Annotated in this window: 50 protein-coding genes (2 of these 50 cut by a window edge); 24 read left to right on the top strand and 26 right to left on the bottom strand. The window is 75.2% G+C overall.

Translation table 11 applies throughout. The features are described 5' to 3' along the window. Positions 1-334: the 5' portion of a hypothetical protein gene (locus ACZ514_RS04135; protein WP_468694595.1), read on the bottom strand. Its footprint begins 125 nt before the window's first position; the window shows 334 of its 459 coding nt (coding positions 1-334); its start codon is at positions 332-334; its stop codon lies off the left edge, out of view. A gap of 153 nt (positions 335-487) precedes the next feature. On the opposite strand from ACZ514_RS04135, the gene cynR reads away from it, so the two are divergent. Next, positions 488-1,423: a transcriptional regulator CynR gene (gene cynR, locus ACZ514_RS04130; RefSeq protein WP_469124050.1), complete on the top strand. Its 936-nt coding sequence runs from the start codon at positions 488-490 to the stop codon at positions 1,421-1,423. Positions 1,424-1,521: 98 nt separating this feature from the next. Further along, positions 1,522-1,761 carry a DUF6296 family protein gene (locus tag ACZ514_RS04125; RefSeq protein WP_469124049.1) on the top strand — a complete coding sequence of 80 codons (240 nt, stop codon included), beginning with the start codon at positions 1,522-1,524 and terminating at the stop codon, positions 1,759-1,761. Positions 1,762-1,872: 111 nt separating this feature from the next. On the opposite strand, the gene ACZ514_RS04120 is transcribed toward ACZ514_RS04125, so the two are convergent. The 3 genes from ACZ514_RS04120 to ACZ514_RS04110 all read right to left on the bottom strand — a co-directional run bounded on the left by ACZ514_RS04120 (position 1,873) and on the right by ACZ514_RS04110 (position 6,732). Next, a complete protein-coding gene (locus ACZ514_RS04120) occupies positions 1,873-3,132 on the bottom strand; it encodes an MFS transporter (protein ID WP_468162388.1) in 1,260 nt (419 codons plus the stop codon). Then, on the bottom strand, positions 3,129-5,687 hold the full coding sequence (locus ACZ514_RS04115; RefSeq protein WP_469124048.1) for an ATP-grasp domain-containing protein: 2,559 nt from the start codon (positions 5,685-5,687) through the stop codon (positions 3,129-3,131). Before ACZ514_RS04115 ends, ACZ514_RS04120 begins: the two co-directional genes overlap by 4 nt. An 85-nt stretch (positions 5,688-5,772) precedes the next feature. Then, positions 5,773-6,732 (bottom strand): PLP-dependent cysteine synthase family protein, encoded by a 960-nt coding sequence (locus ACZ514_RS04110; RefSeq protein ID WP_468162392.1) that lies wholly within the window; start codon positions 6,730-6,732, stop codon positions 5,773-5,775. 184 nt (positions 6,733-6,916) lie between these two features. Between ACZ514_RS04110 and ACZ514_RS04105 the strand changes: the two genes are divergently transcribed. After that, entirely contained in the window at positions 6,917-7,495 is a 579-nt protein-coding gene (locus tag ACZ514_RS04105) for a YdeI/OmpD-associated family protein (RefSeq protein ID WP_469124047.1), read from the top strand. Between the two features lie 7 nt (positions 7,496-7,502). Here ACZ514_RS04105 and ACZ514_RS04100 read toward each other — a convergent pair whose 3' ends face one another. The 5 genes from ACZ514_RS04100 to ACZ514_RS04080 all read right to left on the bottom strand — a co-directional run bounded on the left by ACZ514_RS04100 (position 7,503) and on the right by ACZ514_RS04080 (position 12,027). After that, positions 7,503-8,408: an RNA polymerase sigma-70 factor gene (locus ACZ514_RS04100; protein ID WP_468162396.1), complete on the bottom strand. Its 906-nt coding sequence runs from the start codon at positions 8,406-8,408 to the stop codon at positions 7,503-7,505. Positions 8,409-8,461: 53 nt separating this feature from the next. Further along, complete coding sequence (locus tag ACZ514_RS04095; RefSeq protein WP_469124046.1) at positions 8,462-9,079, bottom strand: HutD/Ves family protein; 618 nt, start codon at positions 9,077-9,079, stop codon at positions 8,462-8,464. A 108-nt stretch (positions 9,080-9,187) separates the two neighbouring features. Beyond that, the gene (locus ACZ514_RS04090) at positions 9,188-10,645 is read right to left on the bottom strand and encodes a VWA domain-containing protein (RefSeq protein ID WP_469124194.1); all 1,458 of its coding nucleotides are present in this window, start codon (positions 10,643-10,645) and stop codon (positions 9,188-9,190) included. A 142-nt stretch (positions 10,646-10,787) separates the two neighbouring features. Beyond that, positions 10,788-10,991 carry a cold-shock protein gene (locus ACZ514_RS04085; RefSeq protein ID WP_007268031.1) on the bottom strand — a complete coding sequence of 68 codons (204 nt, stop codon included), beginning with the start codon at positions 10,989-10,991 and terminating at the stop codon, positions 10,788-10,790. Positions 10,992-11,160: 169 nt separating this feature from the next. Continuing rightward, positions 11,161-12,027, bottom strand: coding sequence for an NADPH-dependent F420 reductase (locus ACZ514_RS04080; protein ID WP_468162400.1), 867 nt, complete (start codon positions 12,025-12,027; stop codon positions 11,161-11,163). Between the two features lie 18 nt (positions 12,028-12,045). Between ACZ514_RS04080 and ACZ514_RS04075 the strand changes: the two genes are divergently transcribed. Then, the gene (locus ACZ514_RS04075) at positions 12,046-12,507 is read left to right on the top strand and encodes a hypothetical protein (RefSeq protein ID WP_468162402.1); all 462 of its coding nucleotides are present in this window, start codon (positions 12,046-12,048) and stop codon (positions 12,505-12,507) included. A gap of 91 nt (positions 12,508-12,598) precedes the next feature. On the opposite strand, the gene ACZ514_RS04070 is transcribed toward ACZ514_RS04075, so the two are convergent. From ACZ514_RS04070 to ACZ514_RS04060, 3 genes are all read right to left on the bottom strand, one after another. Next, positions 12,599-13,960 carry an FAD-dependent oxidoreductase gene (locus ACZ514_RS04070; RefSeq protein ID WP_468162404.1) on the bottom strand — a complete coding sequence of 454 codons (1,362 nt, stop codon included), beginning with the start codon at positions 13,958-13,960 and terminating at the stop codon, positions 12,599-12,601. A gap of 172 nt (positions 13,961-14,132) precedes the next feature. After that, complete coding sequence (locus tag ACZ514_RS04065) at positions 14,133-14,666, bottom strand: GNAT family N-acetyltransferase (protein ID WP_468162406.1); 534 nt, start codon at positions 14,664-14,666, stop codon at positions 14,133-14,135. A 91-nt stretch (positions 14,667-14,757) separates the two neighbouring features. After that, positions 14,758-15,258, bottom strand: a complete 501-nt coding sequence (locus ACZ514_RS04060) for a cupin domain-containing protein (protein WP_469124045.1) — start codon at positions 15,256-15,258, stop codon at positions 14,758-14,760. A 272-nt stretch (positions 15,259-15,530) separates the two neighbouring features. Between ACZ514_RS04060 and ACZ514_RS04055 the strand changes: the two genes are divergently transcribed. The 4 genes from ACZ514_RS04055 (at position 15,531) to ACZ514_RS04040 (ending at position 19,967) form a co-directional block, all read left to right on the top strand. Next, a complete protein-coding gene (locus ACZ514_RS04055; RefSeq protein ID WP_468162410.1) occupies positions 15,531-16,085 on the top strand; it encodes an HPP family protein in 555 nt (184 codons plus the stop codon). Positions 16,086-16,190: 105 nt separating this feature from the next. After that, positions 16,191-16,952 (top strand): VOC family protein, encoded by a 762-nt coding sequence (locus ACZ514_RS04050; protein ID WP_468163309.1) that lies wholly within the window; start codon positions 16,191-16,193, stop codon positions 16,950-16,952. A 59-nt stretch (positions 16,953-17,011) separates the two neighbouring features. Next, positions 17,012-18,037 (top strand): PHP domain-containing protein, encoded by a 1,026-nt coding sequence (locus ACZ514_RS04045; protein ID WP_468162412.1) that lies wholly within the window; start codon positions 17,012-17,014, stop codon positions 18,035-18,037. Between the two features lie 262 nt (positions 18,038-18,299). Then, positions 18,300-19,967 carry a carboxylesterase/lipase family protein gene (locus ACZ514_RS04040; protein ID WP_469124044.1) on the top strand — a complete coding sequence of 556 codons (1,668 nt, stop codon included), beginning with the start codon at positions 18,300-18,302 and terminating at the stop codon, positions 19,965-19,967. 36 nt (positions 19,968-20,003) lie between these two features. Here ACZ514_RS04040 and ACZ514_RS04035 read toward each other — a convergent pair whose 3' ends face one another. After that, positions 20,004-21,350 carry a M64 family metallopeptidase gene (locus ACZ514_RS04035; protein ID WP_469124043.1) on the bottom strand — a complete coding sequence of 449 codons (1,347 nt, stop codon included), beginning with the start codon at positions 21,348-21,350 and terminating at the stop codon, positions 20,004-20,006. Between the two features lie 189 nt (positions 21,351-21,539). On the opposite strand from ACZ514_RS04035, the gene ACZ514_RS04030 reads away from it, so the two are divergent. Further along, a complete protein-coding gene (locus tag ACZ514_RS04030; protein ID WP_469124042.1) occupies positions 21,540-22,895 on the top strand; it encodes a helix-turn-helix domain-containing protein in 1,356 nt (451 codons plus the stop codon). A 48-nt stretch (positions 22,896-22,943) separates the two neighbouring features. On the opposite strand, the gene ACZ514_RS04025 is transcribed toward ACZ514_RS04030, so the two are convergent. After that, the gene (locus tag ACZ514_RS04025) at positions 22,944-24,467 is read right to left on the bottom strand and encodes an MFS transporter (protein WP_468162420.1); all 1,524 of its coding nucleotides are present in this window, start codon (positions 24,465-24,467) and stop codon (positions 22,944-22,946) included. A 195-nt stretch (positions 24,468-24,662) separates the two neighbouring features. Here ACZ514_RS04025 and rpmG point away from each other — a divergent pair, with 195 nt between their 5' ends. Continuing rightward, a complete protein-coding gene (rpmG, locus tag ACZ514_RS04020) occupies positions 24,663-24,827 on the top strand; it encodes a 50S ribosomal protein L33 (protein WP_468694625.1) in 165 nt (54 codons plus the stop codon). A gap of 117 nt (positions 24,828-24,944) precedes the next feature. Here the strand turns inward: rpmG and ACZ514_RS04015 are convergent, their stop codons facing one another. Beyond that, entirely contained in the window at positions 24,945-25,193 is a 249-nt protein-coding gene (locus ACZ514_RS04015; RefSeq protein WP_468162424.1) for a DUF6158 family protein, read from the bottom strand. 113 nt (positions 25,194-25,306) lie between these two features. On the opposite strand from ACZ514_RS04015, the gene ACZ514_RS04010 reads away from it, so the two are divergent. Next, positions 25,307-26,044, top strand: coding sequence for a hypothetical protein (locus tag ACZ514_RS04010; RefSeq protein WP_468162426.1), 738 nt, complete (start codon positions 25,307-25,309; stop codon positions 26,042-26,044). A 34-nt stretch (positions 26,045-26,078) separates the two neighbouring features. On the opposite strand, the gene ACZ514_RS04005 is transcribed toward ACZ514_RS04010, so the two are convergent. The 4 genes from ACZ514_RS04005 to ACZ514_RS03990 form a co-directional block, all read right to left on the bottom strand. Beyond that, a complete protein-coding gene (locus ACZ514_RS04005; RefSeq protein WP_469124041.1) occupies positions 26,079-26,426 on the bottom strand; it encodes a hypothetical protein in 348 nt (115 codons plus the stop codon). A 139-nt stretch (positions 26,427-26,565) separates the two neighbouring features. Next, positions 26,566-26,814, bottom strand: coding sequence for a hypothetical protein (locus ACZ514_RS04000; RefSeq protein WP_468162430.1), 249 nt, complete (start codon positions 26,812-26,814; stop codon positions 26,566-26,568). A gap of 143 nt (positions 26,815-26,957) precedes the next feature. Then, positions 26,958-27,626, bottom strand: coding sequence for a response regulator (locus tag ACZ514_RS03995; protein ID WP_469124040.1), 669 nt, complete (start codon positions 27,624-27,626; stop codon positions 26,958-26,960). Between the two features lie 35 nt (positions 27,627-27,661). Beyond that, complete coding sequence (locus ACZ514_RS03990) at positions 27,662-28,831, bottom strand: sensor histidine kinase (RefSeq protein ID WP_469124039.1); 1,170 nt, start codon at positions 28,829-28,831, stop codon at positions 27,662-27,664. Between the two features lie 299 nt (positions 28,832-29,130). Between ACZ514_RS03990 and ACZ514_RS03985 the strand changes: the two genes are divergently transcribed. Beyond that, a complete protein-coding gene (locus ACZ514_RS03985; RefSeq protein ID WP_469124038.1) occupies positions 29,131-31,287 on the top strand; it encodes an MMPL family transporter in 2,157 nt (718 codons plus the stop codon). A 100-nt stretch (positions 31,288-31,387) separates the two neighbouring features. Here ACZ514_RS03985 and ACZ514_RS03980 read toward each other — a convergent pair whose 3' ends face one another. The 3 genes from ACZ514_RS03980 to ACZ514_RS03970 form a co-directional block, all read right to left on the bottom strand. Next, positions 31,388-33,181, bottom strand: a complete 1,794-nt coding sequence (locus ACZ514_RS03980; RefSeq protein WP_469124037.1) for an ABC transporter permease/substrate binding protein — start codon at positions 33,179-33,181, stop codon at positions 31,388-31,390. Then, positions 33,181-34,242 carry a quaternary amine ABC transporter ATP-binding protein gene (locus tag ACZ514_RS03975; protein WP_469124036.1) on the bottom strand — a complete coding sequence of 354 codons (1,062 nt, stop codon included), beginning with the start codon at positions 34,240-34,242 and terminating at the stop codon, positions 33,181-33,183. Before ACZ514_RS03975 ends, ACZ514_RS03980 begins: the two co-directional genes overlap by 1 nt. 209 nt (positions 34,243-34,451) lie before the next feature. Then, on the bottom strand, positions 34,452-35,420 hold the full coding sequence (locus ACZ514_RS03970) for a SigB/SigF/SigG family RNA polymerase sigma factor (RefSeq protein WP_468162442.1): 969 nt from the start codon (positions 35,418-35,420) through the stop codon (positions 34,452-34,454). Positions 35,421-35,584: 164 nt separating this feature from the next. Here ACZ514_RS03970 and ACZ514_RS03965 point away from each other — a divergent pair, with 164 nt between their 5' ends. After that, positions 35,585-35,944 (top strand): winged helix-turn-helix domain-containing protein, encoded by a 360-nt coding sequence (locus ACZ514_RS03965; protein ID WP_468162444.1) that lies wholly within the window; start codon positions 35,585-35,587, stop codon positions 35,942-35,944. Between the two features lie 23 nt (positions 35,945-35,967). Here the strand turns inward: ACZ514_RS03965 and ACZ514_RS03960 are convergent, their stop codons facing one another. Together ACZ514_RS03960 and ACZ514_RS03955 are read right to left on the bottom strand one after the other, a co-directional pair. Next, a complete protein-coding gene (locus ACZ514_RS03960; RefSeq protein WP_468162446.1) occupies positions 35,968-36,759 on the bottom strand; it encodes a GntR family transcriptional regulator in 792 nt (263 codons plus the stop codon). 133 nt (positions 36,760-36,892) lie between these two features. Further along, positions 36,893-38,431, bottom strand: coding sequence for an IucA/IucC family protein (locus ACZ514_RS03955; protein ID WP_468694649.1), 1,539 nt, complete (start codon positions 38,429-38,431; stop codon positions 36,893-36,895). Between the two features lie 86 nt (positions 38,432-38,517). Here ACZ514_RS03955 and ACZ514_RS03950 point away from each other — a divergent pair, with 86 nt between their 5' ends. Together ACZ514_RS03950 and ACZ514_RS03945 are read left to right on the top strand one after the other, a co-directional pair. Continuing rightward, complete coding sequence (locus tag ACZ514_RS03950) at positions 38,518-40,089, top strand: IucA/IucC family protein (RefSeq protein WP_468694651.1); 1,572 nt, start codon at positions 38,518-38,520, stop codon at positions 40,087-40,089. A gap of 111 nt (positions 40,090-40,200) precedes the next feature. Further along, positions 40,201-40,845 carry a class I SAM-dependent methyltransferase gene (locus ACZ514_RS03945; protein ID WP_469124035.1) on the top strand — a complete coding sequence of 215 codons (645 nt, stop codon included), beginning with the start codon at positions 40,201-40,203 and terminating at the stop codon, positions 40,843-40,845. A 264-nt stretch (positions 40,846-41,109) separates the two neighbouring features. On the opposite strand, the gene ACZ514_RS03940 is transcribed toward ACZ514_RS03945, so the two are convergent. Further along, positions 41,110-41,538 carry a DUF8189 domain-containing protein gene (locus ACZ514_RS03940; protein WP_468694655.1) on the bottom strand — a complete coding sequence of 143 codons (429 nt, stop codon included), beginning with the start codon at positions 41,536-41,538 and terminating at the stop codon, positions 41,110-41,112. A gap of 338 nt (positions 41,539-41,876) precedes the next feature. Between ACZ514_RS03940 and ACZ514_RS03935 the strand changes: the two genes are divergently transcribed. From ACZ514_RS03935 to ACZ514_RS03925, 3 genes are all read left to right on the top strand, one after another. After that, positions 41,877-44,729, top strand: a complete 2,853-nt coding sequence (locus ACZ514_RS03935) for an AfsR/SARP family transcriptional regulator (RefSeq protein ID WP_469124034.1) — start codon at positions 41,877-41,879, stop codon at positions 44,727-44,729. 120 nt (positions 44,730-44,849) lie between these two features. After that, a complete protein-coding gene (locus ACZ514_RS03930; protein ID WP_469124033.1) occupies positions 44,850-46,415 on the top strand; it encodes an FAD-binding oxidoreductase in 1,566 nt (521 codons plus the stop codon). 26 nt (positions 46,416-46,441) lie between these two features. After that, positions 46,442-47,671, top strand: a complete 1,230-nt coding sequence (locus ACZ514_RS03925; RefSeq protein WP_469124032.1) for a serine protease family protein — start codon at positions 46,442-46,444, stop codon at positions 47,669-47,671. Here the strand turns inward: ACZ514_RS03925 and ACZ514_RS03920 are convergent. Beyond that, positions 47,625-48,020 carry a hypothetical protein gene (locus ACZ514_RS03920; protein ID WP_468162462.1) on the bottom strand — a complete coding sequence of 132 codons (396 nt, stop codon included), beginning with the start codon at positions 48,018-48,020 and terminating at the stop codon, positions 47,625-47,627. The genes ACZ514_RS03925 and ACZ514_RS03920 overlap by 47 nt on opposite strands. A 145-nt stretch (positions 48,021-48,165) precedes the next feature. Here ACZ514_RS03920 and ACZ514_RS03915 point away from each other — a divergent pair, with 145 nt between their 5' ends. The 6 genes from ACZ514_RS03915 to ACZ514_RS03890 all read left to right on the top strand — a co-directional run. After that, positions 48,166-49,563: a sensor histidine kinase gene (locus tag ACZ514_RS03915; protein WP_469124031.1), complete on the top strand. Its 1,398-nt coding sequence runs from the start codon at positions 48,166-48,168 to the stop codon at positions 49,561-49,563. Beyond that, positions 49,560-50,264: a response regulator gene (locus ACZ514_RS03910; protein WP_469124030.1), complete on the top strand. Its 705-nt coding sequence runs from the start codon at positions 49,560-49,562 to the stop codon at positions 50,262-50,264. The genes ACZ514_RS03915 and ACZ514_RS03910 overlap by 4 nt, the downstream gene beginning before the upstream one ends. A 203-nt stretch (positions 50,265-50,467) precedes the next feature. After that, positions 50,468-51,970 carry an MFS transporter gene (locus ACZ514_RS03905; protein ID WP_469124029.1) on the top strand — a complete coding sequence of 501 codons (1,503 nt, stop codon included), beginning with the start codon at positions 50,468-50,470 and terminating at the stop codon, positions 51,968-51,970. A gap of 260 nt (positions 51,971-52,230) precedes the next feature. Further along, positions 52,231-53,406, top strand: coding sequence for a UDP-N-acetylglucosamine--N-acetylmuramyl-(pentapeptide) pyrophosphoryl-undecaprenol N-acetylglucosamine transferase (locus ACZ514_RS03900; protein WP_468162468.1), 1,176 nt, complete (start codon positions 52,231-52,233; stop codon positions 53,404-53,406). A gap of 227 nt (positions 53,407-53,633) precedes the next feature. Further along, a complete protein-coding gene (locus ACZ514_RS03895) occupies positions 53,634-54,677 on the top strand; it encodes an alpha/beta hydrolase (RefSeq protein WP_469124028.1) in 1,044 nt (347 codons plus the stop codon). Further along, positions 54,674-55,694 carry the 5' portion of an acyltransferase family protein gene (locus tag ACZ514_RS03890; protein WP_469124027.1) on the top strand. Its footprint extends 200 nt past the window's final position, so the window shows 1,021 of its 1,221 coding nt (coding positions 1-1,021); it begins with the start codon at positions 54,674-54,676; the stop codon falls past the right edge of the window. Before ACZ514_RS03895 ends, ACZ514_RS03890 begins: the two co-directional genes overlap by 4 nt.

Raw genomic sequence — 55,694 nt, 5'->3', positions numbered from 1 at the left:
GGACGACGGAGACCGTGGTGCCGGCGCGCTTCTCGGCGGCGGTGGTGAGGGTGACCGTGCCGGTCTTCTTCCAGGGCAGGGTGACCTGCTCCATCTTGTTGGTGTCGAGGTTGTAGTACACCTGCGTGGAGCCGGTGCCGAGGACCTCCAGGGTGACCTCGTGCTTGACCGCCGCGTCCTCGGCGGACGGCTTCGGCTTGCCGGCGGACGGCGCCGCGGCGGACGCGCCGGCCGGCTTGGCCCCGGCCCCCTCGTCCCCGGCCGCGCCGCCGCAGCCGGTGAGCAGAAGGGCCGTCAGGACCGTCGGGACGGAACCGGTGATGATCTTGCGCATGTTTCTCCCTCGCGAACGATGAAGCGATCTTAGTGCGCGCGTCCGACGGGCCGCCGAGGGGAAGGGAGCCCGCCCCACCGGATCTGACCTGCTGTCATAGTGGCCGACAGCCGTGAACCCAGAGCCCCATCGATGCCATCTATAGTGGGCCCCATGGCCCTCGAACTGCGTCACCTGCGCTACCTGCTCGCGGTCGCCGAGCACCACAGCTTCACGCGCGCGGCGGAGGACTTGCACATCTCCCAGCCCACCCTGTCGCAGCAGATCAAGCAGCTGGAACGGACGGTGGGCGTGCGGCTGCTGGACCGCGGCGGCCGCACCGTGCGGCTGACCGACGCCGGCGAGGCGTACGCCCACCACGCGCGCCGCGCGCTGCGGGACCTCGCGGCCGCCGAGCGGGCCGTCCACGACGTCGCCGGTCTCTCGCGCGGCCACCTCCGCCTGGCCCTGGCCCCGGTCTTCACCGCGTACCTCCTCGGCCCGCTGCTGGGCGCCCTGCACTCGGCACACCCCGGGATCACCGTGGAGGTGCGGGAGATGACCCAGGACCGCGTCGAGGCGGCCCTGCTCGCGGACGGGGCCGACCTCGGGATCGCGTTCGCCGGGCCCCACCTGCCGGGGATCGAGGCCACCGCGCTCTTCACCGAGACCCTCGCCCTGGTCGTCTCCGCCGCCCCGGCGGCGCCGGCCGCCCCGGCGGCGCCGGCCGCCCCGGCGGCGCCGGCCGCCCCGGCGGCGCTGCCGGTGGCCGCCCTGGCGGACCGTCCACTGGCGCTGCTGAACGGCGACTTCGCGACGCGGCGCCACCTGGAGGCCTACTGCGCGGCGCACGGGACGCGTCCCCGCGTCGCCGTCGAGGCCGACTCCGTCCAGGCGCTGACCGAGCTCGTACGGCGCACCGGGCTGGCCACCGTCCTGCCCGAGGCCGTGGTCGGCGAACAGCCCGGCCTGGCCCGGATCCCCCTGGACCCGGCCCCGCCCGCGCGCACGGTCACCCTGCTCCGGCGGGACACCCCGTACCAGAGCGCCGCCGCCCGCGCCTTCACCGCCCTGGCCCGCGGCTACGCCCCGGCGGGGCAGGGGGGATAGCCCCCGCGGGCGGGCGCCGCCGAAGCGGCCCGGCGCGCCGGGCAAAGGGAAGGCAAAGTCAAAAGGCGGGGCGGGCGCGCACGGCCCACGATGGACTCATGAGCGTCCGACGGTACGAGCTGACGTTTCCCGGCAGCGACGGGACGGGCGAGGACACCGTGGTCCTGGAGCGCACCGATGCCGCGGGGCCGGGCGGCCACCCGGTCTACGCCGACCCCACGGGCATCGTCCGTGCCGAGATCAGCGACCGCGGCGAGGTCCGCATGCTCCCCTCGGGCGGCCACCAGGCCCTCGCGCACCCCACCTCGACGCGCCGGCTGCCCGACGCCGACGCCTGACCGGCACCCCGTCCCGGGCCGGACCCGGCGCCGCGGTACGCGCGAGCCCCCTGCCGGGCCGCGTCACCGCGGCGGCAGGGGGCTCGGGGCGGGCCGGCGGGTGCCGGCGGGTCAGGCCGCCGCGGGCTCCGCCGGTGTGCTCGGCACCGGACGCTGACGCGGGGACGGGTACACCGCCTCCTCCGGCAGCTTCGGTTCCAGCCGCAGGACGCCCAGGGCGGACACCGTCGCGCCCGCCGCGAGGACCAGCCACATCGCCGTCGGCGACAGCGTGAGCAGGGCCGTCAGAACGGCCGGGGCCAGGGCGCTGGGCACCGCCCAGGACAGCTGGTAGACGGCCAGGTGCCGGCCCCGCGTCTCCTCGGGCGCGGCCTGCGCGCACAGGGCCGAGGCCGTGGCGCCGTGCATCAGCTCCCCCGCCGTGAACAGGGCGGTGGCGGCGAAGATGCCAATGAGGATGACGGTCTTGTCCCCCACCGCGGCCAGTACGGCGAACACCACGAACGACGCCGCGAACACCGCCGCGCCCAGGGACACCGCACGGGAGCGGCGGTAGGCGACGAGCGCCCGGGTGACCGGGATCTGGAGCAGCGCGATCCCGACCGTGTTGACCGCGTACAGGACGCCCACCAGCGAGGTGGACGCGCCCAGGTCCTGGGTGACGTACGCCGGGATGCCGATGGCGAGCACCGTGTAGCCGAACGCGGTCGGCACGTTGAGCAGGGTCAGCGCCAGGAACGGCCGGTTCCGCGCCACCAGCCGGTAGCCGCCCTTGCGGGAGGTCCGGACGAGCGGGGCGGCCGTCTTCGCGATCGGGATCGAGCCGAAGCAGGCGGCGGCCAGCAGGTACCCGGCGGCCGTACCGAACACGATCACGTAGTAGAAGGCGTCGCTGCCGAGGGCCAGGACCCCGCCCGCGACCAGACCGCCCACGCCCAGACCGGCGTTGCGCAGGCTGCGCTGCGCGGCGAGCAGCTTGTCCCGCTCGGTGCCCTGGACGAACTCGGCGATGAACGACTGGATCGCCGGCGGGTACGAGGTGTCGCCGAGCGCGACCAGCAGGATCACGGCGAACATCGTGTAGCCGTTGTCCACCAGCGGGTACGTGCAGAAGCCCGCGGCCCGCAGCAGGTACCCGCCGGTGACGACCGCCTTGGCCCCGAAGCGGTCGATCAGGACGCCCGCCGCCGGGTTGCTGATCAGGCCGATCACGGCGGCGGCCGTCATCAGGGTGCCCACCTGGGTGAGCGGCAGCCCCGTCACGTGGTGGAAGTAGAGCAGGGACAGGGGCAGGTACATGCCGGCGCCGGTGGCATCGACGACCATGCCCAGCATGTACCGCGTCTTCGCCGACAGGCGGGCCCCCGTCATGACGCGTCGCCGATCACGCTGTGTTCGCGGACCCACTCGCCCAGTTCGCGCAGCCGCCGCTCGACCTCGGCGCGGGTCGGCGCGGTGCCCACGGCCGCGGCGAGGAAGTCGGAGGAGCCCGAGGCGGGCGCGATGACCTGCCCCTCCTCGGCGTAGAGCCAGAATCCGGCCAGCCAGTCGTGCTCGGGCACCGCGGGCAGCTCGCGCACCAGCCCGGGCCGCTTCATCATGAGGAGCTGCCCCGCCATGTGCCGCGGCTTCGGCAGCCCGGCCGCGTCACCGCCGCGCCGTACCTCGGGGTGCAGTTCGTGGCCGGCGTCGGCGCGGACGGCGTACCCGCCGAGGTGCACGCCGAACAGGCTGTGGAAGACCTCGCGGATCTTCGCGCCGCCGGGCCGGCAGGCGATCTCGCACATCACGAGGCGGTCGTCCGGGGTGTGGAAGACCTCCATGTGGAAGGCGTGGTCGCGCAGGCGGGAGCCGGCGGGCGCCAGCGAGGCGAGGACCCGCTCGGCGAGGTCGAGCAGCCGCGGGGTGATCGGGTCGTCCTCGTCGAGGGTGAGGTCGATGCGCGGACCCGGGTCGGAGGCGAAGGAGGAGAGGTCGTACTGGTACTGCGAGGGCCAGGCCATGGCCACCCGGCCGTCGCGCACCACGCCGTCGACGTGGCACATGCGGCCCGGGACGAAGTCCTCCAGCAGGACGTCGTCGCGCTCGCCGGCTGCGTACACCTCCGTCAGGCACTCCTCGAAGGACGCCTCGTCCCGGAGGATGCGCAGGCCGACCGCGTTGAAGCCGCTGCGCTCCTTGAACACCACCGGGAAGCCCTCGGCGGCGGCGAACTCGCGGGCCTGGTCGGCGGTGCGGGCCTGGACCCAGGCCGCCACGTCGATGCCGGAGGCCTGTGCGCGGGTCTTCATCAGCGCCTTGTCGCGGAACGGCATCACGTCGTCGTGCCAGGCACCGCGCAGCCCGAACCGCTCGCGCAGGCGCGCCGCCCGCAGCATGTCCGCCTCGTGCAGCGCGGTCACGCCCGTGATGTTGTGCTCGGCGATGAGTTCGAGGGCGCGGGCGTCGACCTCTTCCGCGTCGAAGTCGTCGAAGATCTCCAGGCGGGTGTAGCCGAGGGTGCCGTCCGGCACCTTCTCACCGGCGAGTTCGATCTTGTCACGGGCGGCGAGGACGACGATGTCGCCGGTGTGGTCCGGCAGCCAGGAGCGGTACGGGAACGGCTCCAGCGGGTTGCGGTGCAGGATCAGCAGGTTCTCGCGCGGGGCGATCTCGGACGGCTGGGCGAGCACGGTCTCCCCGTTGGGGCGGGCCAGGGTGATCCGGATGTCGTCGCGGATCACCTCGGCGCCGCGGCGGATCGCCGCGGTGGTGTCCTCGGCGGCGACCGCGATCAGGCCGAGCCGGTCCCAGTTGTCCTGGAGCACCCGGACGTCGTCGCCGGGCTTGGCGCTGATGGTGACGGAGATGACGCCCTCGGCGGCCCGGGCCTCCTCGATCCCGGCGATGGACTCCACCCGGCTGCCCGGCGTCCCGATCAGGGCGCGCACGCTGGCACCGCCGTGCGCCTGCGGCCGGTCGGGGAGCTCCTCGAGCAGCCCGAAGGGGTGGGCGACGGCGAGCGTGACCAGGTCGACGCCGAAGGCGCTGCGCACCAGCTCGGGGATGGAGTCGCCGCCGATCCGGTTGTGGCCCTCGATCACGCGCGGGCCCTTGGCGGTGAGGCGGACCTCGGTGTGGCAGACGCCGTCGCGCAGGCCCATCACGTCGAGGAAGCCGCGTATGCCGTCGCGTATCGCTTCCTCGTCGGCGTCGGAGAGCCGGGCCGGGACGGCGTGACCGAGCTCCGCGAAGTGGCCGTCGGCGGTGAACTTCTCGGTGACCGTGACGATCACGTGGCGGCCGCCGAAGCTGAAGGACTCGACGCTGTACTCGGGTCCGTCCAGGAACTCCTCCATCAGGAAGTCCTTCAGGACGAACAGGGAGGAGACCCGGTCGGTACGGGTGCCGGAGAGCCGGGTGACCTCGGCCCACACGCGGTCGGCGTCGTGCGGGCCCTCGACCCGCATGACCCCGATGCTCGCGGTGGCGTCGACGGGCTTGACGATGAACGGGAAGCCGTAGGCGGCCCCGAAGGCGTCCAGGTCCTCACGGGTCTTCAGGGACCGCGCGCCGACTGCGTGCTCCGGGTCGTGCTCGGCGACGTACCGCCGCATGGCGGCCTTGTCCCGGATGCGGGCGGTGACCTCGTAGCCGGTCCCGCCGAGTCCGTACAGGTCGTTGATCCGGCCCGCGTTCTCGAGTCCCGGCTCGGTCAGGGAGACGCACGCGGCGAAGCCGGGGCTCTCGTGCCAGGCGCGTACCAGGGGCTCGATCAGCTCCCACTGGGTGAAGTCCACGACCTCGACGGCCGCGGCGAGCCGGTTCTGCTCCTCGCTGACCTTGGTCGGGTGCTGGAGCAGCAGCACGCTCAGTCCCAGGTCGTGGGCCTTCCGCACGGTCTCGTCGGTCGCACCGACGAGCAGCAGGGTGCGCTCGGGGTTCATTCGCTCTCATCTCCCCCTGCGGCGGCAGGGATATCTTTCCGGGCTCGTACTCGGGTAGGGACGGGGGGCGGGGCGGGCTCCGGCCTCACCGCGGGCCGGCGGGGTCCTCTTGCGGCCACCAGCTGAGGTAGCGTTCGCCGCTGTCGGGGAACACCGTCGCCACGACCGCGTCCGACAGGTCGTGCCGGCGGGCCAGTTCGAGGCAGCCGTACGCGGCGGCGCCCGCGGAGATCCCGACGAGGAGCCCGGAGCGTGCGGCGATGGCACGCGTGGTGGCGGCGGCGTCGGAGTCCTCGACGGCGATCACCTCGTCGATGAGGTGCAGGTCGGTGACGGGGCTGATGAAGCCGCCGTTGAGACCCGGGATGCGGTGCGGGCCGGGGTCTCCGCCGGAGAGCAGCGCGGAGCCCGCCGGTTCGACGGCGACCACCTTCAGGTCAGGGTTGCGCTCGCGCAGGTAGCGGGCGCAGCCGGTGAGGGTGCCGCCGGTGCCGATCCCGCACACCAGGTAGTCGACGCGGCCTCCGGCGTCGCGCCAGATCTCGGGGCCGGTGGTCGCGTAGTGGGCGCGGACGTTGTCGGGGTTCTCGTGCTGGCGCGCGTACCAGGAGCCGGGCATCTGGGCGTGCAGTGCCGCGGCGTGCTCGACGCAGGCGGCGAAGCCCAGGGCGTGGTCGGTGAACTCCACCTCGGCGCCGAGCATCCGCAGGGTCAGCACGCGTTCGCGGGAGGAGTTGGAGGGGAGGACGATCAGACAGCGGTAGCCGCGGGCGGCGGCGAGGGCGGCCAGGGCGATGCCGGTGTTGCCGGAGGTGGACTCGATGACGGTGGCGCCGGGCCGGAGCGCGCCGGATTCCTCGGCGGCCCGCAGCATGAACAGCGCGGCACGGTCCTTGATGCTGGACAGCGGGTTGGCCGCCTCCAGCTTGGCGAGGACGCGGGCCGTGTCGGGCAGGCCGTCGAGCTGGAGACGGAACAGGGGGGTGTCGCCCACCAGATCCTCGAATGATGCCGCGATGCGGCGGGTGGTGCGCGCGTGGTTCACGTGCCAACCCCTTTGGTGCTGTGCGTGCGGTCGGTCTCCGAAAAGTAGCCAGACGCGGTAGCGCGCGGTTGGTGCCCGGCTCGGGCCGGACTCGAGTGCCGCTCGCGCGCCCGCGCTCGCGGAACGGGCCCGAACGGCCGGTGGAGCAAGGGCCGTTGTCGTACCCCGCCGCTAGCCTGGACGCATGGACGAGATCAACGGTGTGGAGGTCGTCACCTTCGCGGACGCCGGTGCCTTCGAGAGCTGGCTGTCGCGGCACCACACGCGTACGGAGGGCGTGTGGATCAAGGTGGCCAAGAAGAAGTCCGGCATCCCCACGGTCAGCGACGACGAACTGGTGGACGTCGGGCTCTGCTACGGCTGGATCTCCGGCCAGCGGCGTTCCCTCGACGAGCGGTACTACCTCCAGAAGTACGTACCGCGCCGTCCCCGGAGCCTGTGGTCGCAGGTGAACGTGGAGAAGGTCGCGGCGCTCACGGCGGCCGGCCGGATGCGGGAACCGGGCCTCGCGGAGGTGCGCAGGGCCCAGGCCGACGGGCGGTGGGCGGCCGCGTACGAGTCGCAGCGCACGGCGGCGGTCCCGCCGGACCTGGCGGCCGCCCTGGAGGCGGACCCCCGGGCCCGGACGGCGTTCGAGGCCCTCGACCGGAGCGGCCGCTACCAGCTGGGCCTGCCGCTGCTCCAGGCCCTCACCCCCGGAACCCGCCGGGCCCGCCTGGAGCGGGCCCTCGAGACGCTCCGGCGCACCGGAGAGACGGCCTGACCGGTCCTCAGACCGGCCGGTGCCGGGTGCCGCCCCCGGCGTCACGGCGCAGGCCCGCCAGCTTGTCGGGGTTGACCTGGATGCGGATGGTGCGGAGCAGTCCGCCCTCCAGGTCGTAGGTGCACGAGCCGACCGGCTCCTCCCCCGCCAGGACGAGGACGCCGAGCTCGCCGTTGATGACCGCCGGGGTGGCGGTGACCCCGGCCATGGCCGGCTTGGCCAGCACGCCGAGCAGGAAGCGCGCCACGCGGTCGGCGCCGTACACGGGCCGGCGGCCGGCGGTGACCTTGCCGCCGCCGTCGGACCAGGCGGTGACGTCGGGGGCGAGCATCTCCAGGACGGCGTTCAGGTCGCCGCCGGCGCAGGCGCTCAGGAAGCGCCGCGTGATCTCCTCGCGCTGCGCGCTGTCGGAGTCGTAGCGGTGACGGCGCTCGGCGACGTGCTTGCGGGCGCGGTGGGAGATCTGCCGGACGGCCGGCTCCGGGCGCTCCAGGAAACCGGCGATCTCGGCGTGCGCGTAGCCGAAGACCTCGCGCAGCACGAAGACGGCGCGCTCCACCGGGGTGAGCGTCTCCAGGACGACGAGCATGGCCGTGGAGACGCTGTCGGCCAGCTCCCGCTCCTGCGCGACGTCGGGCGCGGTGAGCAGGGGCTCCGGCAGCCAGGGGCCGACGTACTCCTCCCGGGCGGCCCGGGCGGAGGTGAGCCGGTTCAGGGACAGGTTGGTGACCGTCCGCACGAGGTACGCCCTGGGGTGACGGACCTCCGACCGGTCGGCCTTGTTCCAGGTCAGCCAGGCGTCCTGGACGACGTCCTCGGCATCGCTGACGGTCCCCAGCATGCGGTAGGCGGTGGCGAACAGCAGCCGCCGGTGTGCGTCGAAGGGATCCGCTCCCGGTTCGCTCGTGATCACCGTCCGATTCTGCCCGGCGTACGACGGCGCGGCCACCCCGCCCCCGGGGCGGCTCAGTTGGAGGGCGACGGCGAAGGGTCCGCGCGCAGCCGTACGCCCACGACGGCCACCCGCCCCCCGGTGCGGATCACGCGGTCCACGGGGTGCGCGACCAGGGCCGCGTCGTGGAGGCCGAGTTCGACGCCGCCATCCGGGTCCCCGGGCGGCTGGAGGACCGCCCTCCCTTCCAGGACGGCCACCAGCAGGGTCTCGTCCGGCCGGGCGGGGAGGGCGAGTTCGCCGCGTACGACGGCGGTGCGGGCGCGGACCCGGTCGCGGCGGTACATCACGTTGAAGTTCACGACCGGGCCGGCCAGCAGCCGGCAGTCGGTCGCCCGGTCCCCGGGGAAGTGCCGGGGCGCGTGCCGCTCGTCGACGAGGCACCGTTCGCCCCCGACCGTGAGGTCCATGCCCGCGCCCTCGGCCAGCGTGAGGATCCGGTCGGTGCCGGGGAAGTACGAGAAGGGCCCGTCGGCCTCCACCTCCGCGAGGCTGACCCGCCAGGCGAAGCCGGCGGTCCCCGAGCCCTCGGGCCAGGCCGCGATCTCGCGGGTGACACCGCCCCCGTTCTTCCACGGCTCGGCCGTACGGCCGGCGGCGCGCAGGATGCGGATCTCGGCGGGGCCGGGCATGACGGGGACTTCCTTCCCTCGGGTGCGTTCCGCCCCGAGCCTAGGGGGTGCCGTCACGGCCCGTTCCCCGGGCCGCCCGTGCGGGGAGGCCCGGGGAAGGCGCCGGGGTCAGCGCAGGATCCCCGCCTGCCGGGCCGCCCGCAGCCAGGAGGGGAACTCCGACAGGAGCCGGTCGTACAGGTCCTGGTCCGATACCTGGTCGATGTCGTCGACGGCGAAGAAGCCGACGTTGTCGACGCGGCGCCCGGGCATGGTGTCGAAGCGCTCCAGTACGCCGAAGCCGGCCCGGCCGAGGCCGACGAACTGCCAGAACACCGGCTCCTCGACGGCCGCCCGCAGCTCCCGCTCGATCTCGTCGTTGCGGTACACCCCGCCGTCGGAGAAGAAGAGGACCAGGGTCGGGGCCGGCACGGGGTGGGAGCGGACGAAGTCCCGCACCTCGGCGATGACCTTCTGCTCCTCGTTCTGGAAGCCGACCTGCCGCATGTCGACCTGGCCGGGGACCAGCCCCCTGGCCGGCTTCTTGCGTCCGAAGAGGCTCATCTGGCCGATGCGTACGTGCAGTCGCAGCCATTCGGGCAGGTCGCCGATGGCGAGGTCCGGCAGCCGGGCGGGATGGGTGGCGAAGGTCCAGGCCTGCATCTCGCCGTCGTCGTCGAGCTGCGCGGCTACGGCCGCCATCCGCTCGACCACGCTCGCGACGGTGCCGCGCGCGTAGAGGGTGCTCATCGACCCGGAGGCGTCGAGGACGAGGACCACGCGGGCGGTGACGCCCTGGGCGCCGGCCTTGCTCAGGCTGACGGCCACCTGCTTCTTGCGCAGCGACAGGCGCCCCCGCATGTCCTCCGGCAGCCACTCCTCGCCCTTGACGAGCCGTACGACCGCCTCACCCGCACCGGATGCGGGAGCCGGCGCGGGCGCCGGGCGGGGCGCGGGCGCCGGTGCGGGCGCCGGGCGGGGCGCGGGTGCGGGAGCCCGATGGGGGGCCGGCGCGGGCGCGGGAGCGGCCGGCGCGGGCGCACGCCGGGGCGCGGGAGCCGGTGCCGGCGCGGGAGCCGGCGCGTCGTCCACGGTGATGCCGTAGTCGGTGGCGAGTCCGGCGAGGCCGCTCGCGTACCCCTGGCCCACGGCGCGGAACTTCCACGCTCCGGCACGCCGGTAGAGTTCGCCGCTCACGAAGGCGGTCTCCGGTCCGGCCTCCATGTCGAAGCGGGCCAGTTCGGCGCCGGAGGCGGCGTCCAGCAGGCGCAGGTGCAGACCCGGGACACGGCCGAAGGTGCCGCCGTCGGCGGAGGCGCAGAGGACGACCCGCTCGACGTCCCCTTCCAGCGCGGCGAGGTCGACGTCGAGGGCGTCGGAGCCCGGCTGCTTGCCGAGGTGGCGTACGGCTCCGGAGGCGTGCCGGGGCTGGTTGTAGAAGACGAAGTCCCCGTCGGAGCGGACCCGTCCGGTGGCTGCCAGGAGCAGCGCGGAGGCGTCGATGTCGGGTACTCCGGGCCCGGTGGACCAGCCGAGCACGGCTCTGACCGAGGGGGCGGCGACCGGGAGGTTGGCGCCTTTGCTCATTGTCGTCACGTCGGACAGTCTGCCCGGTGCTCCGGCTCCGTGGGGCCGAACGGGAACGGAAAAAGGGTGCCCGGACGCGGCCGGGGCCCGCACCGTCGGTGCGGGCCCCGGCGTCGCTCGCGTCGAGCGGGTGGGTCGGTGCTCAGGCGGGCACGATGTTCTCGGCCTGCGGGCCCTTCTGGCCCTGGGTGACGTCGAAGTTCACCTTCTGGCCCTCCTGGAGCTCACGGTAGCCCTGGGTGGCGATGTTCGAGTAGTGGGCGAACACGTCGGCGCCGCCGCCGTCCTGCTCGATGAAGCCGAAGCCCTTTTCCGCGTTGAACCACTTCACGGTGCCGGACGCCATATCGATTCTCCTTCGGGGCCGTACCCGGAGCCGCACTGTGCGGGCCCGGCGTCGCCGGGTTGATTGACCCCGTTCGAAGAACTCTGGGAACCACACCTGCAACTGTCCCGACCGTAGCACAGGGCGCCTCCGTCATTGCGGAGCGTTACGTCGATCGGGCGTACGGACATCAGCCGCGGAAGTCGGCCGTACGCTCGGGCGAGGCCTCGGCAAGGGCCCGGGTGACCGCTTCCACGCCGCCCCGGAGCCCGTAGACGGGCGTGTCGGGCTGCTGTCGCCAGGACTCGTCGAGGCCGCCGGCGTCGACGGTGTCGAAGCCGAGTTCGTCGATGAGCGCGCGGACCGTCTTCTTGGCCGCTTCGTCGTCCCCGGCGACGGGGAGCGCGATCCGCTCGGGATGTCCGGCCGGCCGCGGCCGTTCGATGATGTCGGCGGCGTAGGTGCCGTTGAAGGCCTTGACGACGGGGTGCCCCAGGTGGCGTTCGGTCCAGCGGCTCTCGGTCAGGCCGTCGTCCTCCACGGCGGCGATCCGGCCGTCGCGCTGCCGCGGGTAGTAGTTGCCGGTGTCGATGACGGTGACGCCGTCGGCCGCCCCGTCGAGGAGCCCGGCGGGCAGGTCGGGGATGTTCTTGAAGGGGATGGTGACCACCACGATCTCGGCGCCGCGCGCCGCCTCGGCGACGGTGACGGCGGTGGCGCCGGTCTCCTCCGCGAGGGCCGTGAGGGTCTGCGGGCCGCGGGAGTTGGCGACACGGACCTGGTGCCCGAGCGAGGTGAGCCGGCGGGTGAGGTTGCCGCCGATGTTGCCGGCGCCGATGATGCCGATCTTCATGAGCCCTCCAGTGCGTACGGAACGGGTGCGACCCCTGCCCCAACCCTTCGCGCGGTCACCGCATTCCGCGCCGGCGCGCCGTGGCTCCGCCGATGGCCCGTACGGGTGAAATCCCGCCGTTTCCCCCTTCGGCGACAACCGACCGGGACGGGGGACCCGTCCTTCCCCACGGGGCCGGGGACCGTACCGGCCCGCACCCAGCACGGGGAAAGGTACCGATCGATGCCCAAGCTCCCGACCAGGCGCACCCTCTCCATCGCCCTCGCGGCCACCGCGGGCGCCGCAGCCCTCTCCTTGGCCCTCGTCCCCACCACTTCGGCGACCGCCGCCGCGCCGCCGTCCGTCTCCGGCAGCCCGGAGGGGGCCTTCACCCGGATCGCCGACTTCTACGGCGCGTACGTCGACGCGGTGTACGACGGGGACGGCGCGACGGCCGACCGGCTGCGCGCCTTCTACCTCTCCGGACCCCTCCAGCGGGAGCTGCGGCAGTGGGAGGACGTCCACCACGCCGACGGCGTGCTGCGCGCGCAGAACGTCCCGGTCGAGTGGAAGGTGACCTCCACGGGCAGCGGGGCGGGCAAGACCAACGCCACGGTCACCCTGACCTGGAACGGCAGTTCCACGACCCGGCTTCGGGTGCAGGCCGACCTGCGGACGAAGAAGATCACTTCCATCACGGACTGATCGGGTCCGATCGGGTCCTCCGCCGACGCGGGCGGGGCCCGCCACCCGGCGGGCCCCGCTCGTCCGTCTTCCGTCCGCCGACGGGGCGCCCTTACGCGCCGCTCGCCCCGAGCATCTCCTCGCGCTCCACGATCTTCACGCGCTCACGGCCCTGCGGCTCGCCGAGCGCCTTCTCGGCGGCGTCCAGCCGGTACCAGCCCTCCCAGGTGGTGTACCGGACCTGCCGCTCGGCGAGGAAGGCCTCGACCGCCTCCGGCTCGGGGGTGGCGGGGGTCAGCAGGCGCCCTTCGGCGTGGTCGGCCAGCAGGTTGGCGACGGTCTCGTTCGCGTCGCCCTTGGTGTGGCCGATCAGGCCGATGGGACCGCGCCGGATCCAGCCGGTGACGTAGGTCGAGGCGAGGTGCTCGCCGTTCTCGATGACCCGGCCGCCCTCGTCGGGCACCGTGCCGGACTCCACGTCCCAGGGCAGCTTGGGCAGTTCGTCGGAGAGGTAGCCGACGGCGCGGTAGACGGACTGGACGTCCCAGGTGGTGAACTGCCCGGTGCCCTTGACGTTGCCGGTGCCGTCCAGTTCGGTGCGCTCGGTGCGCAGGCCGACGACCTTGCCGTCCTCGCCGAGGATCTCGGCGGGGGACTCGAAGAAGTGCAGGAACAGCTTGTGGGGGCGGTCTCCGATGTCGCGGATCGCCCAGTTCTCGAGGGTCTTGGCGACCATGTCCGCCTGCTTGTTGGAGCGGCGGGTGGTGATCGAGCCCTCGTCGTAGTCGATGTCCTCGGGGTTGACGATGACCTCGATGTTGGGCGAGTGGTCGAGTTCGCGCAGTTCCATCGGGCTGAACTTGGCCTGCGCCGGTCCGCGGCGGCCGAAGACGTGCACCTCCAGGGCCTTGTTGGCCTTGAGGCCGTCGTAGACGTTCGGCGGGATCTCGGTCGGGAGCAGTTCGTCGGCGGTCTTGGCGAGGATGCGGGCGACGTCGAGGGCGACGTTGCCGACACCGAGGACCGCGACCTTCTCGGCCTCCAGCGGCCAGGTGCGCGGGACGTCGGGGTGGCCGTCGTACCAGGAGACGAAGTCGGCCGCGCCGTAGGAGCCGTCGAGTTCGACGCCGGGGATGCTGAGCGCCCGGTCCGCGGTGGCGCCCGTGGAGAAGACGACGGCGTCGTAGAAGGCGTGGAGCTCGTCGAGGGAGATGTCGTTCGGGTAGTCCACGTTGCCGAAGAGGCGGACCTGCGGCTTGTCGAGCACCTGGTGCAGGGCGGTGATGATGCCCTTGATGCGGGGGTGGTCGGGGGCGACCCCGTACCGGATGAGGCCGAAGGGCGCGGGCATCCGTTCGAAGAGGTCGATGGACACGCCGGGGTCGGCCGCCGCCTCGGACTTCAGCAGCGCGTCGGCCGCGTAGATACCGGCGGGGCCGGCACCGACGATTGCTACCCGCAGAGAGCGAGGCATGACTGGGTTCCCTTCGACCGACAATCTGACTGATCAAGGAAACCCTAAACTAAGGTCACCCTAACCCGGCACCCGCCCCCGGGTTATGACCCTATAACCAGACCTTATGGCTTACTAAAGCCCAGCTTGGGGCTGACCGCAGCGTCCCGCTGACGTGCGACGACGCCCCCGCTCAGGCCTCGTACTGGGTGAGGTCGATGCTGTGGAGGCTCAGCCGGTCCCCGGTCCGCGGGTCGGAGGCCTGCCCGTCCTGCTCCATGCCGAGCTTGCGGATCACGTTCGCGGACTCGTCGTTGCCGAGCCGGTTGGCGGCGACGACGCGGTCGAGACCCCGGTCCTGGAGGGCGAACTCCAGGACCGTCTGGGCCGCTTCGGAGGCGTAGCCCTGGCCCCAGAAGGGCCGGCCCAGCCGCCAGGTGATCTGTACCTGGTGCCGCGTCTCGGGCAGGTCGTCCGCCGCCGTCAGCCCCACGGCCCCGATCAGCTCGCCGGAGGCGAGGAGCTCGACGGCGAACACGCCGAAGCCCTCGTCGTCCCACTCCTCCTCCCAGCGCTCGATGGCCTCGGCGGTCTCCTCCAGGTCGAGGGGGGAGCCGTCGCCGATCCAGCGCATCACTTCCGGGTCTGCGGTGATCTCCGAGAGGGGGACCAGGTCGTCGTCCGTCCAGCGGCGCAGGAGGAGGCGGGGGGTGCGGATCTCAGTCATGCGCACATCCTGCCGAACGCGGTCCCACCAGGGGTAATCGGCCCACCGCCGGCGCCCCGCCCCGGGCGGTGCCCGCGCCGCGCTTCGGGGGTCAGTCCGGCAGGCCGGTGCCGCAGCGGGAGCAGTAGCGGGCCCCGGGATCGGTGGCGAGCCGGCCGCAGTCCGGGCAGACCCGGTGCAGCAGGCAGGCCGTCTCGCCGCCCTCGGCGGGGTCGCCCGGCCGCCCGGCGGTTCCGATGCCGAGCCCGGGGCGCCGGGTGTGGACGGTGAGGTACGTCAGCCCCTGCGGGCCGGCGGTCAGGGAACGCCGGGCGCCGCGCGCGAGCCAGCAGACGGTGTGGGGGCGCAGCGGGTGCGAGCCTTCCTCGGTGTCGATCCGTCCGCCGCCCTCCACCACGACCAGCAGGACGTCGAGGGCGGGCTCGGCGTGCTCCGCGATGGCCGCGCCCGGACGCAGCCGGATCAGGTTGGAATCCAGGCCGCGCCCGGTTCCGGTCAGCCGCCACAGGGCGCCGGTCGCGTCGTCGGGGGCCCCGGCGATCACCTCGTCGAGATCCGTCAGGATCCCCGCGAGGTGGGGATGCGTCGTCATGGGTGGTCCTTCCCTGCCTGGAGCACGTACCTCCGCAGTCATACACGATCGCGGCCGGCCGTTTCCGGCCCATCCGGTCTTTGCGCTCCGACTGCGCGGGGTCGCGGCGGCCGACCCCGGCGGCCGCCTTCGTCCGTACGGGCGATAAGGTCGTGTCCGGATTGCGTCGGCCCCACCCGGATCGGACGCGAGGCCCGGCCGGCGGTCGATCACCGCCCGGGCACGGCCGCTCCCGCCTCCCCGTCCCGCCCGTACCGGAAACCTGCCCCCGCATGCACCCCAGCACCACCACCGCTCCCGCACCCGCTCCGGCCCCCGCCCCCGCCCCGCGCAGGCGCCTGATCACGCCCCGGGCCCCGGCCCGCCCGAGCGCGGCCGCGGCCTTCCACAGCGTCAGCGCCGCGACCACCGTGCTGCTGGGCCTCGTCGCGATCGGCGCGGTGATCCACGAGCCGGTCCTGATACCCCCGCTGGCCGCGAGCGCGGCGCTGGTGCACAGCGCCCCCACCCTGCCCCTGGCCCAGCCGCGCGGAGTGGTCATCGGGCACCTGCTGGGCGCGGCGACCGGCTTCGCGGTCCTGGCGGTGGCGGGCAGCAGCGCCTGGGCGGCGGCCCTCGCCGCCGGGCTCACCCTGGCCCTGCTGACGCTGGCCCGGACCCCGCACTCCCCGGCGGTGGCCACCGCCGTGGTGACGGTGCTCCAGACCCCCGAGCCGTCCCGGTTCCTCCCCCTGCTCCTCGGGTCCACGGTGCTGCTGGTCCTCACCGGATACGCCGGTTCGCGCATCCGCCGTACCGCGCCGAGGTACCCCGCGTACTGGTGGTGACCCGCTGGCGCGCCTGCGCTGCGGCGAGGGGGCGCGGGCGCTACTCCTTGTGGTGTGGACATTTCTGCGAAGGACGTCTTCGGGGCCCCCTGCTGGGTGAGTCTGATGGCCCGTGACCTGGAGGCGTCCCAGCGCTTCTACGGGGCGGTCGCCGGCTGGAGCTTCCGGCGGGCCAGGCTCGGCTCCGCCTTCTCGGTCGCCGTGATGGACGGGGTGCCCGTCGCCGGCATCGGGGCGCTCGCCACGGATCTGGCGGTGGCGGTGGCCTGGACCCCGTACTTCGCGGTCGACGACGTGGACGTGGCGACGGCCCGGGTCCGCGAACGCAGCGGCACGGTGGGGGTGGGCCCCGTCTCCTTCCCCGGGGGCGGACGGGCGGCGCTGGTCGCCGATGTGGACGGCGCGGTCTTCGGGGTCTGGCAGGGGCCGGTCTCCGCGGGCTGGCGCGTGGGGCTGGGATCCGCCCCGGCCTGGCTGGAGCTGCGGACCAGGAACGCGTTCGACGCCGCGCTGTTCTACGGCGAGGTGCTGGAGTGGGCCACGGGCCGGGAGGGGTGCTGCGAGGTCTCGTACGAGGACGAGCGGGTCGTCCTGCGGCAGGGCGGCGAGCCGGTGGCCCGGCTGGACAGCGGCCCCGTGGAGCAGGGCGCCTACACCCCGCACACCCGGCCCCGCTGGTACGTCCACTTCCGGGTGGCGGACCTGGATTCCGCCGTCGAGCGGGCCCTCGACCTCGGCGGGCGGACCGTCTCGGTGGTCACCGCCGACGGCGCCGGGCGCTCGATCACGCTCCGTGACCCGGACGGCGCCCTGTTCACCCTCACGGAGCGGACCGCGCCGTCCGGGCCGCGGGACGGCTCGCGCTGACGGGTCCGCTCGCCGGTCCCCGGGCCCGCGGGGACACTGGGTCCTGGAGGAGGTACGCGATGGACCCGGTGGCGGCGCTGGACCGGATCGCCTTCCTGCTGGAGCGCGCGCAGGCACCGACCTACCGGGTGCGGGCCTTCCGTACCGCTTCGGCGGCCGTGGCGCGCCTGGGCGAGCGGGAGACCGCGCAGCGGGCGGCGGCGGGCTCGCTGGAAGCGGTGAAGGGCATCGGGCCCAAGACGGCCAAGGTGGTGCGCGAGGCGCTGGCCGGGGGGATCCCCGAGTACCTGGGCGTCCTCGAGGAGGAGGCCGCGGCGATGCCGCACGGCCCGCCCGCCTCCCCCGCCGCCACCGCGCTGCGGGCCGCCCTGCGCGGCGACTGCCATCTGCACTCGGACTGGTCGGACGGCGGCAGTCCCATCGAGGCGATGGGGCGGGCGGCGGCGGAACTGGGCCACGAGTGGGCGGTGCTGACGGACCACTCGCCGAGCCTGAAGGTGGCCCGGGGCCTGTCGCCGGAGCGGCTGCGGGAACAGCTGCGGGTGGTGGCGGAGCTGAACGAGGCGTGGGCCCCTTTCCGGCTGCTCACCGGCATCGAGTGCGACATCCTCCTCGACGGCTCGCTCGACCAGGAGCCCGAGCTGCTGGAAGGGCTCGACCTGGTGGTGGGATCCGTCCATTCGAAGCTGCGGATGGAGTCGCCCGCCATGACGCGGCGGCTGCTCAAGGCGGTACGGAACCCCCTGATGGACGTCCTCGGGCACTGCACGGGGCGCCTGGTGACCGGCCGGACCCGCCCCGAGTCCGCCTTCGACGCCGAGGCCGTCTTCGCGGCCTGCGCGGAGTCCGGCACGGCCGTGGAGATCAACAGCCGTCCCGAGCGGCTCGACCCGCCCCGGCGGCTGCTGCGGCTGGCCGTCGAGGCGGGGACCCTGTTCGCGATCGACACCGACGCGCACGCCCCGGGCCAGCTGGATTGGCAGATCCTGGGCTGTGAACGGGCGGCCGAGTGCGGGGTGCCGGCCGAACGCGTGGTCAACACCTGGCCCGCGGACCGGCTGCTCGCCTGGACGCGCTCCGGGTAGCCCCGGCCGGGCGCGGAGGAGAACGGCACCGCGAGCACGGCCGCGGCCCGGACCGGCGTACGGCCGCCGGGCGTGACCGGCTCGGGTCGGCACGCGCGGGCCCATCCGGCGGCACCCGCCCGCGCTGCGCCGTTCGAGGCGGGCGAACGGGGGGCGTCGCGGCGTGTCCGCGCCGCGTGCCGGACACGCCGGGGCCAAGACGGCCCGGGACGGCGCGGCCGCGTCACAGTGGCCCGACCGACCCGTCGAGGAGGGGGCTGCCGTGCCGGATCACCGACCCGCCCGCGGCGCGGGCGTCCGCCCCCGGCCGCGGGGCGCGCTGCTGTCCGCGCTGGCCCTGCTCTGCGCGGCCGGCGCGGGGCCGCCCGCCGCCGTGGCCCTGACCGGGGTGGCCGAGCGGCCCGTGGTCCGGACCGCCGAGGGGCTCGTACGGGGGCGCGCGCACGGGGCGTACGACACGTTCCAGGGAATCCCGTACGCGGCCCCGCCGACCGGTCCGCTGCGCTGGCGGCCGCCGCGGCCCGCGCCGCACCGGACGGGGGTGCTCGACGCGGGAGCGCCGGGGGCCGCCTGCGCCCAGTTGCCGGCGCTCGGCCCGGGCGGGCCGGCCGGCTCGGAGGACTGCCTCTTCCTGAACGTCACCGTCCCGGCGGGGCGGGGACGCGGCCGGCCGGTGATGGTGTGGTTCCACGGCGGCGGCTTCCGCTACGGCTCGGCCGACACGTACCGGCCGGAGCCGCTGGCGGCGCGGGGCGGCGCGGTGGTGGTCACGGTGAACTACCGGCTCGGCGTCTTCGGCTTCTTCGGCCACCCGGAGCTGGGCGGCGCGCCGGACTTCGGGCTCGCCGACCAGCAGGCGGCGCTGCGCTGGGTACGGTCGAACGCGGCCCGCTTCGGCGGTGATCCGGGGCGGGTCACCGTGTTCGGGGTGTCCGCGGGCGGGCTCAGCGTCTGCGCGCACCTGGTCTCCCCCGGTTCGGCCGGCCTGTTCCAGCGGGCGATCGTGCAGAGCGGCTCCTGCTCGACGACGATGCCGCCGTACTCGGTGCTGCCGACGGTGGGGACGTACGAGCCGTTCGTGCCCGAGGAGCGCACGGTCGCGGCCGGTACCGCCGCGGCCCGCGCGCTCGGCTGCGGCGGCCGGCCGGCGGGCCGGGTGCTCGACTGCCTGCGCGGGCTGGAGACGGGGCGGCTGCTGACGGCGGAGCTGATGGAACGGTTCTCCGGCGTCGCGTACGGCAATGCCCTGCTGCCGGCGGAACCCGCCCGGGCGTTGGCCTCGGGGCGTTTCCACCGGGTGCCGGTGGTGCAGGGCGGCACCCTCGACGAGATGCGGCTCTTCCTCGCGCAGACCCTGGCCGCGTATCCGGTGGAGGGGGTGGCGGGTTACCGGCGGCGGCTGCGGGTCTCCTTCGGCGCGGCGGCCCCCGCCGTGGAAGCGGCCTACCCGCCGGGCCGCTTCGCGACGCCCGCGCTGGCCTGGGCCGCGGTGCTCTCCGACGCCTCCTTCACCTGCCCCACGCTGCGGGACAGCCGTGCGCTGGCCCGGCACGTGCCGGTGTACGGCTACCTCTTCGGTGACAGGACGGCACCCAACGCCACCGGTCTGCCCGAGCCGGCCGGTTTTCCGTACGGCGCGGCGCACGGCTTCGAACTGCCCTACCTGTTCGCGATGGTGGAGCTGACGGAACCCCAGCGCGCCCTGTCCGGCCGGATGACGGCCTACTGGACGCGCTTCGCCCGCACCGGTTCGCCGAACGCGCCGCGTTCCCCGCTCTGGCCCCGGTTCACGGCGCCGGCCGCCTCCGTCCTGGTCCTGGCGCCGGGCGCGGGCGGCATCCGGCGGGTCGACGCGGCGGCCGCGCACCACTGCGCCCTCTGGGACGGCCTGCCCTTCCCCGCGTCCCCTGCCGCCGGGGCGGGCCCGTGACGGCCGGCCCCGGGCGGGTCGCGCGGGGGCGGACGTTCAGAGGCGGACGTCCCAGGTGACCGTGGAGGTCAGCGCGCGGGCGATCTCGGGGTCGCGGACGGAGGGGGTGCGGTCCCGGACGCTCACCGACAGCCTGTGGCCGCGCAGGTCGAGCAGCCACAGCTCGGCCACCCGGACCCCGCTCCGGCCCGCGAACCGCTTGAGCTCCCGGCCGTCGAGGTACCAGCGCACCTCCGGCTCGCGCCCGTCGGCCCCGTACAGGCGCGGGACGGCCACCCCGGCGGTGTCCCCCAGGCGCAGGGTGCGGTCGGTGGGGGTGAGCGGGGTCGCCAGGCGGGCGTGCCGGTGGAAGCCGGCGATCATCGCCTCGACGCCGGGGAGGTTGAAGGGCTTGCCCAGGACGCGCATCAGGGAGTTGTCCGTGGGCCGGTGGAGGCCGGTGACGTAGTAGCCGCCGCCCTCGTACGCGCCGACGGTGCCGCCGTCGGGGGAGGTCTCGCCGAGCCAGCGGTGCCACTTGGCCCGCTCCCGGGCCATCCGGGAGGCGTCCAGGGTGGAGGTGTTGGGATCGCCGGGCTCGCGGCCGGTGTACTTCTCGTAGCCGGGGACGCCCGGGTAGAAGTACTCGTCGGCGAGCTTGCCGAGGGAGTGGCCGGTCTCGTGGATGGCGACCTGCCCGGACTTGGGGTGGCCGGCGGACGCGGTGGAGATGCCCTCGTAGCCGAGGGTGGCGCTCGGCTCGTTGTACCCGGCGCCGCCGTACTTGGCGCTGTTGGCGAGGACGATCACCAGGTCGGCGGCGGGCGCCTTGGCGACGTACGCGTCCACCCGGGGCTGGTCCACGCAGAGCAGCCGCTCGATGGACTCGCACCAGAAGGAGGAGCCGAGCGCGGTGTCCCGGACGGTGTCCTGGGCCGGATCGCCGGAGACGCCGGACTGGGCGGACACCGCGTCCACGGTCCACACGTTGAAGAGGTCGCGATAGGTGGTGTACGGCTCGACGGCCGTGACCTCGGCCCATTTGGCCCGGGCGTCGCTGTGGAAGCGGTCCAGCTCGCCCTCGGTGTAGCCGTCGCCGATCACGACCACGTCCAGCCGGTCGGCGGTGGGGCCGTTGTCGATCATCTTGGTGACCCGGCCGTCGGCGGCGCGCGCGGCCTCGGAGAGGCGGGGCGCGGCCTTCGCCCGCCCGGCCGCCGGTACCAGGACGTGCCCGGATCCGGCCTCGCCCCCGTGTTCCGGCCCGGGTATCTCGACCTCCACGCCGGTCCGGCGGGGCGGGTCGGCGGCTGCCGGGGGTGCGGGGGCGGCGGCCAGGAGAGCGGCGCTCGCGCAGGCCGCCGCGAGCGCCGTGCGCAGGGCCGGCCGGACGGTTCGCCTCATGAAGTCCTCCGTGGGGGAAGGGGATCGGGAGCCCGGGGAGTTCGGGGAACTCGGGGACGCAGTTAAGTGCATGGTTAAGACTGATTAACCGGCTGCTTAAACTAGGTGGCGGGCGAGGCGGTACGCAATGGCCGGCCGCCGCTGAATACTGGGGAGTTGAGACACCCAGGGTGGCAACAGGGGGAGTTCATGGACGAACCGGCCGAGATCGGGCGCCGGGTGCAGCGGCTCCGCGCCGAACGCGGTCTGACGCAGCGGCAGTTGGCGGAACCGGCGTACACCCCCGCGTACGTGTCCACCCTGGAGGCGGGCAAGGTGCGGCCCTCGGAGACCGCGCTGCGCTTCCTCGCGGAACGGCTCGGCACCTCGTACGAGGAACTCGCCACGGGGCGGCCGGCGCACCTGGCCACCGAGCTGCGGCTCGCCCTGACCGACGCCCAGCGCGTCCTGGCCACCGGCTCGGCGCAGGAGGCCGCGGCGCACTTCCGGCGGCTGCTGGCCGAGGCCGAGCGGCTGGGCCTGTCCGACGAGCGGGCCGAGGCCCTGCTCGGGCTCGGCGACTGCGCGCTGGAGTCCGGTGAACTACCCGAGGCGGCAGGCTACTTCGAGGCGGCGGAGCTGCTGCTCGCGGACGAGCCGCTGCCCCGCCGGGCCCGGGCGGTCCGGGGGCGCGCCGTCGCGCACCTGCTGGCCGGGGAGCTGCGCTACGCCTGCTACCTGCTGGAGTCGGCGATCGACGCGCTGAACTCCGGCGGACTCGGGGACCCGGAGGCGCTGGTGCTGCTGTACTCGGCGGTCATCGGCCCGTACATCGACATGGGCGCGCACGCCCGCGCGGCCCATGCCGCGGAACTCGCGCTGGCACTGGCTCCGCGGGTCGGGGACCCGGCGCTGGTGGCGGGGATGCACCGGCAGGTCGCGCGGACCTTCCTGACCGAGGGCCGGGTGGCCGACGCGGACGCCTCCCTGGCGAAGGCCCAGGCCGTCTACCGGCAGCTGCGGCTGCGCACCGATCTGGCGCACTGCCACTGGATGCGCGGCTACGTCCAGGCGCAGCACGGGGAGCTGGAAGCGGCGGAGCGGGAGCTGCGGACCGCCCGGGAGATGCTGACGGCGCGGCGGGCGGCGCTGTACACCGCGCAGGTGGAGGTGGAGCTGGCCGATGTGCTGCGCCGTCTGGGCCGGTACGAGGAGGCCGCCGAGCTGGTGTCGGGGCTGCTGGAGGAGGGGTCGGACCCGGGGGCGGTGCACGCGGGCGGCGCGCACCGGCTGCTGGGGCTGATCGCGCAGGAACGCGGGGACACCGAGGCCGCCGAGGAGCACTTCGTCCGGGCGCTGGCCCTGCTGGAGCGCAGCGGGGCGGGCGGGGACCTGGCGGACCTGTGCCGGCTTCTGGGCGACCTGCTGCGCCGGTCGGGGCGTACGGAGGCGGCGATGGACGCCTACCGCACCGGACTCGGGTACCGCTCCGCGCCCGGCACGACCACCCTGGGCCCGGCTCCGGCCGCCCCGCCGCACACGGCACCGCTCCCGGCGCCGCGCTGAGGCGGTGCGGGAGCGGTGCGGGCGGGGCGCGGGCGGGGTGCGGGCGGGTCAGTGGTTCTCGGTGGGCTCCAGGTCGTGCGGGATCAGCGCCCAGGCCGTGGCCGCGGCGGCGACGGCCAGGGCTCCGGCCATCAGGAAGGCCGGGGTGATCGCCAGGGTGTAGGCCTGAGAGGCGGTCTCCAGGAGGGCCTGGCCGACCGCGCCGCCGAGCCGTTCGGCGGTGTGCGCCGCCTCGCCGACCGAGTCCCGTACGGCGCTCGCGGCAGGGCCGTCCAGGCCGAGGGCCGGCAGGTTGCCCCGGTAGAGGGCGGCGGCCGTGCTGCCGAGGATGGCGACGCCCATCGCGGAACCCAGTTCGTAGCAGGTCTCCTCGATGGCGGCCGCGCTGGAGACCTGGTCGGCGGGCGCGGCGGAGACCAGGGTGACGGAGGCCACGGTGGTCGCGAGGCCGGCGCCCAGCCCCATCACGGTCAGCCCCGCCGCGAAGGCCGGATATCCCAGCGGGGTGAACTGCTGCACGGTCCAGGGCATCGCCATCCCGGCAGCGAGGACCACCAGCGAGGCGCCCAGTACGTGCCGGATCGGGTAACGGTGCATCAGCGCCGGGGCCACCAGCGAGGCGCAGATCAGCGCCAGCGGGGCGGGCAGCAGGCGCAGCCCGGCCTCCAGGGGGGTGTAGCCCTGGCCGTACTGGAACCACTGGGTGACGAGGAAGAGGATCGCGCCCATGCCGACCATCGGCAGGAAGATCGCGGTGGCCGCGACGCTGAAGGCGGGCTTGGTGAACAGCCGTACCTGGAGCAGCGGCTCGTCCCGGCGCAGCTGGCGGCGGACGAACACGGTGAGCGCGAGGGCGGCGGCGCCGAGCAGGGCCCAGGGCAGCGGGTCGGCGACGCCGCTCTTGCCGAGCTGCTTGATGCCGCCCGCGAGGGCGAGCATGCCGGCGATCGACTGGCCCACGCCCCACCAGTCCCACGGGCCGGTGCCGCGCGGGGCGCGCGATTCGGGCAGGTAGCGCAAGCCCACCGCGACGATGAGGGCGGCCACGGGCAGGTTGAGGAGGAAGGCCGAGTGCCAGCCGTGGTCCTGGACGAGGAGTCCCCCGACGACGGGGCCGAAGGCCATGCCGCCGCCGAACACGGCGGCCCAGACGGCGAGGGCGAAGGCGCGCTCCTTGGCGTCGGCGAAGACGCCGCGCAGGATCGACAGGGTGGCCGGCATGATCGCCGCACCGCCGACGCCGAGGAGGGCGCGGGCCGCGATCACGTGCCAGGCCTCGGTGGAGAACACGGCGATCAGCGACGCGGCGGAGAAGACGCCGAAGCCCGCCATGAGCAGCCGCTTGCGGCCCCAGCGGTCACCGAGGGCCCCGGCGGTGACCAGCAGCCCGGACAGGGCGAGGGCGTAGACGTCGATGATCCACAGCTGTTGCACGGCGCCGGGCCGGAGGTCCGCGACGAGCGAGGGGAAGGCCACGTTGAGGATCGTGGTGTCCATCGAGATGAGCAGGAGACTGCCGGAGAGGATCGCGAGGACGATCCAGCGGCGCGGGTCCCGCGTGGGGGTGTGCATGGAGTTCCGTTCGGGATGGCGCACGGGAGGGAGCCGCCCGGCGGGGCGGCGGCCGGCCAGGGGGCCGGAGTCCACTGATGAGCCTTGTACGCCTCGAACGATACAAACTCGTCTCACTCGACGCAAGAATGGCTCAGTAGACCACCCCGAGCCGGGGTCTATTGAACATGGGAACCATTCCCATATACTGGGGGCATGGCTCGCAACGACATACGCCCCCTCGTCAAGCTCCGCTCCACCGCGGGGACCGGCTACACCTACGTCACCCGCAAGAACCGTCGCAACGACCCCGACCGCATGGTGCTGCGCAAGTTCGACCCGGTGCTCCGCCGGCACGTCGACTTCCGCGAAGAACGCTGACCCGCGCCGCCGGGCACCGATTCGAGGCGGACCGGGTTTCACCGCCCCGCCTCAGGGCACAAGCCCACTGCCGCCCCGCGCATTCGCGGGGCGGACCAGTTTCCCGGGAACCCGTGCTCAGCCCTCGCCCGAGGTCCGGGCACGGGCGCCGGAGCGGGTACGGGCCGCGCTGGGGGCGCGCTCCGGGTGGCGGCGCACGTACTCCTCCTCCAGCTCCTTGAGCCTTTGGGTGTGCGTGGCCAGCGCGTCGTCAGAGCCGTGCAGCAGGGTCTCGTGCCGCGTGCGGTGGATGGTCTCCAGCTCCTTGAGCAGTCGGCCGTCATCCAGCTCCCGCGCGGCCGCTCCCGCGGCGTGCTGCTCCGCCATGGCAACCACCTCCACGTCCCACGGTAAACGGGCCGCGCCCGGTCAGCCGTCCGGGGCGCCCGAACGGCGGTCCCCGCGGTGCGCGGGCCGGCCGGTGCCGGGAGGGTGACCGCATGGGCGACTGGTGGTACCGCAACATCCTGGAGCCGGGGAAACTGCCGCTGCTCCTGGCGTTGTCGGCGTTCGTCGTGACCTTCGCGGTGACCCGCGTCGTCACCCGGATGATCCGGGCCGGGAAGGGCCCCTTCCGCGATGTCGCGCCGGGCGGTCTGCACGTGCACCACTGCGTCCCCGGGGTGGTCCTGATGACCGTCGGCGGGTTCACCGCGATCGCCGGCGGCCGGACGGGGTGGGGTTCCTGGGTGGCGGCCGTGCTGTTCGGTACGGGCACGGGCCTGGTCCTGGACGAGTTCGCCCTGATCCTGCACCTGAGCGACGTCTACTGGAGCAAGGAGGGCACCCTCAGCGTCGAGGCCGTGATCATGACGTCGGCCCTGGCGGGGCTGCTGCTGTGCGGTTTCCTGCCCCTCGGCGTCGACGGTCTGACGGAGGACCAGCAGACGAACCGCCTGCTCCTCGGCGCCACGGTGCTGTTCAACCTGCTGCTGGCCGCCGTGGCACTGCTCAAGGGCAAACCCCGGCTGGCGATGCTCGGCGCGGTCGTGCCGCTCATCGCCCTGATCGCCGCGGTACGGCTGGCCCGGCCGGCGTCGCCGTGGGCGCGCCGCTTCTACGTCCACCGGCCCGGCGCCCGCGCCCGGACCGTGAAGCGGGCCTACCGGCACGACCGGCGCTGGAGCGGACTCCAGCGCCGGATCGACTACCTGATCGGCGGCGCCCCCACCCCTTAGGCCCGGTTCGCCCCCGGGGGTCCGGCGGATCGGATCAGGCGGAGACGGCGGCGGGCGTTCCGTCGAGCTCCCACGCGTGGCGCTTGAACTCACGGCGGAAGTCGGCGTGGTCCTCCCACTGCCGGGCGATGCCGCGCAGCACGTCCCAGTGGTGTTCCACCGACTGGTCGATGACCTTGCGCAGCAGCGGATCGGCCGTCGCCCGGGTCTCGATGAGCCCCTTGACCGCGGAGGCCTCGAGCACGCTGTTGCGCAGCGCGCGCAGGGCGCGGGAGGTGTCGTCCATCGCGAAGCCGCGCTCGCTTCCCGTCTCCGCGTCGAACAACGGGGTCAGCCGGGCCTCGATGAACGCGGTGATCCGCTCGAAGTGCTGCACGTCCATCAGGTTCTCCCGCTCCCGCCGGTCGGCGCGCGGGGCGCGACACGGCTCATCGATGCTGCTGCTCACAGGTGTGCTGAGGGCAGGATACGAGGTCGCCGCGGACCGCCCGGGCGGAGGGCGCCGGGGAGCGGCGCGGCCGTCAGGGGCCGAGGGGGGCGGGCGGGGTGACGGCCAGGACGGGCGGGGCCGGGGAGGTCCAGCGGTGGCCGCAGGGGTCGAAGAGCAGGTGGACCGGTTCGCCCGGGCGCTGGCGCCAGGAGATCCGTTCCGGCGCGCCCGCGCACCGGGGGCAGACGGGCAGCGGGGACGCCGGCGGGGCGGGGCGGGGACCGGTCCGGCACTCGGGCGCCGCGGCGAGCACCGGCGGCGCGGTGTGCGGATCACGCATGGGGGCTCCCTGGTCCGGCGGTTGTGCTCCTGGCACTGTGCCATGCGGGGAGCTTCCCGCGCACCGGCGGATCATCCAGTGTTCCGGCTGGTCAGGCGTACGGGTACGAGAGGCGGTTCCGGCCCGCGGCGGGCACCGGGTGGTCAGGCGCCGCTGCGCTCGGGCTGGACCAGCCCCGTCTCGTAGGCGGCGATGACCGCCTGGGCCCGGTCGCGTACGCCGAGCTTGCCGAAGACGGCCGTGATGTGGTTCTTCACCGTGGAGACGCTGATGTCGAGTTCCGCGGAGATGCCGGCGTTGTCCAGGCCGGTCGCGAGCAGCCGCCAGATCTCCAGCTCGCGCGGGGTCAGCCCGACGGGGGCCGGCGGGGCGGGCCGGGGTTCGCGCGGGGTGGCGCGTACGTAGGTGGACAGGAGCCGGGTCAGCAGTCTGGGCGCGACGGCGGCCTCCCCGGCGTGGACCGTGCGGACGGCGGCGATCAGCTCCTCCGGGGAGACGTCCTTGGGCAGGAAGCCGTAGGCGCCGGCGCGCAGGGCGGCGACCACGTACTCGTCCATGTCGAAGGTGCTCAGTGCGAGCACCCGGGACTCGGGCCGGACCTCGGCCAGCCGTCCGGTGGCGGCGACGCCGTCGAGCACCGGCATCCGGATGTCCATGACCACCACGTCGGGGCACAGCCGCCCGGCCAGGTCCACGGCTTCGGCGCCGTCGGCCGCCTCGCCGACCACCTCGATGTCCGGGTCGGGCGCCAGGATCAGGGCCAGGCCGCGCCGTACCAGTGGCTGGTCGTCGGCGATGAGCACGCGGATCATCGGGGTGTTCCTCTCGTGGCGGGTGGAGCGGGGGATCAGACGTGTCCGGGGTGCGGTGCCCCGTCGCGGGGTACCGGGAGGCGGGCCGCGACGCGGAAGCCGCCGTCCTCGCGGGGTGCGGCCTCCAGGGTGCCGCCGTGCAGGGTCACGCGTTCCCGCATGCCGATCAGGCCGTACCCGCCGTGCCGGGGCGGCCGGCCGGGCGCGCGCCGGGCGGCGCCGTCACCGGGGCCCTCGTCGCAGACCTCCACGGCGACCTCGTCCGGCCGGTACGTCAGCCGCACCCGGGCCGGGGCGTTCCCGGCGTGCTTGCGGGCGTTGGTCAGGGCCTCCTGCACGACCCGGAACACGGTGAGGCCGACGGTGGGCGGCAGCGGGCGGGCCGGGCCGGTGACGGTGAACTCCGTGTCCATCCCGGCGAGCCGGGACTCGGTGACGATGCGCTCCAGGTCCGCGGCTCCGGGCTGCGGGGCGGGCGGGCCGGTCTCCGGTTCCTCCCCGGCCCGCAGGACGTCGAGGAGTTGCCGCATCTCGCCGAGGGCCATCCGGCCGGAGTCCTCCAGGATGACCAGCGCCTCGCGGGCTGCCCCGGGGTCGTGGGCGAGGTTGGCGCGGGCGCCGCCGGCCATGAGCTGCATGGTGGTGATGTGGTGGGCGACGATGTCGTGCAGCTCGCGCGCGATGCGGCGGCGTTCGTCGGCCACCGCCCGCTCGGCGAGCAGGATCCGCCTGGCCTCGGTCTCCCGCTGCCACCGCTTGGCCATGAGCCCGGTGGTGACGACGAGGAGGCTGGCGCCCGTGTTGGCGAGGAGCCCGAGGCCCGGGTCGAAGGGCAGGCCGCCCTGCCCGAGGCTGGTGAGCGGGGCCGTCGCGAGGACGGCGCACACCACCGCGGAGGGCCTGCAGGCCACGGCGACCGAGTACAGGGCTATGGCCGGGGTGAGGCCGAAGTGCGGGGACACCGAGGCCGTGAGGTTCACGGCCGCCCCGAGCAGCAGGACCGCCGCCAGCGTCACCACCGGGTGACGGCGCCGGGCCAGCAGGGCCAGTGACGAGGCCACCACGAAGAACGCCGCGGCGACCTCCAGCGAGGCGCCCTCGAACTGCGTGTCGAAGGCGAAGCCCGTCAGGTCCACGGCCGCCGCGCCGACCGCCACCAGTGCGTCGTTGCGCGTCCACGTCAGCCCTTCGGCACGCGTGCCCATCCTTCGGCTCCTCCGCCACGGACCGCCGGCGGGCCGTCCTCGTAGATCCATTCTCCCATCGGGCCGGGGCCGGGACACCGGCCCCGGGGACGGGGTGCGACCAGGACCAGGGTCCTGGTCCTGGCGGTGTCCCGGACCCTGGTCCCGGCGGCGTTCTCCTTCTCCACCAGGACGTTTTCCCGTCCGGGCGCTGATGTTCTGGGTACCGGCCGGACGCCCCGGCCGGAGTCCGCACGCACGACCGGAGGAGAACAGTGATCCGCGCCCTGACGGGATGCTCGACGAGGAACCCATGGAAGGTGATCGCTCTGTGGGCGGTGCTGGGCATCGCGGTGGCGATCCTGGGGCAGGTGTTCGTCTTCCGCGCCACCCAGCCCGGCAACGACGGCTTCCTGCCCGCGTCCTACGACTCGGCGGCCGCGCTGCGGATCGCCGAGGAGAGTTTCGGGGCCCGCCCGGACTCCGACCCGCTGACGGTCCTGGTGGCCCGTACGGACGGTGCGGCGCTCTCCGCGCCCGACGAGCGCCGGATCGAGGAGGTGTCGCGGCGGCTGGCCCGGCAGAAGGTGACCATGCCGAGGACGGAGGACGATCCGCCGTTCACGGAGGACCACTCCCAGGTCCCCCGCGTGGGCGCCGGGATGACGGCCCCGGACCGGTCGTTCCGGCTGCTGTCCGTGGAGCTGAAGGGCAATCCGGAGGACCCCGGGGTGCAGAGCACCTACAAGGCGTTCCGCGACCAGGCCCGGGCGGCGTTCCAGGAGGCGGGACTGCGGACGGGGTTCACGGGCGGCCTGGCCGCCACGGTGGACACCGCCGATGCGGAGAAGACCCGGTCGACGGTGGTCGGCGCGGTGGTGATGGGGCTGATCGTGCTGCTCCACGTCCTGGTGTTCCGCAGTGTGTTCGCGGCGCTGCTGCCCCTGGTCTCGGTGGCCGTCATCGGCGGCGCGGCGACCGGTGCGGTGGTCATGGCGTCGATGGCGAGCGGCATCCGGCTGGCGCCGTCCACTCCTGGCCTGATCAACGTGGTGCTCATGGGCATCGGGATCGACTACTTCCTCTTCCTGCTGTTCCGCTTCCGTGAGCAGCTGCGGCGCCACCCGGCGCAGAGCGGGCGCGCCGCGGCCGCGGAGGTCGCGGGCCGGGTGGGCACGGCCGTCACCTCGGCCGCCCTGACGATCGTGGCCGCGTTCGCCACCCTCGGGATCGCCTCCTTCGGCCAGTTCCGGGTGCTGGGCCCGGCCATCGCGGTGTCGGTGCTGGTGATGCTGCTGGGCAGCCTCACGCTGATGCCGGCGCTGCTGGCCGTGACCGGCCGGAGGATGTTCTGGCCCTCGAAGGCACTGCGGCGCGAGCCCCGTGAGGGTGTGGCGGGCGCGCTCGGCCGGCTGACCGCCCGGCGGCCGGTGGCGCTGGTCCTCGCGTCACTGGTGCTGCTCGGCGGGCTGACGGCGGGGCTGGCCGGCATCCGCATGGACTACGGGTCCGGCGCGGACGGCGAGCGGACCGCCGCGGTGGAGACGGCCGCCGAGATCTCCCGCGCCCTGCCCGCCGGTGTCTCGGATCCGGCGAGCGTGCTCGTCGCCGCGAAGGACGGCGCTCCGCTCGGCGCGGAGCGCGTGGCCGGCCTGGCCGGGGCGCTGGCCAAGGTCCCCGGTGTGGGCGGGGTGGCCCCGACGGTGGTGAGCGAGGACCGCAAGGCGGCCCGGATCGATCTGCTGCTGACCGTCGAATCCGGCGGGCAGCAGGCCCGCGACCTGGTCTCCGGGCCGGTGCGGGACACCATCCGGGTGAACCTGCCGGCCGGGACCGAGGCCCACGTGGGCGGGACGGCTTCGGTGTTCGCGGACATAGCGGTCGCCGTCGACGAGGACCTGAAGGTCATCTTCCCGGTGGCGGCGGTGCTGATCGCCGTGATCCTGCTGGTGCTGCTGCGCAGCCTGCTCGCGCCGGTGGTGCTGATGATCGCCGTCGGGCTGGGCTTCGCGGCCACCCTGGGGGCTTCGGCGCTGGTCTTCCAGCACGGGCTGGGACGGCCGGGCGTGGACTTCACGCTGCCGTTGGTGCTGTTCCTGTTCGTGGTGGCGCTGGGCACCGACTACAACATCCTGATCAGCGACCGGCTGCGGGAGGAGATGGAGCGGCCCGGACCGGCCCGCGCGGCGGTGGCCCGCGCCGTACGCCACACCGCGCCGGCGATCGCGACGGCCGGGCTGGTGCTCGCCGCGTCCTTCGGCAGCCTCGCCGTGGGCCCGCACGCCGGGACCCAGCAGACCGGCTTCGCGACGGCGGTCGGGATCCTGCTGTCCGCGTTCGTCCTGTCCGTCGTCCTGGTGCCCGCGCTGGCCGCGCTGCTGGGCCGCTCGCTGTGGTGGCCGGTGCGGCCTCGGGTGCGGGGCGGGGAGGGGCACCGGGCGTCCCGGCCCGCGACCGAGCGGGTGCCGGTGGGCTGAGCCGCGTACGCCGAAGGCCGGGGCGCCCGGGACCGCTGGGGTCCCGGGCGCCCCGGCCCGGTCGTTCATGACGGTCCCGGGCGCCCCCGGGCCGGCCGTGTCAGACGAGCCCGGCCACCTCGGGGTGGTCGGTCAGCCAGGCGCGGACCGCCTGTTGTTCCTTGCCCTTGCCCATCTCCTGGATCTTCGCCTCCAGGCCGGTCAGCTGGGCCTCGTCCAGCTTGAAGGAGCGCAGCCAGGCGGCGACCTCCGGCTCGTCGTCGGCGAAGCCCTTGCGTGCGAGGGTGTGGATGCCGTCGCCGCGGCCCCAGACGCCCTTCGGGTCGGCCAGCTTGGTCAGCCCGTAGGTGGAGTACGCCCAGTGCGGGGACCACAGCACGCTCACCACCGGCTCCTTCTTGGCGTAGGCCCGCTGGAGTTCGGCGAGCATGCCCGGGGTGGAGCCGTCGACGACCTGGTACTCCCCTTCGAGGCCGTACTCCTTGAGGACCTTGTCCTTCAGCACGGACATGGCGCCCGCGCTCGGCTCGATGCCGATGATCCGGCCCTTGAACCGTGCCCCCTTGCCCTTGAGGTCCTCGAGGGAGCGCACGTCCTCGACGTACGAGGGGACCGACAGCTCGATGGAGGTGGGCCCGTACCAGGCGCCCAGGTCGTCCAGCCGCTTCCCGTACTTCTCCCAGTACTGGGCCTGGGTGACGGGCAGCCAGGCGTCGGTCTGGAAGTCGACCTGGCCGCCGGCGAGCCCGGTGAACAGCGCGCCCAGTTCCAGCTGCCGGGCGTCCACCCGGTAGCCGCGGCGTTCCAGCAGCTCCTTCCACAGGAAGGTGGAGGCGGTGCCCTCGTCCCAGGGGATGTAACCGATGCTGATCTGGCGGCCCTTGCCGGTGTTCTCGGCGCCGCTCGCGGCCGCCGGTGCCGTGGAGCCGCCGAAGGTGCTCAGTCCGCCCGCGACGAGGGCGAGGACGACGGCCGCGGTGACGGCGTACGCGGGCTGGGGGCGGTGGCGCCACAGCCGGGTTGTGCCGCTCGCGGCGGACCGGGCCAGCGCCTGGGCACGGCGGCCGACCGGGGAGACCTGCCGGCCGAGGGCGCCCGTCATGCGGTCCAGGTACATGGCGAGGACGACGATGGACAGACCGGCCTCGAAACCGAGGCCGATGTCGACGCTGCCGATGGCCCGGTAGACGGCGCCGCCGAGGCCGCCGCCGCCGACCATGCCGGCGATCACGACCATGGACAGGCCGAGCATGATGACCTGGTTGACGCCCGCCATGATCGTGGGCAGGGCGAGCGGCAGCTGGACGCGTACGAGGGTGTCGCGCGGGGCGGTGCCGAAGGCGTCGGCGGCCTCGACCAGTTCGGCGTCGACCTGGCGGATGCCGAGCTCGGTCATCCGTACGCCGGGCGGCAGCGAGAAGACGATCGTGGCGATGATCCCGGGGACGACGCCCACGCCGAAGAAGATGATGCCGGGAATGAGGTAGACCATGGCGGGCATGGTCTGCATGAAGTCCAGCAGGGGCCGCAGGGCGGCGCTGACCCGGTCGGAGCGCGCGGCCCACACGCCCAGCGGGAGGGCGAACACCAGCGTGACGAGGGTGGCGACCAGGACCAGGGACAGGGTGGACATGGCCTCGTCCCACAGGGCGACGGAGTCCACGAGTGCGAAGGCCGCGAAGGCGAGCAGACCCGCGAGCAGGCCGCGCAGCCACCAGGCGGCGACGGCGAGGAGGCCGGCGAAGAGCAGCGGCGCGGGGGCGGACAGGACGGCGTCGATGCCGTCGTAGAGGCCGCCGACCAGGGCGCTGACGGTGTCGAAGAGCCAGGACAGGTGGCGCTGGAGGAAGCCGACCGCGCTGTCGGCCCAGGCTCCGAGGTGCAGGCGGGGCATCAGGCGGCCACCTCCGCGCAGGCCATCGGGGGCCGTTGCTCGTCACCGATGAAGGCGACGAGCCGGTCCTTGGGCACGGAGCCGACGACGGTGCCGTCCGCGCCGGTGACGGCGACCGGGTGGGGGACGCGGGCGCTCACGGAGCAGAGGTCGGCGAGCGGGGTGTCGGCGCTGACGGTGGGGCAGGAGCAGGCCGACGCGGCCCCGGTGGGCTCGTCCATGACGGCGTCGGCGGTCAGGACGCGGGAGCGGTCCACGTCCTGGACGAAGGAGGCGACGTAGTGGTCGGCCGGGCGGGTCAGGATGTCCTCGGCGGTGCCCTGCTGGACGATGCGGCCGTCGCGCATGACGGCGACCCGGTCGCCGAGGCGCATGGCCTCGTTGAGGTCGTGGGTGATGAAGACGATGGTCTTCTTCAGGGTCCGCTGGAGTTCGAGGAGCTGGTCCTGCATGTCGCGGCGGATGAGCGGGTCCAGGGCGCTGAAGGACTCGTCCATCAGGAGCAGGTCGGCGTCGGTGGCCAGGGCGCGGGCGAGGCCGACGCGCTGCTGCATGCCGCCGGAGAGTTCGTCGGGCCAGGACTTCTCCCAGCCGCCGAGCCCGCACAGTGCCAGCGCCTCGGCGGCGCGCCGTTCGCGCTCGGCCCGGGGGACGCCCTGGACCTCCAGGCCGTAGGCGGCGTTGGCCAGGACGTCGCGGTGCGGGAACAGCGCGAAGTGCTGGAAGACCATGGAGATCCTGGTGGAGCGCACGCGGCGCAGCTCGCGCGGGGTCAGCGCGGTGAGGTCCTGGCCGTCGAAGAGGATGCGGCCGGAGGTCGGTTCGAGGAGTCCGTTGAGCATCCGCAGGAGGGTGGACTTGCCGGAGCCCGACAGGCCCATCACGACGAAGATCTCGCCGGGCTCGACCCGGAAGGAGGCGTCGATCACCGCCGCCGTGGTGCCGTCGGCGCGCAGCTCGTCACGGTCGGCGCCGCCTTCGAGCGCGCGGACCGCGGCCGCCTGGCGGTCGGGGCGTCTGGCGAACACCTTGTAGACGTGCTCGGCCTGGAGCGTGGACACATACACCTCGCGGGTCGTACCGGGTCCGGCCCGCCGCCGGGGGCGCGGGCCGGGGAGCGGGGCGGGATCGGCCCGCACGGTCCGCGGCCCGGCCCCTCGGCCGGAGCATGCGGTTCCGCTCCAGCGGCCCGCGTGCCCGGCCCTTCGCTACGGCAAACGGTGTAGTGATCCACCTCACGCCGGCCCGCGGCGCCCACGGGGCGCCGGCCTCAGCGGGTTCCGGGAACCGGTGCGGCGGCGGGGCCCGGGTCGGGGTCGGCCAGCATGGACGTGCGCAGATGGGTGAGGAGCCGGGTCAGGAGCCGGGAGACCTGCATCTGCGAGATGCCGAGGGCGGCACCGATCTGGGCCTGGGTCAGCTCCTCCCCGAAGCGCATGCGGAGCATGGTGCGTTCGCGGTCGCTGAGCCGCTCGAGCAGGGGCGCCAGGCTCTGGATGTCCTCGACGAGCTCCAGGGCCGGCTCCTCCTCCCCCAGCACCTCGGCGAGGGTGTGACCCTCGGCGGGGCCGTCGCCGTGCTCGGCGTGCGGGGCGTCGAGGGAGCCGCTGGTGTGTCCGTTGGCGGCGACCAGACCCTCTATGACCTGCTCCTCGGTGAGGTCGAGGTGTGCGGCGAGGTCCTGGACGGTGGGCGAGCGGTCGAGCCGGACCGTCAGCTCCTCCTTCGCCTTGGCGATCTCGATGCGCAGCTCCTGCAGCCGGCGCGGGACGTGGACGGCCCAGGCGGTGTCGCGGAAGTGGCGCTTGATCTCGCCCGTGATGTACGGCATGGCGAGGGTGGCGAACTCGTTCTCGCGGGCCGGGTCGAACCGGTCGATGGCCTTGATCAGGCCGATGGTGCCGACCTGTACGAGGTCGTCGACGTCCCCGGCGGCGCCGTCGGCGCGGCCGCGGAAGCGGCGGACCGCGTACTGGACGAGCGAGGCGTTCATCTCGATCAGGGTGTTGCGGACGTACTGCCGCTCGGGAGTGCCCTCGGGGAGTTCGCGGAGCCGCGCGAAGAAGACCTTCGACAGCTCCCGCGCGTCCGCCGGGGCCACCTCCCTGGGCTCGTCGATCCGGGGCAGGCCGGCCTCGCGGGCTGCCGCGCGGCCGCTGCGGGGGCCGGGCAGAAGGGGTCCGGTGGTGTCGGCCGCGGCGGGGGCGGCGGTAGGGGACTGGTGGGCGGGTACCGGCATGGGGGTTCGCTCCTTGGGCTGGTCGGCTTGCGGCGCGGGACCGTGACTGCCCATGACTCTGGACCGAATCGACTCACACGTCAAGAAATACCGGAAAAGCTTTTCGCGTCTTTCACGTCTTGTTTCACGGTAAACATGTGCCGCATCATGACGGGATGGGCAGCATGACACGCCGAGAGAACTGGACATTTCTCACTAATCACGCACGCGTCCTGGTGACCATCGCCCGGGACCCCGGAGCGCGGGTGAGGGACGTGGCCCTGGTCTGCGCGCTCACCGAGCGCACGGTCCAGGCGATCGTGACCGACCTGGAATCGGACGGCTACCTGCGCCGTGTACGGGACGGGCGGCGCAACCGCTACGAGATCTCGCCGGGCGCCATGTTCCGGCACCCCGCCGAGGCGGGGGTGCGGGTGGCCGGCCTCCTCTCCCTGCTCACCGGCGCACCCGCCGCCGAGGGCCCCGAAGCCGCCGAAGCCCGGCCGGCCCCCCAGAGCGTGCCCGCTCCGGCCGCCGCCGAGTAGCCGGCACCGGCCCGCGGTGTGGGTCATGTCACACGGAACGCGATGGCCTCGGGCTCGCGGTGGAAGGTGAGCCGGTCCCAGCCGGCGAACGCCAGGTCCGTCACGGCGAGCAGCCGCCCGGAGCCGTCGTGCAGGGTGCGGCGTACGGACAGCCCGCAGGCCGGCGCGGCCGCGGGGCGGCTGGTGCGGGTCATGGTGATGGTCTCGGAGGTGCGGCCGCGCGCGGCGGCCCGCTCCAGCCAGCGGTGCACCGGCCGCAGGTCGCCGTCGCGGACCTCGTCCGGCCCGTCGAGGTAGGCCGCGAGCTCGGGGGTGCGGGCGACGGCGCGCGGGCAGAGGTACGTCACGGCGTGCCGGACCGCCTGCCCGCCCGGGCCGTACACGTGGTGGTGGTGGACCAGGGTGCGCTCGCCGCCCCTCATCCCGAGCAGCGCGGCCAGCGAGGGCGGCACGGTGACCAGGGCGAGCCGGGTCCGGGTGACGTGGGCGTCAGCCCGCCGGGCCGGCGGCACGCGCGACCCGGCACGGGCCCGCGGGGCCGCGCCGACCGGACCGGGCACGTCCCGGTGCGCCTCCGCGGCGGCGGCACGGGTGCCCCGGCGCCCGGTGACGACCAGTCCGTCGGCGCGCAGCTCCTGGAGCGCGGCCCGGACGGTCTGCCGGTTGACCTCGTACCGGGCGGCCAGGGTGCGTTCGGAGGGCAGCCTGCCGCCGGAGGTGCGGGCGGCGCGCTCGAGTTCGTCCCGCAGGTGTGCGGCGATCCGCTGGTACTTGGGCATGGCGGCCGGGCGGCCGCCCCGCGAAGGGGAGGGCATGGCTTCTCCTCTGACGGGTGGTCAAGGACTGCGCGGTCTGCCCGGACAACCTAGCATTGGTCTATACCTTTCGGTACGGGAGTCCCGGCACCCCGCCCACCTTGGCCGAATCCCACTCCCGGCCCGCCCCCGCTCACGCACCCCGCAGGGGGTTGGGCAGCTCCAGGTAGCGCGCGTCGGCGCCGTCCGCCCGGGTCCAGCGCAGCAGCAGGTTCGTCTTGGCCGGGAGCGAGGGGGCCGCCAGCAGCTCGGCGATCTCCGGCAGTCCGTACGCGGTGTCGTAGCGCACCAGCTCCTCGCGGACCGCCGGCCACACCCCGTCGGCCACCGCGGGGTGCCGCTCGGCCAGTGCTCCGCCCACCTCCGCGAGGTGGTTGACCACCAGGCAGTACACGAGCCGCTGCCAGGCGGCCCCGCGCGGCACGTCCTGCGGCAGCTTCACGCCCTCGGCGTCACGGAAGAGGGCCTGCACCGGTACGCCCCGGCCGTCGACCGCGACCAGGCAGTTCTGCACGTGGGCCTCCAGCACGATCCCGTGCCGGGCGAACAGGTCCAGGACCGGGGGCACGACCTGGCGCAGGTACGCCCGCCACCAGCCGGCCGGGTCGGGCGCGGCGTCGAGCGGGCTCCCCGGGAACCCCTCGGCGAGCGCGGCGGCCAGCAGCGGCACCGCCCCGGCCGTCACGCCCGCGCGCAGCCCGTCGCGGACGAGGACGGCCAGCTCCTCGAAGGCGAAGGCGGCCGTGCGGTACCCGCGGTCGCTCAGCCACACGGCGGCCGATCCCGTCCGGCGGCGCAGGTCGGCGAACCCCTCCTCGACGGCGGCGTCGGTGCGGCGCAGCTTCAGCAGGTCGTGGCGCCACAGCCGGCGCACGTCGTTGGTGATGCGGACGTCGAGGCTGAACTTGGCGAACAGGTCGGCCGCCGGACCCGGTGCGTACACGGTCCGCACGGAGGCGGTGGGCCACACCGGCAGCCGGGTCGGGCCGAGCCGCAGCAGGCGGCCGTCGGCGAAGGCCTCCTCCAGCTCCCGGCGGCCCTCGAGCAGCTCCAGCTGCCAGGGGTGCGCGGGCAGCGCCCGGTAACCGGCGGGCGGGCGGGGACCGTCGAGGATCCCGGCCAGCGCGTCGACCGCGCCGGCGGCGGCCGGGCCGCCCTCCTCGGCCACCTGGTCCTCGCGCAGGCCCAGCATCACCAGCGGGAAGCGGGTGTGGGCCTCGGGGGCGTACGGCAGCCAGCTCGCGGCGGGCGCGCCGCCCCTGGCCTTGGGGGCGGGGTGGTGCGGATGCCCCGTCACCAGGGCCTGCTCGGACCGCACGTACGGGTCCTCGGGCGCCTCCGCGGACGCCCGGGCCGCCAGCAGCGCGGCCACGGCCTCGCGGCTGTCGCCGATCTCGCCGGGAAGTTCGTCGTTGGGGACGCCGGTGTACCGGAGCAGTTCGTCGGAGGTGAGCTTGACCAGTTCCGCGTGGCTCAGCGGATGCCAGCCGTCCGCCGTGCGCAGCTCGGGGCCGGTCGGGCGGCGTCCGCCGCCGACCCGCAGCAGCCTGCCGCTTCCGCGCAGCCGGTGGACCCGCCCGCCCTCGGCTTCGCCCACCTCCCGGAGCAGGCAGTTCAGCAGCGGTGCGGCGCTGTAGGCGTCGGCGGCGGTGTTGAGGTCCACTGGTTCCATTCGGTCCGTCTCCGGTGTGCCGGGGGGGTCGCGGGAAGGACCACCGGCGGTGATCTTCAGTATCCGCGATGATGACGTGATCATCGATGGACGGACTCGAAAGGACCGGACCCCTGGACCGCAGCAGGCACGTTCCCCCGCCCCACCCCGGGCACTCCCCCGCCACGGCGGCCGAGGAGGCCGTCGCGGCCGCGCTGGCCGGCGTACGGCCCGCGCTGACGGCCGCGTACGAGGCCTCGCTGGACGGTGCGCGCGCCGCCGTGCTGACCCGGCTGTGGCGGGCACTGGCGTTCGAGCCGCTGCCCTGGGTGGTGGGCCGGGAGCGCGGACCGGACTCGCTCACGCTGCTGCTGGCCGGCGGCCGGCGGCTGGAGGGCCCGCCCGCCGACCCCTACGCGACGGACGCCCGGGTCGGCGAGGTGCGGCTGGACGGGCGGCCCTGCCGGCAGGCGGCCCGGCTGGTCCGGGCACTGCGGGTACCGCACGGCACCGCCTTCGCCGCCGAACTGGACGACAGCACCGCCTCCCTGGCCCTGTCCCGGGCCGGCCGGCCGGCCGGGGCCGAAGCCGGGCCCCGGGCCGGGTGGGAATGGGAGCAGCGGGTGGTGGACGGGCACCCCTACCACCCCAACTGCCGCTCCCGGCCCGGCTTCACGGTCGCCGAGCAGCTCGCGTACGCGCCGGAGCACCGGCCGCTGGTGGAGCTCGGGCTGGTCCCCGTACGGGCGGCGGAGTGCCTGGTGGCCGGGGAGTGGCCGGAGCACCTGCGCGACGGGGACCGGGTCCTGGTGCCGGTGCACCCCTGGCAGGCCGAGCACGTCCTGAAGGGCGAGACGGTCCTGCCCGGACCGGCGGCCCATCCGCTGATGGCGCTGCGGACGCTCGCCCCGGCGGCGGGCGGCCCCCATGTGAAGACGGCGCTGAGCACCCGGCTGACCTCGTCCGTCCGTGACATCTCCGCCTACTCGGTGGAGACGGCCGCCGTGCTCTCGGCCTTCGCCCACGCGCTGACCGAGCGGCTCGACGGCCGCCTGCACATCACCCGGACGCTCGGCGCGGCCACCGCCTACAGTCCGGATCTGGCCGCGGTGCTCCGCGAGCCCCCGGAGGCGTACGCGCGGCCGGGCGAGCGGGTCGTCCCGGTGGCGGCGCTGGCGGACACGGAGCTGGGCCGGTCACCCGTCTGGCGGGCGGCGTTCGCGCGGCTCGCGCTGTCGGTGTGCCTGCGGGTGCTGGACCTGGGGGTGGCGCTGGAGGCGCACGGGCAGAACCTGCTGGTGGTGCTGGCGCCCGACGGGAGCCCGCTGCGGCTGGTCTACCGCGACCTGGCCGACATCCGGATCAGCCCGGCCCGTCTCGCCCGGCACGGCCTGCCGCTGCCGGCCCTGTCGGGGCGGCTCGTCACGGACGACGAGACGGTGCTGCGGCGCAAGCTCTTCGGTTCCCTGGTGGCCGGGGCACTCGCCTCGACGGCGGGCTCCGCCGGAGCGTTCGCGGAGTGCCTCGCGGCCGGGCTCGACGGCCTGGCGCCCACCGCCGACTCGGCGGCGCTGCGGAGCGGGCCGCTGCCGGTGAAGGCGCTCACGCTGATGCGGCTGAGTCCGGGGGTGCCGGGCGACCAGTGGGCGGAGCTGCCCCTGCCGCCGGCCGGGGGCTGAGGGAGCCGGTGTGGGACGGCCGGGGGACGGCCGGGGGACGGCCGGGGGACGGCGGAGGCCGGCCGGAGGAGGGGGTGAGCGGGGCGGCCGGGCGGGCTACTGTTCAGGGGCATGAAGCAGACCTCGCGCCTCAGTGCCGTCCGGGCGTCCTACGACGCCCTCGCGGCCGACCACGCCCGGCTGCTGGGCGACGCCCTGGACGCCCGGCCGCTGGACCGGGCCCTGCTCCACGCCTTCGCCGAGTGCGTGCGCGGCGGGGCCGTCGCCGACCTGGGCTGCGGTACGGGCCGCGTCACGGCGTACCTCGACGGCCTCGGCGTACGGGCCTTCGGCGTCGACCTCTCCCCCGCGATGGTGGCGGTGGCCCGGCGCAGCTATCCGGGCCTGCGCTTCGAGGTGGGCCGGATGGCCCGGCTGGACATGGCCGACGGGGTGCTCGGCGGGGTCCTGGCCTGGTACTCCACCGTGCACACGCCACCGGACGAACTGCCCGCGCTCTTCGCCGAGTTCGCCCGGGTACTGGCGCCCGGGGGCCACGCGCTGGTCGCGTTCGAGGCCGGGGACGAGCGGCGCCGGCTGGAGTCCGCCCACGGGCATCCGGTCGACCTCGAGGTGTACGGGACCCCGCCGGAGCTGGTCGCCTCGCTGCTGGCCGGGGCGGGACTGGCGGAAGTCGCCCGGACGGTACGGCAACCGGACGCGCGGGAGCACGGCCCGCAGGGGTTCCTGCTGGCCCGCCGGGAGCCGGACGCCTGAGGCGGCCACCGGGGCCGCGGCGCGCCGGTGCCGCGTACCGGGGCGTCCGGGGCGGTGGAGGCCGGCTGCGCGGCGCCGCGCGGTCGGAGGCGGCCGCATCGGCGGTGGCACCGGCGACGCGGCGCCCGGCGGGGTGCCCGCCGGGGCACGGCCGGGGCCGGCGGGCGGGCCGGAACACCGGCCCGCGCGCCGGGCGGTGGGGGGGCGGGGGGGCATCGCGGAGGTGCGGCGCCGCCGGGTCCGCCCCGGGCCTTCGCGGAGGGGTCAGCTCTGCCAGCCGGTCCAGCTGCCGCTGCTCAGGCGGTGGCGGTACCAGCGGTCGCCGTCCATGCCCACGACGGAGATGGTTGGGGTCCAGGTGTTGTTGCCCTCGATCCGGACGCCGCTGCGGGCCTTCCCGCTGAGCGACTCCCAGTTGGACCAGGTGCCGTTCGTGTAGGTGTAGCGCGTCCACACCGCGAAGTCCGAGCCGACGATGAAGACCTGGCGCTGACCGTTCGGGAAGGTCTGCCAGGCCTCCCCGTACTCGCAGATGTAGTCGCCGCCGAGGCCGGGCACGTGGCAGTACGCGGCCGCCGCGGACGGGGCGCGGTCCTGCGCCGGGGCGGCCGAGGCCACACCGGTCAGGGCCACGCCGGCCAGGGCGAGGGTGGAGGCCGCCAGGGCCGAGGCGCGGACGATGGATAAAGCCATGAAGTGACTCCCTGTTTCCCGCTCGTCTTCGGTGGTCGCCGGCCGGTCCGCCCGGGTCCCGTCCCCCACGGGGCCGGGAGGGCGGGTGCCGTCGTGCGGACCGTCCGGCGGACACGAGACTCGCAGTGGCCGCCAACGCGCTCCTAACGCCCGGCTAACGGGGTTTCGCCGATCCTTGCGCCACGAGGCCGTTCCGGGTGTCCGCCGGCGCGTCGCCGCAGGTGCGCGCGGTGCGGGGCGGCACGTGCGGCCCGGGAGCGATTGGCCGGGATCCCCCTCATGGACCGAAATGCGCGGACATATGCTCGGGCGGGGGAAAGTGGAAGGAAGGGGCATGCATGGAGTTCCGCGTGCTGGGGACGGTCACCTTGGTGGCGCAGTGCGGAAGGCCCGTGCAGCTGGGGCCCGCCAAGCGGCGCAGCCTGCTGGCGATGCTCCTGCTGCGGCCCAACGCGGCCGTCGGTGTGGACCGGCTGACGCGGGCGCTGTGGGACGAGGACCCGCCCCGGCACTCCCGAACGGTACTCCAGGGCCACGTCTCCCGGTTGCGCGCCCTGTTCGCCGAGCACGGGGCATCGGACCACGGCGTGGAACTCCTCACCCAGGGACCGGCGTACGCGCTGCGGCTGCCCGCGTCCCTGGTGGACGCCCACCGCTTCGAGCGGCTGCACCGGCTCGCCCGGGAACAGCGCGAACCGGCCCGGACGGTACGGCTGCTGCGGGAGGCCCTCGCGCTGTGGGAGGGGCCCGCGCTCGGCGGGACCGTGGGCGGGCCGCTGCTGGAGGCCGCCGCGCACGGGCTGGACGAGCTGCGGCTGACGGCCGTGGAGGAGCTGGCCGGGGCGCACGCGCTCCTCGGGGAGCACTCCGCCGCGGCGGCCCTGCTGCGGGCGGAGGCCGTACTGCACCCGCTGCGGGAACCGCTGGTCGCGGCGCTGATGCTGGCGCTGGGCCGGTCGGGCCGGCAGTCGGACGCCCTGGACTGGTACCACCGCACGCGGGAGCTGCTCGCCGACCAGCTCGGTGTCGATCCCGGAGCGGTGCTCTGCGACGCGTACACCGCTCTGCTGCGGGCCGACGCGCCCGCGCGGGCCGTGCCCGCACCCGTACGGGACACCGCCGTACCCACGGCCGCCGTCCGCGTGCCCGCCACCCCCTCCCCGGCCGCCTGGGGGCCGGGCGGCGAACCCGGGGGGCCGGAAGGGGGACCGGCTGGCCCCGGCGGGGGATCCGCCGCACCGGGCGGGGAACCCGGGCGCCCCGGCGGGGGATCCGCCGCGCCGGACGCGGGATCCGCAGCGCCGGGCCCGGCCGCCCCTGCGCCCGCGGAACCCCAGCTCCTGCCGCGCCGCCCCGGCGGTTTCACCGGGCGTACCGCCGAACTGGCGGCGCTCGACCGGGCCACGGCCGCCCCCGCCGACGCCGTCGTCATGCTCACCGGCAGCGCCGGCGTCGGGAAGACCGCGCTCGCCCTGCACTGGGCGCACCGGCGGCGCGCGGACTTCCCCGACGGCCGGCTCTTCGCCGACCTCCACGGCTACAGCCCCGACCCGGCCCGGGACACCACCTCCGTGCTGCGCGAGTTCCTGCTCGCCCTCGGCGTCCCGGCCGAGCGGATGCCCGACTCCCCGCAGGCCCTCGGCGCCCGCTACCGCGAGCTGACCCGCGGGCGCCGCATGCTGGTCGTGCTCGACAACGCCCGGGACTCCGCACAGGTACGGCCCCTGCTGCCCGGCGGCGACGGCTGCGTCACCCTGGTCACCAGCCGCAGCCGGCTCGGGGAACTGGTGGTCTCCGACGCCGCCCGCCCCGTACCGGTGCGCGAGCTGCCCGTCGCGCAGTCCACGGAACTGCTCGCCGCCGTCCTGGGACGGGACCTGGTCGCGGCCGAGCCGGAGGCCGCGGCGCGCCTCGCCGCGCTGTGCGACGGCCTGCCGCTGGCCCTGCGCGTGGCCGCCGCCCGGCTCGCCACCCGCCCGCACCTGGGGCTCGCCGCCTTCGCCGGTGAACTCGCCGACGAACACGGCCGGCTGGACCTGCTGAACGTGGGGAACACCGGCGTCGCCGCCGCGCTGGGCCTCACGGTGCAGCACCTGCCGGAACCCGCCCGGCGGATGTTCCACCACCTCGGACCGCATACCGGCGCCACCCTCGACCTGCGCACGGCCGCCGCGCTCGCCGGGTGCCTGCCCAGCCAGGCCGCCGCCGCCCTGGACCAGCTGGCGGCCGCCCAGCTGGTCGTGGAGGCCGGCCCGCAGTCGTACGTACTGCACGACCTGGTGCGGCTCTACGCGCGGAGCCTGTCGCCGGGGTACGACCCGGAGGCGCTGCTGCGGCTGCTCGACCACTGGCTGCGCACCCTCCTCGCGGCCTGCGCCGCCGCCGAGCCGGGCAGCGAGCCCTGTTGCGCCCTGCCCGCGGGGGCCCGGCGGGCCGCCCCCGTGCGGCCGTTCGCCGGCCGCGCGGACGCCCTGGCCTGGTTCGCCGCCGAACGGGACGCGCTGCGCGGCGCGGTGGAGTCGGCCGTCGCCGCCGGGCTGCACGACCGCGCCTGGCGTCTGGTGCTGCTCCAGTGGCCGCTGATCGTGTGGCAGGTCCGCGACGGCTGGGTGCCCCTGCTGGAACGGGCGTTGGTCTGCGCCGAAGCCGACGGCGACCCCGGTGCCCAGTCGCGGACCCGGGCGCTGCTGGGCTGGGTGCTGTCCGAGGAGGGGCGGCCGCAGGAGGCCCTCGCGCAGCTCGAGCGGGCACCCGGGCTGGCCGCCCTGGCGGGTGACACGGCCGGGGAGGCCATCGCCCGGATCAACCTCGCCGTCGCGCTCGCCCGGACGGGCGAACGGGCCCGGCCCGGGGAGCTGCTGTCCTCGGCGCTCCGCCTGGCGGAACGGGCGGGCCGCACGGACACGACCGCCCTGGCCCACCAGCACCTGACGGAGCACCTGCTGACCGTGGGCGCGCCCGAGGCGGCCGCCGACCACGCGGTCCGGGGCCTCGCCCTGGCCGCCCCGCCCGCGGCGGCGCCCCGGCGGGTGGTGCTGCGGACCCTGTACGGCGAGGCGCTCGCCGCGACGGGCCGCAGGGGCGAGGCGGTACGCCAGCTCGGCGACGCGGCCCGGGAGGCGCGGGCCCACGCGTACGAGGAGGGCGAGAGCGCGGCCCGCGCCGCGCTGGAGGCCCTGGCGGAACGCTGAACCGGAGGGCGGCGGCCGGTCCCCCGCCGCCGTGCGCGGCCCTGGTCCGTTCGGGCGGGAACCGGCGGCGGGCGGGCCCGCCTGTTCGGCGATCGGGCCCGGCGGTGGCAGGAAGGGGGGATGAGCCTTCCACGCCGCCGGGCCCTCGCGACCGCGGCCGCCGCCGTCCTCGCCGTCACCGCGGCGGGCGCGCGGGCGGACGCGGTAGGGGGCGGCGGGACGCGGCGGGCCCGGCGCGCGGCGGGCGGGGCGGGCCCCGACTTCGGGGCGCTCGGCCGCGCGATGGACGGGCGGCTGGTCCTGCCGGGGGACGCCGACTACGCCGAGGCCCGGCAGCTCTTCCAGCCCCGCTACGACGCCGTGGCGCCCGCAGCCGTGGCCTACCCCGCGCACGCCGGGGACGTGGCCGTGTGCCTGGACTTCGCGCGGCGCTCCGCCGCTGCGGTGGTGCCGCGCGGCGGCGGCCACGGCTACGCCGGGTGGTCCACGGTCGCCGGGGGGCTGGTGGTGGACACCGGGGCGATGGCCGCCGTGACGGTCGAGGGGGACGTGGTGCGGGTCGGTGCCGGGGCCCGGCTCGCCGAGGTGCACGCGGTCCTGGCCGCGCGCGGCCTGGGCGTCCCCGCCGGACTGTGCCCCTCCGTCGGCATCGCCGGGCTCGCCCTCGGCGGCGGGCTCGGGCTGGGTTCGCGGGCGTACGGGACCACCTCCGACCGGCTCTCCGGCGCCCGTGTGGTGACCCCGGACGGGGTGGTGCGCGAGGTCGGTGCCGACCGGGACCCCGACCTGTACTGGGCGCTGCGCGGGGGCGGGGGCGGGAACTTCGGCGTGGTCACCGAGTTCCGGCTGCGCACGCATCCGGTCGGTGACGCGGCGTTCGCCGAACTGCACTGGCCCGCCGGGGACTCCGCGGCGGTGGTACGGGGCTGGCAGCGCTGGCTGGGCCCGCTGCCGGACCCGTTCTGGAGCCAGGTGGAGTTCACCGTGGGGGCGGGCCGGGACGCCGTGCCCGCCGTCAGGGTGGTGTGCCTCGACGGACGGGCGGAGCTCGAGCGGGAGCTGACCCGGCTGACCGGGCTGGTGGGTCCGGAGCCGCGGGACAGCTGGATCCGCGTACGCGGCTACGGGGACACCGTGCGGGCCATGGCCGGCTGCGCGGACCTGGCCGGCGCGGGGTGCCGGCTGCCGGGCCGGCTGCCCGGCCGGGATCCGCGGGGACGCCTGGGCCGGGACTCCTACGCGGCCCGTTCCGACTTCTGGGGCGGTGCCGGGCTGCCGGAGGGCGCGGTGGCGGCGGTGCTGCACGCGGTCCGGCGTTACGGGCGGGAGGCTCCCGGGGGCGGTTTCGGCGTGGTCCAGTTCGACGGGGTGTGCGGCGGTGCCGTGAACCGGGTGCCCGCCGCCCGCACCGCCTTCGTCCACCGGGACAGCGCCTTCCTGGCCCAGTACCTCGCGTACTGGCCGGAGTCCGCCACGACGGCCGAGGTGTCCCGGCACCAGGGCTGGCTCGACGGGCTGTGGCGGGACCTGCGCCCGTGGGCGGGCGGGCGCGCCTACCAGAACTACGCCGATCCGAAACTCGCCGGCTGGCGCGAGGCCTACTACGGGTCCAACCTCTCCCGCCTGGAGGAGGTCAGGCGCGCCTACGACCCGGGCAGGCTGTTCCGTTTCCCCCAGGCTGTCTAGGCAGTCACGACAGGAACGAGCGAGACATGCGACGTTTGTTGACGGTGGTGACGGCCGCGGCGGCCGCGGCCGCCGCCCTGGTCCTGCCGGGCGGGGCCCTGCCCGTGGCGCGGACGGAGCGGGCCGCGGCGGCTTCCGAGCACTGGTCGGCGCGGGAGGCCGCGGCCTTCTGGACGGCGGACCGGATGGCCACCGCCCTGCCCGTGCCCGGACCGGACCCCGCCGCCGGTGCGGTCCCGCCGGCCGTCGCGGCCGCCCGGGCGGAGGCCGGCCCGGCGGCACCGGCCCCCTCCCCCGCCTCGGCGCCGTCGCCGGTGGCGGTTCCGGCGGCCCCCGCCGGGCCGGAGGGGCCGGCCTCCCCCGGTGCCGGTGCCGGGGCCGATGCCGGTGCCGGTGACCCGAGCGCCACCGGCCCCGGCGACGACACGCCCGCGCGGGCGGCCGGGCCCGCCTCACCGGCGTCCGTGTCCGCCGTGGGCCCCGCGCGGGCGGCCGTGTCCGCGGAACCCGCCACGGCGGCCCTGCCGTCCACCACCGGTGTCGGGCAGGACTTCGACGGCATCCCGGTCGTGGGCCGGATGTTCGTCATGCAGGGCGGCGGCGCCTACTTCTGCACCGCCAGCGTGGTCTCCTCCCCCGGCCGCGACTTGGTGCTCAGCGCGGCGCACTGCCTGCTCGGCACGGACACCCGCCAGGTGGCCTTCGTACCGCAGTACACGCGTGCGAACCCGCGCCCGTACGGACTCTTCCCGGTGCTGCGCGACGCGGCCGGGCGCTCGAAGGTGTGGATCGCCCCCCGCTACCGCACCGACGGGCCCGACCGGGCCGCCACCCTGGACGTGGCCTTCGCCCAGGTCGGGCCCGGCGCCGACGGCCTCCCGGTGGAGGACGTCGTGGGCGGGAACCGGCTCGTCACCGGCGCCGCCTTCAACCACTCCAAGGTCACGCTGATCGGCCATCCCGCGTCGGCCGCGCGCCCGCGCGTCTGCGTGAACCGGACGACCAGGTTCACCAGCCGCGACCCGCGGAGCCCCGGATCGTTCCTGCGGATCGACTGCACCGGCTACCCGGGCGGGACCAGCGGCGGCCCCTTCCTCGCGCACTACGACACGCGGACCCAGACCGGTGACGTCATCGGCGTGATCGGCGGGTGGAAGACGGGCGGGCCCACCGCGGACACCTCGTACAGCTCCTACTTCGGCGCGGAGATCAGGAAGCTGTACCGGACGGCGGTTGCCGGGGCACGGGCGCGGTGAGCACCCGTACCCAGCGGGTACGGCGCGGGTTGCCGACCGTACGGGGCGTCGCCGGGACCCCCTCGGCGGTCAGCGGGTCGGCCGGGGCGAGCGCGAGCTGGCGGCGCAGGTCGGCCAGGGCCGCGTGGACCGGCGCGAGGATCACCTCGGCGCGCGGGTGGGCGGACGCGAGGGCGTGCGCGGTGGTCTCGATGGTCTCGGCGGCGTCCTCGGCGGCGGCCCGGCTCCAGCGGCCGGGCCCTCCCGCGGTCCCGGGGGCGACGGCGTCGTAGAGGTGGCAGGCGGCATCGGCCGCGGCGTCGGCCCGTTCACCGACGCCCGGCGCCGCGATGGTCGGCAGCAGCTCCATGCCCGCTCAACGAGCGGGACCCGCCGGGGGAACGAGACGGCGCCGCCGGATCGGGGCGCCGGTCTCCCGCCCCGGCGGGGATGCGGGCGCCTCAGTCCGGCTTGACCGGCGAGCTCCCGAGGAGACGATCTAGGCTGGTCGGATCATGAGCCTTCGCGTGCGCGGGCCGGCCCGCGCGGACAGGGCCGGTGCCCCCCGCGGGACGACCGGCGGAACGACCGGGTCCCGCGGGTCCCGCGCGCCGCGTACGCCCGGCGCCTTCTCCCAGCTCGCCGTGGCGCTGCGCACGCCCGCCCGGCCGGGCGAGCCGCTGTGCGCGCGGGCGCCCCGGCCGTGGCAGCGGATGCTGCCCTTCGCCGTGGCGGGCGTCTTGGTGGCGTCGCTGCTGCCGTCGACCATCGCGGTGCTGACCAACGACTACGGCCTGGGCGGGGGCTGGGCGGGGGCCCTCGGTGTGGCGCAGACGGTGCCGCTGCTCCTGGCGTTGTCGCGCCCGCTGGCGGCCTGGGGCCTGGTGCTGTGCGCGGACGTCGCCGGGGCGGTGCTGCTGACCGGCGCCGGCGGGGTGGCCGGGCACGCCTGGCCGTGGACGCCGATGGCGGTGGTCGGGTACCTGGCGCTGATGGTCTGCCTGGGGCTGCGCGAGCCGGTGCGGACGCTGGTGGGGGTGTGGCTGGCGACGGGCGCGGCGGGGGTGGTGCTCGGCTTCTTCCAGCCGGCGGGGGTGACGACCACCGTCGCGCTGCTGTTCGTACTGAGCGGGACCGTGCTGGCGCTGTCGGGCGCGCTGCGCGGGCTGGGTGACGCGCGGCAGCGGATCGCCGAGCAGGAGAGCATCAGCGAGGCGGAGCGGGCGCGGCGCACCCTGCTGGAGGAACGCGCGCGGATCGCACGGGAGTTGCACGACGTGGTGGCCCACCACATGTCGGTGATCACCGTTCAGGCGGATTCCGCGCCCTACCGGCTGCCCGGCATGGCGGAGCCGGTGCGGGAGGAGTTCGCGGCCATCGCCTCCAGTGCCCGCGAGTCGCTGGGCGAGATGCGGCGGCTGCTGACGGTGCTGCGGGGCGACGGCGCGAACGGCCCCGGCGGCGAGGGCGACGGCCTGGCACCGCAGCCGGGGATCGCGAGGATCCAGCAGCTGGTGGAGGCGACCGTACGGGCCGGGCAGCCCGTGGAGTACTCCCTGGCGACGGGGCTGGCCGCGGCGGCCGTGCCGCCGGCGGTGGACCTGTCGGCGTACCGCATCGTGCAGGAGGCCCTCGCCAACGTGGTGCGCCATGCCCCGGGCGCGCGGACCCGGGTGTCCGTGACGTGTTCCCCCGAGGAGGACGAGGTGCTCGTCCTGGTGGTGAACGGTGCGGCCCCGGAGACGGCGGCGGAGGTGGAGGTCCCCGGGACGGGCACGGGGCACGGCCTGGTGGGGATGCGCGAGCGCGTACGGTTGACCGGCGGGACGCTGGACGCGGGCCCGCTGCCCGAGGGCGGTTTCCGGGTCGCCGCCCGGCTCCCTCTCGATTCCCGGACCGAGGACCCCAGTTGACCATCCGCGTGATCATCGTCGACGACCAGGCCATGGTGCGGGCGGGATTCGCCGCGCTGTTGTCGGCCCAGCCCGACATCGACGTGGTGGGTGAGGCCCCCGACGGCCGCCAGGGGGTGCACGTCTCGCGCACGGTCCACCCCGACGTGGTGCTGATGGACGTACGGATGCCCGAGCTGGACGGGCTGTCGGCGGCCCGCGAGCTGCTGGACCCGCCACGGGGGGTGACGCACCGGCCGAAGGTGCTGATGCTGACCACCTTCGACGTCGACGACTACGTGTACGAGGCGCTGCGCGCGGGCGCGTCCGGCTTCCTGCTGAAGGACGCCCCGCCGGCGGACCTGATCGCGGCGGTCCGGGTGGTCGCCTCCGGCGAAGCCCTGCTGGCGCCGTCCGTGACGCGCAGGCTCATCGCGGACTTCGTCCGGCAGCGGCCGGCCCCGCGCAAGGACCCGTCGCTGCGGCTGAACGGCCTGACCCCGCGCGAGACGGAGGTGCTGGAGCTGATCGCCCGGGGGCTGTCGAACCAGGAGATCGCCGCCCACCTGGTCCTGGCGGAGCAGACGGTGAAGACGCACATCGGCCGGGTCCTGGGCAAGCTGGACCTCCGCGACCGGGCGCAGGCGGTGATCTTCGCCTACGAGGCGGGCCTGGTCCGCCCGGGCGACTCGGGACAGGACACCGGCCGGGGGTGGTCGTAGGAGTGGTCCGGTTCCTGTGCCGGGGTGCCGGCGGCAGTGACGGACTTCCCGTTCCTTCTGTGCCGATCCCGGGGTGACGTCCTATCAACCAGGCCGTGTAGTCGTCCGTGGTCCCCGCGTGCTGTGCCGTCGCACGTGTCCGGGGGGCGGACGTCGCGCCGGCCTGAGTCGCGTCACCCGTCCCCCGCAGCTTTCCTTCCCGGGTGCAGCTCTGCCGTCTGCCCCGGGCTTTGGTGTCTTCCGGCCCCGGTGCGGCTGTCGGCAAGGCTCCCCGTCCCTTCGGACCAGGAGTTTTCCCGTCGTGTCCTCCTCCGCGCCCGGCAACGAGCCGTAGTACACCGCCCCGGCCCCGGCCCACCCCGCACCTCGCCGCCCGCAAACGGACCGCCCTGCCCGCCATCCAGGAGTCGACCGGCGCCGGACCGGTCGCGGTGCAGTGGCTGACCACCGCCTGTTCCCTGCCCGTCGCCGTCGGGCTGATCACCGGCGGACGGCTCGGCGACCTCCACGGCCGCCGCGGGATCCTGCTCGTCGGCACCGCCGTGTTCACCGCCGCGTCGCTGCTGTGCGGTCCGGCCGCCGGCCCGGGCATGCTGATCGGCGCCCGCCTGCTCCAGGGCGTCGGGGTGGCCGTGATGATCCCGCAGGTCCTGGCGACCCTGCACGTCACCTTCGAGGGCCGCAACCGCAGCAAGGCGTTCGGCCTGTACGGGGCCGTCCTGGCCATCGCCAACGTCCTGGGCCCGGTCCTGGGCGGCGTGCTCACCGGGGCCGACCTGTTCGGGCTGTCCTGGCGGCCGGTGTTCCTGGTTAACGTGCCCGTCGGGCTGGACGTACTCCTCCTCGGGCGCAGGTTCGTCCCCGAATCGGCCGTCCGCGAGGCCGACCGGCTTGACGTGGCCGGCATGCTGCTGTCCGGCCTGGCCGTCGTCCTGGTCCTCTTCCCGCTCACCGAGGGCCACGCCCGCGGATGGCCGCTGTGGTGCTTCGTCATGCCGGCCGCCGGCGTCCTCGTCGTCGGTGTCTTCCTGCGCCAACAGCGGCGCGGGCAGGGCAACGCCCCGCTGGTGACCCTGGCCCTCTTCCGGGTCGGGCAGTTCTCCGGGGGCATGGCCGCGGACCCGCTGCACGGCCTGCTGTGCGGCCTGTTCTTCATGACCTGGACGCTGTGCCTGCATCACGGGCTGGGCATGAGCCCGTTCCGGGCGGCCCTGGCCTTCGTGCTGCTCTCCGTGGGAGACCTGGGCGGCGCGACGGTCGCGGCGAGGACCGCCGGACGTTTCGCCCGCCGCCTGCCCCGGACCGGGGTCCTCGTCGCGGTCGCCGCGATGGCCGCCCACGGGCTCCAGACCGGCGGCCGGCAGGCCGGCCTGACCCTTCTGGCGATGACCGCTCCGGTGGTGCTGATCGGCTTCGGCCTGGGCATGGTCTCCGGTCCGCTCGCCGACCTGTCGCCGGCCAGGGTCGCGCACGAGGACGCCGGCTCGGCCTCGGGCCTGTTCGACACCGCCATTCACCTGGGCATCGCGCTGGGCTCCGCGCTGACGGCCGTGGTGTTCTTCTCCGTGACCGGCGGCTCTCCCGACGGCGCGGTCAACCGCGACGCGTTCGTCACCGTGCTGTGGTGGGCCGGCGGCCTCCTGGCCCTGATGTGGGCGCTGATGTTCTGCCTGCCGAGGCAGCAGGCGAACGGCCGGGCCGACTGAGCCCCTCCCCCTCCCGGGCCCGCTTCCGGGCCCCGGACGCCAGACGGGCGGCGCCCTGCGCGCCTTCTTCTCCGTCGCCGGCACGCACGTGTCCGCAGGTTTCGTCATGCCGCTCTCCCGCCTGGGCGAGCACGCCCGGAAGCAGCCGGTCCGCGGCGGGCGGCCGGGAAACGGGGATCCGCCGCCGGGGGAACGCGGCCGTGCCGGCCCATCCGGTACCGGCGCGCCACGGGTCCCGCCACGGCGGTTAGGGTGATCGCGTGAACCTTTCTTCCGCTCTTCCGCGTTCCTTCCGGCTGCTCGTCACGGGTGGGGGGACCGGTGGCCACACCTATCCCGCCCTGACGGCGATCCGTACGTTGCAGAGCCGCCTCGCGGCCGCCGGCAGCACGCTGGACGTGCTGTGGATCGGGACCGCCGACGGTCTCGAGGCACGGGTCGCCCCCGCCGAGGGGATCGCGTTCCGGACCGTCGCCACGGGGAAGATCCGCCGTTCCGCGAACCCGCTGAAGATGCTGTCCGCGGCGAACATGAAGGACATGGCGAAGGTGCCGCTCGGCGTGGCCCAGGCCCGCACGATCGTCTCCGAGTTCGCTCCGGACGTCGTGCTGGCCACCGGCGGATACGTCGCGGTGCCGGCCGGTCTGGCCGCGCGGATGTGCAAGCGTCCGCTGGTGCTGCACGAGCAGACCGTGCGCCTGGGCCTGGCCAACCGGAAGCTGGCCGGATCGGCCACGCGCATCGCCGTGTCCTCGGAGTCCTCGCTGCCGCTGCTGCCGGCCGAGGTGCGGGGACGGGCGGTCGTCACCGGCAACCCGGTCCGGCCGGAAGTGCTTTCCGGGCACCCCGACAAGGCCGTGCACGCGCTGAACCTCACCGGCTTCGACCGCCGGCTGCCGACCGTCTACGTCACCGGCGGCGCGCAGGGCGCCCAGCAGATCAACGGCGTGGTGCGCGAGGTGCTGCCGTGGCTGCTGAGCCACGCGAACGTGATCCACCAGTGCGGCCCGGCCAACGTCGACGAACTCCGCTTCGCCGCCTCGGGCCTGGACCCGGTCCTGGCGGGCCGCTACCACGTGACCGGGTTCGTCGGCCCGGAGCTGCCGGACGTACTGGCGCTCGCCGACGTGGTGCTGTCCCGCTCCGGGGCGGGCACGCTGGCCGAACTCACCGCGCTGGGCAAGCCGGCGGTGTTCGTCCCCCTGGCGACCTCCGCCGGCAACGAGCAGGCCCACAACGCCCAGCACCTGGCCGACGCGGGCGCAGCCGTCGCCCTGCTCGGCGAGGTGACCGGCCAGAGCCTCGCGGACGCGGTCGGCCCGCTCCTGACCGACCCCGCCCGGCGGGCACAGATGGCGGAGCGCGCCCGCGCGTACGGGCGGCCGGACGCCGCCGAGCGACTCGTGGACGTACTGCTGGCCGCGGCCGCCGGCTGACCGGCCGCACGGACCCGGGTCCGGGCCCGGGTCCGGGCCCGGGGCCGGGTCCGGGTCCGGGTCCGGCGGGCGGTGCTCCCCGCCCGCCGGGCTCTCCTCCACCCCCTACCCGGGTATGACATCCGGGTTGGCTCTCCGGTCCGACGTGCCGCCGGGTACCTCCTTCCTACCTTCCTCCTCGTCAACGGCCCCTCCTCGGGGGCCGGCACGAGGAGAGGGGGAAGGGCATGCGCCGCTTCGGCAGGACGGCCCTCGCGGCCGCGCTGGCGGTGGCCGTCGTCGCGGGAACCACGGGATGGGCCACCGGTGACAGCCGGCCGGCCGTCACCGGGCCGCCGCCCGGCAGTGCCGCCTGGCGGGCCTCATCGACGGGCGGGCGGGCGCTGCCCGATCCGGCGGAGGCCTCCCCGCGCGAGGTGGCCCGGTTCTTCGCCGCCCTGGACGGGGAAGCACGCCGGGAGCTGGTACGGGCGCATCCGCTCGTGGTCGGCAATCTGGACGGGGCGCCGCTCCCCCTGAGGTACGAGGCCAACCGGGTGGCCGTCCTCGCCACGGGTGAGGCCCGCTACGCCTCCCTCGCCGGCCCGGACCGGCAGATCCTGGCCTTCGACCCGCGCGGGCGGGGGCAGGTCGCCGAGGTGTTCGGGGACCTGGAGCGGGCGGCGCACGTCTCGGTGATCGTGCCGGGCTCGGACAACGACGCCTCGGCCCATGACGCGCCGCGCGCCCCGCACACCGGGCCGGCCGGGATGGGCCGCGCGCTGCGGGCGGCCGCCGGCGGGACGACCGCCGTCATCGCGTGGACGGGGTACACCACCCCGGTGGGGGTGGGTCCGGACGCGGCGACGGGGCGGCTCGCCGAGGCGGGAGCGGTCCGCCTGGCCAGGTTCACCGCCGGGCTGGACGCGGTCGGCGCGCCCGACCCCGTGCTGTTCTGCCACAGTTACGGCTCGGTGGTCTGCGGCCTGGCGGCCCGTCACACGGACGCCACCGACGTCGTGGTCCTCGGCTCCCCCGGCATGCGCGCGGGCAGTGCCGCGGGGCTGGGCACCCGGGCCCGTGTCTGGGCGGCCCGCGGACCCTCCGACTGGATCGCGGACGTGCCGAACGTCGCGTTCGCGGGTCTCGGGCACGGTGCCGACCCGGCCTCGTCCGCCTTCGGCGCGCGCCGGGTGCCTGCGTCCGACGTGCGCGGCCACACCGGCTACTTCGTGCCCGGCACCCGGTCCCTGGCGGCGTTCGCCGCGATCGCGGACGGGGAGGTCCGGTGAGCGCGCCCACCCGGCTGCGGGAGGCGGCGCACCGGATCGACCGCGGGACCCCCGCCCACCGGGACCGGGCGCTCGACGGCCTGCGCGCCCTTGCCCTGCTGGCGGTGCCGGCCGGGCACTGGCTGCTCGGCGGGTTCACCCTCGACCCGGAGGGCGGTCTGCACAACGCGAGCCCGCTGTCGGCCTTCGGCGCTCTCGCCCCGGCGAGCTGGGTGCTCCAGATGCTCGGCGTCTTCTTCCTGGTCGGGGGCCACGCCTCGGCGCTCTCCTTCCACCGCCGCGCCGGTTCGACGGGAGCCTGGCTGAAGGGGCGGATGGTCCGGCTGGGGCGGCCGGTGCTCGGGGTGACGGCGGTGTGGGCGCTGGCCGCGCCCGCGCTGTACGCGGCGGGCGTGCCGGAGACCACCCTGCGGACGGGGGCCACGCTGGTGGTCCAACCGCTGTGGTTCGTCGGGGTGTACGCGGTGGTGACGGCCCTGACCCCGTACTGCGTGCGCGCCGCGCACCGGCTCGGCGGGTGGGCGGCGGCTCCGCTGCTCGGGTCGGTCGCCGTGGTGGACTTCCTGCGGTACGGGCCGTTCGCCGGCGCGGTGCCGTCCTGGCTGTCCGTGCTGAACGTCCTGCCGGGCTGGCTCTTCGCGTACCAGCTGGGCGTCGCCTGGGGCGAGCGGCGGATCGGGCGGCGCGGGGCGTGGCTGCTGCTGGCGGGCGGGGCCGTGCTGTTCGCGGCGCTGCTGCTGGTGTGCGGCTATCCGGCGTCGATGGTCGGGGTGCCCGGGGCGGAACGGACCAACTCGCATCCGCCGTCGCTGCTGGTGCTGGCGCTGGCCGCGGGGCAGTCGGGGGCCGCGATCCTGCTGCGGGACCGGCTGGCGGGGCTGCTGGCCCGGCCGGCGCTGTGGGCGCCGGTGGTGGTGGTCAATCTGTGCGCGATGACGATCCTGTGCTGGCACCAGACCGCGATGCTGGCGGCGGCCGTTCCCGCGGCGCTCGCGGGCGAGGTGGCGGGGCTGACGA

This window comes from Streptomyces sp. NPDC034086 (genome assembly GCF_055575515.1).
The sequence above is the reverse complement of the archived record's forward strand: the minus strand, read 5'-3'. Positions and strand labels throughout refer to the sequence as shown.

Bases quoted from the DNA above. Each gene is read 5' to 3' on its own strand.
- cynR (WP_469124050.1), top strand. From the start codon at position 488: ATGGCCCTCGAACTGCGTCACCTGCGCTACCTGCTCGCGGTCGCCGAG.
- ACZ514_RS04125 (WP_469124049.1), top strand. From the start codon at position 1,522: ATGAGCGTCCGACGGTACGAGCTGACGTTTCCCGGCAGCGACGGGACG.
- ACZ514_RS04120 (WP_468162388.1), bottom strand. From the start codon at position 3,132: ATGACGGGGGCCCGCCTGTCGGCGAAGACGCGGTACATGCTGGGCATG.
- ACZ514_RS04115 (WP_469124048.1), bottom strand. From the start codon at position 5,687: ATGAACCCCGAGCGCACCCTGCTGCTCGTCGGTGCGACCGACGAGACC.
- ACZ514_RS04105 (WP_469124047.1), top strand. From the start codon at position 6,917: ATGGACGAGATCAACGGTGTGGAGGTCGTCACCTTCGCGGACGCCGGT.
- ACZ514_RS04095 (WP_469124046.1), bottom strand. From the start codon at position 9,079: ATGCCCGGCCCCGCCGAGATCCGCATCCTGCGCGCCGCCGGCCGTACG.
- ACZ514_RS04090 (WP_469124194.1), bottom strand. From the start codon at position 10,645: ATGAGCAAAGGCGCCAACCTCCCGGTCGCCGCCCCCTCGGTCAGAGCC.
- ACZ514_RS04085 (WP_007268031.1), bottom strand. From the start codon at position 10,991: ATGGCGTCCGGCACCGTGAAGTGGTTCAACGCGGAAAAGGGCTTCGGC.
- ACZ514_RS04075 (WP_468162402.1), top strand. From the start codon at position 12,046: ATGCCCAAGCTCCCGACCAGGCGCACCCTCTCCATCGCCCTCGCGGCC.
- ACZ514_RS04070 (WP_468162404.1), bottom strand. From the start codon at position 13,960: ATGCCTCGCTCTCTGCGGGTAGCAATCGTCGGTGCCGGCCCCGCCGGT.
- ACZ514_RS04065 (WP_468162406.1), bottom strand. From the start codon at position 14,666: ATGACTGAGATCCGCACCCCCCGCCTCCTCCTGCGCCGCTGGACGGAC.
- ACZ514_RS04060 (WP_469124045.1), bottom strand. From the start codon at position 15,258: ATGACGACGCATCCCCACCTCGCGGGGATCCTGACGGATCTCGACGAG.
- ACZ514_RS04055 (WP_468162410.1), top strand. From the start codon at position 15,531: ATGCACCCCAGCACCACCACCGCTCCCGCACCCGCTCCGGCCCCCGCC.
- ACZ514_RS04050 (WP_468163309.1), top strand. From the start codon at position 16,191: ATGGCCCGTGACCTGGAGGCGTCCCAGCGCTTCTACGGGGCGGTCGCC.
- ACZ514_RS04045 (WP_468162412.1), top strand. From the start codon at position 17,012: ATGGACCCGGTGGCGGCGCTGGACCGGATCGCCTTCCTGCTGGAGCGC.
- ACZ514_RS04035 (WP_469124043.1), bottom strand. From the start codon at position 21,350: ATGAGGCGAACCGTCCGGCCGGCCCTGCGCACGGCGCTCGCGGCGGCC.
- ACZ514_RS04030 (WP_469124042.1), top strand. From the start codon at position 21,540: ATGGACGAACCGGCCGAGATCGGGCGCCGGGTGCAGCGGCTCCGCGCC.
- ACZ514_RS04025 (WP_468162420.1), bottom strand. From the start codon at position 24,467: ATGCACACCCCCACGCGGGACCCGCGCCGCTGGATCGTCCTCGCGATC.
- rpmG (WP_468694625.1), top strand. From the start codon at position 24,663: ATGGCTCGCAACGACATACGCCCCCTCGTCAAGCTCCGCTCCACCGCG.
- ACZ514_RS04015 (WP_468162424.1), bottom strand. From the start codon at position 25,193: ATGGCGGAGCAGCACGCCGCGGGAGCGGCCGCGCGGGAGCTGGATGAC.
- ACZ514_RS04010 (WP_468162426.1), top strand. From the start codon at position 25,307: ATGGGCGACTGGTGGTACCGCAACATCCTGGAGCCGGGGAAACTGCCG.
- ACZ514_RS04005 (WP_469124041.1), bottom strand. From the start codon at position 26,426: ATGGACGTGCAGCACTTCGAGCGGATCACCGCGTTCATCGAGGCCCGG.
- ACZ514_RS04000 (WP_468162430.1), bottom strand. From the start codon at position 26,814: ATGCGTGATCCGCACACCGCGCCGCCGGTGCTCGCCGCGGCGCCCGAG.
- ACZ514_RS03995 (WP_469124040.1), bottom strand. From the start codon at position 27,626: ATGATCCGCGTGCTCATCGCCGACGACCAGCCACTGGTACGGCGCGGC.
- ACZ514_RS03990 (WP_469124039.1), bottom strand. From the start codon at position 28,831: ATGGGCACGCGTGCCGAAGGGCTGACGTGGACGCGCAACGACGCACTG.
- ACZ514_RS03980 (WP_469124037.1), bottom strand. From the start codon at position 33,181: ATGCCCCGCCTGCACCTCGGAGCCTGGGCCGACAGCGCGGTCGGCTTC.
- ACZ514_RS03970 (WP_468162442.1), bottom strand. From the start codon at position 35,420: ATGCCGGTACCCGCCCACCAGTCCCCTACCGCCGCCCCCGCCGCGGCC.
- ACZ514_RS03965 (WP_468162444.1), top strand. From the start codon at position 35,585: ATGACACGCCGAGAGAACTGGACATTTCTCACTAATCACGCACGCGTC.
- ACZ514_RS03960 (WP_468162446.1), bottom strand. From the start codon at position 36,759: ATGCCCTCCCCTTCGCGGGGCGGCCGCCCGGCCGCCATGCCCAAGTAC.
- ACZ514_RS03955 (WP_468694649.1), bottom strand. From the start codon at position 38,431: ATGGAACCAGTGGACCTCAACACCGCCGCCGACGCCTACAGCGCCGCA.
- ACZ514_RS03950 (WP_468694651.1), top strand. From the start codon at position 38,518: ATGGACGGACTCGAAAGGACCGGACCCCTGGACCGCAGCAGGCACGTT.
- ACZ514_RS03945 (WP_469124035.1), top strand. From the start codon at position 40,201: ATGAAGCAGACCTCGCGCCTCAGTGCCGTCCGGGCGTCCTACGACGCC.
- ACZ514_RS03940 (WP_468694655.1), bottom strand. From the start codon at position 41,538: ATGGCTTTATCCATCGTCCGCGCCTCGGCCCTGGCGGCCTCCACCCTC.
- ACZ514_RS03935 (WP_469124034.1), top strand. From the start codon at position 41,877: ATGGAGTTCCGCGTGCTGGGGACGGTCACCTTGGTGGCGCAGTGCGGA.
- ACZ514_RS03930 (WP_469124033.1), top strand. From the start codon at position 44,850: ATGAGCCTTCCACGCCGCCGGGCCCTCGCGACCGCGGCCGCCGCCGTC.
- ACZ514_RS03925 (WP_469124032.1), top strand. From the start codon at position 46,442: ATGCGACGTTTGTTGACGGTGGTGACGGCCGCGGCGGCCGCGGCCGCC.
- ACZ514_RS03920 (WP_468162462.1), bottom strand. From the start codon at position 48,020: ATGGAGCTGCTGCCGACCATCGCGGCGCCGGGCGTCGGTGAACGGGCC.
- ACZ514_RS03915 (WP_469124031.1), top strand. From the start codon at position 48,166: ATGAGCCTTCGCGTGCGCGGGCCGGCCCGCGCGGACAGGGCCGGTGCC.
- ACZ514_RS03895 (WP_469124028.1), top strand. From the start codon at position 53,634: ATGCGCCGCTTCGGCAGGACGGCCCTCGCGGCCGCGCTGGCGGTGGCC.